The organism is Nocardia sp. NPDC004711 (assembly GCF_053601595.1).
This window is the reverse complement of record NZ_JBSGCB010000011.1, coordinates 171,637-215,540: the sequence shown is the minus strand read 5'-3', so window position 1 is coordinate 215,540 and position 43,904 is coordinate 171,637. Positions and strand designations below refer to the sequence as shown.

Here is a 43,904-nt window from a genome sequence, read left to right as displayed (position 1 = left end):
CCGACGATCGGCCAGTAGGCGAAGTCGAGGTCCCGATTGATCAGATAGTCGACCGCGATTCCCCAAGGGCTCGAGTCTCGCGTGAATGCCGTCCTTTTCTTCGCCAGTCCTTGGCAGGGAAGCGGAGTCGGTGTGCCCACTTCCTCGACACGGCAGTGGAATTCGCCGTAGACCCGCTTTGAGGGGCACCCGTCGGCACGGCTGCGATGGGGCTGTTCGCTTCTCGCGCGGGCGGAATCCCGTTGCGCGGGAATCAGCTACACCGGTCCGGCACACTGCGGTGAGGGTTGCGACATGAGCGCAGAGATTCCCGAAGTTGTGTCGGTGTCGGAGGTCGAGGAGTGGTCGGCGAACGTCGACGTGGTCGTCGTGGGGCTGGGTGTCGCCGGCGGGTGTGCGGCGGCCGAGGCGGCGACCGCCGGGGTCGAGGTACTGGTGCTGGAGCGGGCCGCCGTCGGGGGCGGTACCTCGGCGATGGCGGGCGGGCACTTCTATCTCGGCGGGGGCACCGCGGTGCAGCTCGCCACCGGCCACGCCGACAGCGAGCAGGAGATGGAGAAGTACTTGATCGCCGTCTCCCGGCAGCCCGATCTCGCCAAGATCCACGACTACTGCGTCGACAGCGTCGAGCATTTCGACTGGCTGGAGGGCCTTGGGTTCCGGTTCGAGCGCAGCTACTACCCGGACAAGGCCGTGATCCAGCCCGGGACACAAGGCCTGATGTACACCGGCAACGAAAAGGTTTGGCCCTACCGGGATTTGGCGACTCCGGCGCCGCGTGGTCACAAGGTGCCGGTCTCCGGCGATACCGGGGGAGCGGCGTTGGTGACAAACCTGCTCATCGAGCGTCTCGCCCGGCTCGGCGTCACCGTTCAGTACGAGACTGCGGCGCGGCAGCTGATCTGCGACGAGACCGGGACCGTGGTCGGCGTTCGGTGGAAGCGCTTCGGTGAGACCGGGGCCGTTCGGGCGAGCGCGGTCGTCCTCGCGGCCGGGGGATTCGTCATGAATTCGGAGATGGTGCGGCAGTTCGTTCCCCACCTGGCCGCGAAACCCTATCCGCTCGGGTCGTCATTCGACGACGGGCTGGGCATCCGGCTCGGCATGTCGGTGGGAGCGGCGACCGAGCAGATGGACCAGTGCTTCGTCACCGCGCCGATCTACCCGCCCGGGCGCCACCTCACCGGCATCATCGTCAATGCCCACGGGCAGCGTTTCGTCGCCGAAGACTCCTATCACGCGCGCACGGCAGGGTTCGTGTTGGAACAGCCGGACGCGAAGGCTTATCTGATCCTGGACCAAGCGCATCTGGAGAAACGGGACTTCCAACTCGTGCCCTTCATCGACGGATGGGATTCGATCGCCGAGATGGAAGCGGCGCTGAAGATCCCGGAGGGAAACCTGCGGCGGACACTCGACGACTACAACACGCACGCCGCGGCCGGGGCCGATCCTCGATTCCACAAGCAGCCCGAGAATCTCGAGGCGCAAAATCAGGGTCCATGGGCCGCCTTCGACCTGTCGCTCGGGGCAGCCTCCTATGCGGGGTTCACCTTGGGCGGCCTGCGGACGAACGTCGACGGCCAGGTGCGGCGTGCGGACGGTTCGATCGTCGCGAGACTGTACGCCGCGGGTGCGTGTGCGTCGACACTCGCGCAGGACGGCAAGGGATACGCGAGCGGCACGCAATTGGGCGCGGGCTCGTATTTCGGCCGGAGAGCCGGGCGGCATGCGGCTTTTCAGGTTGGAAAGCCCACGGACGCACGGTGATCGGCGGGTGTTGTGCCGTTGAACGGGAAACCTGATCCGATGCCCGCCACAGTGGTGCCAGGCTCGCGGTATGACTACAGCCGTCGACACCCCAGCGATCCCCGAACTTCGCGAACTCCCGAGCGAGCGAGGTGTGCTGCGCTACCGCGAAAGTGGCGACGGGCCGCCATTGCTGCTCCTGCACGGCTCCGGCCCCGGCGTGACCGGCTGGCGTAACTTCGGCGGTAATCTGCCGACTTTTGCGCGGCACTTCCGGACCCTCGTGCTCGAGTTGCCGGGGTTCGGTGTCAGCGACGATTTCGACGCACCACATCCGATGGTCTCCGCGCAGGCTGCGGTGACGGCGTTTCTCGATGGGCTGGGTCTGGACCGGGTCCGGATCATCGGCAACTCGATGGGCGGCTTTGTGGCGACGGACTTCGCCCTCGCCGCCCCCGAGCGGGTGGAACGATTGGTCACCATCGGCGGCATCGGAACGTCGCTGTTCAGCCCGCAGCCCGGCGAGGGCATCATCCGGCTCAGCGAGTTCGTGGACAATCCCAGCAAGGAGGCACTCGCCGCCTGGCTGCGATCGATGGTGTTCAACCCCGCGCTGGTGACCGAGGAGCTGGTGCGGGAGCGGTGGGAACAGGCCACCGATCCCGCGACCCTGGAGAATTCACGCCGCATGTACGGCGCCGCCGCCCTGGCGCGGATGGCCGAATCCATGCGGTCGGCCGATACCACGCCCGGGTGGGCGAATCTGCGTCGGCTCACGGTGCCCACTTTGGTCACCTGGGGGCGTGATGATCGCGTGAGTCCGGTCGACATGGCGTTGATCCCGATGCGCATGCTGCCGAACGGGGAAGTCCACATCTTCCCCAACTGCGGTCACTGGGTGATGATCGAGCAGAAACAGGCGTGGGAGGACGCTGTCCTAGCGTTCCTGCGCCGCTGAGAGCGCCGTCGGCGCCGCGTCCGTGAGGACCGGCGCCGACATCGCGCAAAAGCTGTGGCACACCCGGTCTTTCACGATCTGCTCGGGGCACTCGGGATCGAACCAGCGGTCGACATGACCCCAGTGGATCGGGTGATTCATGTAGGGTCCGAGCAACGCGTCCACATCGGTGAACTCCTGTTCCCACACGTGGGTCCATCCCGTCGCGCCGGTGGCGTGGGCGACCCGGCTCAGCTGCCAGGCCCGGATGCCGGAGACGTGCTCGGGAATCTGGAGCATCGCGTGCTCGAACCGATCCACCTCCGACTGCGCCGCCGAATCCTCTACGCGCAGTAGCAATGTGCGGTAGAGCGCGGGCGGATTCGCCGATGGGCGGCGGCCCGCGCGCCCCTGAGCTGCGGATCCGCCGACATACTCGACGGAGTCGACTCGATCGATGGCCGGTCCGCGGGTCACGGCGTCGATGGTCGCCTGCTGGCTCGACCATTCCGATTCCGATTCGAACTGGAAGTGGGCGACGATATCGCCGCCGTTACGCGCGCCGGGCAGCGTGCGCGCGACGAGGCTGTGACGGGCTCCGGCCGATTCGGCCGCCGCGGTGACCTCGCGAAGCACCGCCGCGACGGCCACTTCGTCGTCGGCGTGGATAAGGTGCAGCAATCGGGTGACCTTATACATTGCACAGCCCTTCGACGGCGTCGGCGTCGGTGGCCATGGACCGGGTGCGCTCGACGATCATGGGGGAAACGGACTCCCACCATCGTGCGTGCGCTGGATCATGGCGGCCCTTCACCGCCGCCTCCCACCACCGCCGCGGACCCGCGACGGTCCAGGTCGCAGTGACGACATTGCTCTCCCCGTCGATCCAGACCGGCGGACTGACCAGGACCCGATCCAGCGTCAGCCCTCGCGCACGCGCACCGGGCGCGTACTCGCTCAGATAGGCGTCGATGAACGCGCGGGCATCGCCTGGTTTGAGCACTATCCGGTCGATGATGTAGATGGTGCTGTCGCTCATGTTGATCAACGTAATTGGGGCGGAGCCGGGTCGATGACCACGTTCCCGTCAGCCGGGATCAACCCTGGAGGGAAGGCCCGAAAGGCCTTGTAAGCTCGGCGATCATGGGTACCGACGGCGATTCGTTTCCGAACCTTCCGGCCACCAGCTGGGCCGTGCTGGGCATGCTGTCCTTCGGTGAGGAATTGACCGGCAACGAGCTGCGGAAGTGGGCCGACTGGAGCATCGGCTTCTTCTACTGGAGCCCCTCGGTCAGCCAGATCTACAGCGAACTCAAGAAGCTCGAAGACCTGTCGCTGGTGAGCTCCCGGGTTGTCGCGGACGCGGGGGTGCGCAATCGCCGGCGCTACCGCATCACCCCGGAGGGCGTGGCGGCACTGCGGAAGTGGTCGGCCGACGCCGAGGTGGAGACGCCGATGCTCAAACACGGTGTGATGCTTCGGCTCTGGATGGGACACCTGCACGAGCCGGATCAGCTGAAACGTATCGTGCGCGCCCACATCGAGAACCTGCGCGAGCGTGCGCGGCAGGCCGGCGGACACGCCGATCGGTCGGATCCGGAGCCGGGGTGGGCTTTCACCCAGATGAGCCTGCGGTGGTCGCAGCGCTACTTCGAAGCCGAGATCGAGCTCGCCGAACAGCTGCTGGCCGATATCGACGCCGCGGCGGAGCACTATCGCGCGGCGGTGGTCACCGACTCGGAGGGGATGCCGGTGCCGCGTCATCCGGGCAGCTGGCGTGACGTCGGTGATCAGGGTCCCGAACCGGGGAGTCGGCCCGACTAGACCGGCCGGGGTGGCTCAGCCCTCTGCGAGCACGGAGGGTGCGGTCGGCAACGCCCGCAGGATGTTTCGGCGCTGCAGGGTCGGGGTGACGAATCGGCCGATGTTGAGGCTGCGCACGATGGCGGCGGCGGTGAGCTGGACCGGCGTCGTCAGACGGCTGTCGAAACTCATGTGAGTGCGGGGACCGCAGATCGATACCGCGGTGTTGGCCTCGCCTACCTCTCCGATCGGAGCCGCGATGCATCCGAAGCCGCTCGGCGTTCCACTGCGCTCGACCGCGTATCCGAGTTCCCGGATCAGCTCGCCGCCGGGTTCGTCGTGATCCCGGTATGCCAGCAGCGCCTTGCCCAGGGCCGTGCGCGCGGCGGGCAGTCGGCCGCCGATCCGCGTCGGCACCTGCGGCGCCAGCCGCCCGCCGATCTTGTCCAGGTACACCACGTCGTCGCCGTCGAGGACCGCGAGGTGCACCACCATTCCGGTGGCGCGATAGAGATGGTGCAGGTGTTCGCGGGCGGCCGCGTGCACCCGATCCTGATGGACGGCCAGCGAGCCGAGTTCGACCAGTCGGATGCCGAGGCTGTAGCTGCGGCCTTCGCGGTGCAGCCAGCGCAGGCGGACCAGGCGGTCGAGCATCCGATGCGCGGATGAGCTGGGAAGCCCGGTTCGGTTCACGATCTCCGTCAAGCCGAGGCTCTCATGCCCGTCGAAGGCGTCGAGGACGAGAGTCATTCGGTCGAGGATGTTGCTGGGAGTGTTCACCTCGGCCGGAGGGATCTCCTGTGTCATGGTCATGCTGTGCTCCTCGCTGACGACGGCAACGCACTGACGTCGCTATTTCAATTTGAAAATAGTGGCACATCGACCTCGATTCGTGAAGTGGATCACGTAGGTTGCCTCGACCCGGGGCGCGGGCGGAAATTCTCGCCGCCCTTCCCGGTGGACGGGAATCGCCATCGGCGACCCCGTCTTCGATCCGCACATAATCGCCGCTGTCATCGACTGTGATGCACGTCATGCGAGGAGTCCGGTATGCCGGGGAACACTAGGCGCGGCCTCTCCTCGTCAGTAAGGAGAGTTCGGATCATGAAACTTGGCGGACATGCTCGCCACCGGCGCGCACTAGCCGGAATCAGCGCTTTGGCCCTGCTGGGGGCACTGGGGGTCACCGCGTGCAGCAGTGACAACGGATCGAACAACAGCGCGGTGGCAGGCGCGTCCACCACCGCGCTACCGGACAACCCCGCCGCCGGGGCACCGGTGAAGATCGGATTCATCTCCACCGAGGGCGGCGCCGTCGTCTCGATTCCGGAGATGCGCGAGGGTGCTCAGGCGGCGGCCGAGTACGTGAACAAGAACGGTGGCGGCCTCGCCGGTCATCCGATCGACCTCGTGGTCTGCAAACAGCAGGAGGAGCCGACCTCGGCGACCAAGTGTGCCAACGAATTGGTGGAGCAGAAGGTCGCGGCCGTGCTGTCACCGGGAACCTCGCAGGGGCCGGCGATCGTCCCGATCGTCGCCGGGGCGGCAATCCCGTACATCACCCTGAACGGCGTGTCGGCGGATGAGCTGACCTCACCGCAGTCCTCGTCGCTGTCGGCCGGTCTGCCCGGAACGCTGACCGCCATGGCTGCGGCGGCCAAGAAACAGAACATGAAGTCGTTCACGCTCTTCGCCAGTGACGGCGGAGGGATCGGCGCCATGATCAAGGCGATGGGGGCTCCGATCTTCCAGGGCTTCGGTGTTGCGTTCCAGGTCGTGCCGATCGCGCTGGGCGTACCGGACCCGACCCCGCTCGTCACCTCGGGCTTGTCGTCGAAGCCGGACGGGATCAGCGTCATGGCCGATGCCGGTACGTGCGCCTCGGTGTACAAGGCCGTATTGACCGCAGATCCGAATGTGCAGAAGGTCTACATCCCGACCTGTCTGGATCCCTCCGTCACGAACATCATCGGTATGGACGCGGTCAAGGGCAGCATCGGTATCACCGCGACCGACTACTTGTCGGACCGGCCGGATTCGGTGCTCTACCGCTCGGTGCTGCAGAAGTACGCCCCGGACGTGAATGTGACCGGTGCGGCGTCGTCGGGTTACCAGCTCGTCATGGCTCTGGCGGGAGCGACCAAGAGCCTGCAGGGCCAAGCCGATGCGGCTGGGATCGCTCAGGCGCTGAAGGCCTCCAAGAAAGTGGAGATGCCCGCCGGGGGTGGGGTCACCTTCACCTGCGACGGGACGGCCGTGCCGCAGATGCCCTCGATCTGCTCGCGCCAGATGCTGATCGGCACGCTCAACGACAAGGGCGTCCCCGTCAACCTCGAAGTGACCGGATAACCCGGGGCGACACGGAGATTCGACCAGAGAGACGCCATGACAGACCATCTTTCCTACCTCGTGCTCGGCCTCGGAAACGGGGCGGTGTACGCGGCGATCGGGCTCGCGCTCGTGATGACCTTCAAGAGCTCGGGTGTGGTGAACTTCGCGACCGGCACGGTCGCGCTGTACACCGCCTACACCTATGCCCTGCTCCGCAAGGGAGAGCTGCTGGTTCCGATACCGGGACTGCCCAAATCGATCCATCTCGGTGGGCCGCTGGGCCTCCTCCCGGCCATGGCGATCTCTCTGGCCTTCGCCGCCGTCCTCGGAGTGCTCTGCTACGCGCTGGTGTTCCGGCCGATGCGCACAGCCTCAGTGGTGGCGAAGGCGGTCGCGTCGATCGGGTTGATGATCGTGATCCAGGCGATGATCGCCCAGCGGGTCGGCACAGGGCTGGTCGCGGTCCGGCCCATCTTCGCGCTCAACACCTTCCACATCGGGAGCCGGACCGTGCCCACCGACCGGATCTGGCTCGCGGTGTCGATCCTCGGCATCGCCATCGTCGCCACGGTCGTCTTCCGCTTCACCCGTTTCGGTGTCGCGACCGAAGCCGCAGCGGAGTCGGAGAAAGGCGCATACCTGACCGGGCTGTCACCGGACCGGATCGCCTTCAGCAACTGGGCGCTGTCCTCGGTGGTCGCGGGCCTGGGCGGCATCCTGATCGCACCGCTGGTGGCGCTCAATCCCGTCGCCTACTCGATGTTCATCGTGCCCGCGCTGGCGGCCACCCTGGTCGGCAACTTCCGATCGATCTGGCTGACCGTCGCGGCGGGCATCGTGATCGGGGCGCTGCAGGCCGAGGCCACGAACCTGCGCGGACTCTACAGCTGGATGCCGGATTCCGGTACGGCCGAGGGGATTTCGCTGCTCCTCATTCTGGGCTTCCTGGTCGTGAAGGGACAGCCGTTGCCCGACCGCGGCAGCGTGGTGCGCAAATCGCTCGGCCGCGCACCGAGACCCGACCACATCGCGATTCCCGCGGGGCTCGCCCTGGTCGGGGCCGTGGTGGCGTTGACGGCGACCTCGGGCAGCTATCGTGCGGCCGTCGTCAGCAGCATCATCTTCGGGGTGCTGGCCCTGTCGCAGGTGGTGGTCACCGGGTACGCGGGCCAGATCTCGCTCGCCCAGCTCACCTTGGCAGGCGTCTCGGCGTACGCGTTGAGCGTAGTGAATCAGCATCTGGGAATAGGGTTTCCGTTCGCACCGATCCTGTCCGCGTTGTTCGCGACCATGGTGGGCGTGGTGGTCGGGGTGCCCGCGCTGCGGGTACGCGGCCTGCCGCTCACAGTGGTGACCCTGGCCCTGGCGATGTTCGTGGAGGCGTTCTGGTTCCGAAATCCCGGGCTCAACGGAGGCGTCGCCGGCGCGACGATCGATACGCCACGGCTGTTCGGAGTCGACCTCGGAATCGGTGTGGGACATGCGTATCCGCGGATCGCGTTCGGGCTGCTCTGTCTTCTCGTTCTCACCCTGGCCGGGCTGGCCGTGGCGTGGCTGCGGCGCAGCGGCCTCGGCACCGACATGCTCGCCGTCCGCGCCAACGAGCGGTCGGCGGCGGCCGCGGGCATCGATGTCGCGCGCACCAAGCTGATCACCTTCGCGATCGGCGCGTTCATCGCGGGACTGGCGGGCGCGCTGCTCGGATACCAGCAGCGGCTGGCCACGCCGGAGCCGTTCACGGTCTTCGCGGGGATCGGGTTGTTCGCGGTCATGTACATCGCGGGCGTCACCTCGATCACCGGCGCGATCCTGGCCGGTGTCATGGCTCCGGGCGGCGTGGTGTACCTGCTGGTCGATCGCTTCCTGCACATCGGTGACTACTACGCGGTGCTCAGCGGCGTGCTGCTCATAGTCACGGTGATGACCAACCCGGACGGCATCGCCGACAAATTGCCGCGGATCCGGTGGCCCGAACTCCGGCGCGCGGAACGCATCCCGCCCGGCGAGGCGGCGGTGGAAGCTCCACCGCACCGCAACCCGGACACCCCGCTGCTGTCGGTCGAGGGAGTGAGCGTCTCCTACGGGGCGGTGGTCGCGGTGTCGGATGTCAGCTTCGAGGTGTTCCCCGGTGAGATCGTCGGCCTGATCGGGCCGAACGGCGCGGGCAAGACCACCCTGATCGACGCGGTCACCGGCTTCGCCTCGGCGGGCGGTGCGATCACCCTGAACGGCGCCGCGATCTCGGGAACCCCGCCGCATCGGCGCAGCCGATCGGGTCTGGGCCGCAGCTTTCAGGACGTGGAACTCTACGACGACCTCACCGTCGCGGAGAACGTCCAGGTCGGCGCCTCCAGGTCGCGGTCGAAACTGCCTGTTTCCCAGCGTGTCTCACGAGTCCTGTCGGTGCTGGGACTGAGCGGCATGGCCGACGCCACGGCCGCCTCGCTGTCACAGGGGCAGCGACAGCTGGTCTCGATGGCGCGCGTGCTGGCCGCCGTGCCGACCGTGGCGCTGCTCGACGAACCGGCCGCCGGTCTCGACAGCAGCGAAAGCCGTTGGCTCGGAGAGAGATTGCGCTCCGTTCGCGACGAGGGCGCGGCCATCCTGCTGGTGGATCACGATATGGAGCTGGTGCTCACCATCTGCGACCGGGTGATCGTGCTCGATCTGGGCAAGGTCATCGCCAGCGGCCCGCCGGAATCGATCCGGACGAACCCGGAGGTATTGCGGGCCTACCTCGGCGGCCCCGCCGACCCCGACACCGCGCCCGAGCCGCGGACAGGCGCACTCACCAGTCAGGAGGCATGAGCCATGACCGCCTTGGAATGCCGTGGCCTCACCGCCGGCTATCTGGAGCAGCGACCGTGCTTGCGCGGCGTGGATCTGAGCCTGCGCGCGGGAGAGATCACCTGTCTGCTGGGGCCCAACGGCGCGGGCAAGACCACCCTGCTGACAACGCTCGCAGGTCTGCTGCCGCGGGCGGGCGGCGAAGTCCGCGTCGGCGAGCGCGATCTCGCCGGCGGCAGTCCCCGGACCGCGGTGCGCGCGGGCATGGTGTTGGTCCCCGACGACCGGGCGCTGTTCCGCCAGTTGAGCACTCGGCAGAATCTGCTGCTCGCGGTCACCGAGCGAAGTCGGCGACGCTCCGCGATCGACGAGGTCCTCGAATACTTTCCGGCGCTGGAGAAGCGGCTGTCGGTCGATGCCGGTCGATTATCCGGCGGCGAACAGCAGATGTTGGCCATCGGACGCGCGATCCTGCAGCGGCCCAAGGTATTGCTCATCGACGAGCTGAGCATGGGTCTCGCCCCGGTTATCGTGGCCGAGATCCTCGCGGTGCTGCGCACTCTCGCCGACGCGGGCATGAGCGTGCTGTTGGTCGAACAGCACGTGCAGCTGGCATTGGGTGTCGCCGACCATGGCACGATTCTTGTGCACGGGACGGTCGCCGATTCCGATACGGCGGCCGTGCTGCGGGAAGATCCGCAACGGATCGAGCGGGCGTACCTCGGAGCGGTCGCCGAGGAAGCGGCCGAATCCGTGTCCTGAACGCTAACGACATTGCCGCCCAACATATATCGGGCGACGTTGTGAATCCGTCGTAGACAGCCCTCGATCCTGTGGCCGGGATCGAGGGCCTTGGCATGGTCACGGCAGCTTGGCGCCGCGCCGATTCGACGTCCCGGGAGCGATTACGACGTGGTCGGCGGAACGCCCTCATGGAGCTCTCCCGCTCAATGGGAGAGCGTCGGCTGACGCGGATCGCGGAAACCTATCGTCCTGACATGCCATGCACCTGTGACGCAGTTCACCGCCGTGAACTCGGTGCACCGGACCTGGCAAGCCATCGCCGTCGCATCCGCCGGTAGCCGTGGCAGGTGTGTGCCGCGGCATCGAAATCGCCACGGTCACACCGACTTTCCGTCCCTATCACCGTTGCTGGAGGGCCCATCATGACCAATCCCGTCGACATCGTCGCCACGGCCGTGGCCGCGGCCAAAGCCCCGACCCACGAGGCTCGCAGGATCTCGACCGGATATTCCTGGCCGGAGTGCCCGCGATGGCACGAGGGCACCTTCTGGTTCTCGGACATGTACACCGGAACGCTGAAGACTCTGGACGCGGACGGCAACGCCACCGTCGTCATCGACGCCAACGCCCGGGCCGCCGACACCGACGTCCCGATCGTGCTGGGCGGATTCGGCTGGCTGCCCGATGGTCGGCTGATCGTGGTATCGATGCACGAGAAGCTGGTGCTGATCCACGGCGGAGCGGGACCCGAGGACCTGTCGGTGTACGCCGACATCTCTGCGCACTGCCCCGCAGCCGCCAATGACATGGTGGTCGATGCCGACGGCCGTGCCTACATCACACAGCTCGGTTTCGACCTGTTCAAGGGCGAGGAACCCACGCCGTCACCGTTGATCGTGGTGGAGCCGGACGGCACCGTCGGGACCCCGGAGAAGGTCGGTCCGCTGCTGTGCGCCAACGGAATCGCCATCAGCGCCGACGGCACCCGGGTCTACACCGCCGAGGTGATGGCATACAAGATCACCGTGATGGATCGCGCCGCCGACGGCGCGCTGTCCAATCCTCGGCAATTCGCCGCCTGCCCCTTCATGCCGGACGGGATCGGCCTCGACGCCGAAGGTGGCGTGTGGGCGGCCCTGCCGGGCGGCGGCTTTGTCGTGCGCTTCACCGAGGAGGGCATCACCGACGCGGTTCCGCTGCCCCTGGAGAACGGCATCGCCTCCGCCTGCCTGCTCGGCGGCGACGACCGCAGCACCCTCTACCTGACCGCCGGCTTCGAGGTCTTCGACTTCGAGAAGTCCGCCCGGGAAGCGCTTGGCGGCATCTGGGTGGCGGATGTGCCGCAGCACGGCGGCTACACCCGCCCCTGACCCGCCCACCGAATTCACAGAGCTCGAGGAAAAGACAATGGCAACACTGGATTTCAGCGACCGCATCGTTATCGTGACCGGCGCGGGCCGGGGCATCGGCCGGGCGCACGCGCTGCTGCTCGCCGCTCGTGGCGCCTCGGTCGTGGTCGGCGATCTCGGCGCACGCATCGACGGTTCCGGCGTGGACGGTGACGATCCCGCCGCGCAGGTGGTCGCCGAGATCACCGCCGCCGGTGGCAAAGCGGTCGCCTGCGCCGCCGACGTCGCCACCGAGGACGGCGCTCGCGCCCTCGTCGAGACGGCGGTCTCCCACTACGGAGGGCTGACCAGCGTGGTGAACAACGCCGGCATCGTGCGCACCGCGCCGTTCGACGAGGTGCCCGACGAGGAGTACCAACGCCATCTCGATGTGCACTACTTCGGCACGTTGCGTGTGTGTCGGGCGGCGTGGCCGCACCTGACGAAGGCCGAAGCGCCGAGCATCGTCAACACCATTTCCCAAGCGATGCTGGGCAATCCGGGAATGTCGCACTACGGCGGTTCCAAGGGCGCGGTATTCGGCCTGACCCGCAACCTCGCACTCGAAGGTCTGGCGAAGGGGATCAAGGTGAACGCGGTTGCTCCCGGCGCGGGCACCCGGATGGCCGAAGCCGCCGCCGACACGCTGTCCCCGGAGATCATGGAGTACATGCGCACCTCGCTGCTGCCCGAGCACATCGCTCCGGTGGTGGCCTATCTGCTGCACCCCAGCAGCAACATCAACGGTGAGGTGTTCAATGTCGCCGGCGGCATCGTGAACCGGCTGGCGCTGGTCAACACCGTGGGCATCCACGATCCCGGCCTGACCGTCGAAACCGTCGCTGAACGGATCGACGAGATCGTGGCGATCACCCCCGACGCCACGCCGCAGGTCGTCGCTCCGGCGCAGATGCCGGTCTCTTGATCCGCCCCCGCACTCCTGACTGGATTCCGCTGATGAGTACAACCGATACGGTCACGCCGACCGACTACCCCTTCGAACCGGTGCCGCCGCAGGACGCGGTCGCCCGGTATCGGGCCATCGCCGCCGAGCGGCCGATGACGAAGATGACCATGCCCTACGGTGGCGACGTCTGGGTCATCCACCGCAATGCCGCCGCTCGCCAGATGCTGAGCGACGCGCGTTTCGTCCGGGAACCGTTCCGTACCGGCGAGCGCGTGGTGCCCTACTTCGTCGAATTCCCCGACTTCCTCAGGACCACACTGCAATTCGAGGATCCTCCGCACCACACCAAGCTGCGCAAACTCGTCCAGCGCTCCATTTCGCCCAAACGGGTGAAGGCGATGCGGGATTCGGCGATCGAGTTCGCCAACCAGCTCATCGACGAGATGGTCGCCAAGGGCGCACCGACGAACCTGGTGCACGACTACGCGGTCGCGCTGCCGATCCAGATGCTGGCCAACCTGCTCGGTGTGCCGCCGGAGGACCGGGCGAAGTTCCAGAAATGGAGTTCCGCGACGCTCGCGGTGGCGAACATGCCCCAAGAGGAAGCCGTCGCCAACATGACCGAACTGGTCGTGTACATGATGGCGCTGATCGAGGAACGCCGGAAGAACCCGCGCGAGGATCTGCTCAGCGATCTGGCCAATGCCCGCGACAAGGACGACAGCCTCACCGACGGTGAGATCCTTCCGATCGCGCTGGTACTGATCATCGGCGGCTTCGACAACACGGCCAACTTCATATGCGCCGGCGTCCTCTCGCTGTTGCGAAATCCCGACCAGCTCGAGCTGTTCCTGCGGGATCCGGACACCATCGCGCCCACCGCGGTCGAGGAGGTCCTTCGCCACGGTCGAATGGCGTTGGGCAACAAGGTCGCCGGTGGCGGCGGGATGGTGCCGTTCGTAGCGACCGAGGACGTGGAGATCGACGGTCAGGTGATCGCGCGCGGCGAGGCCGTGCTGTTCGACCCCGCGGCGGTGGCACACGACGGGGTGGCCCTCGACCGTGACGACGCGTTCGACATCACGCGCAGCAACAATCCGCATCTGACTCTGAGCTACGGATTGCACCACTGCCTCGGCGCGCCGCTGGCGAGGATGGAGATGCAGGTCGGTCTCGCCGAGCTGTTCAAGCGGCTACCCGGGTTGGCCCTCGACGGCGAGGCGGTCGTCGACAAGGACAACCTCACTCAGCCGATCGTCGATCTACCGGTGACCTGGTAGGAGCGTATCGATGCCCAAAGTGTTCTACACCCAGCCCGACGGCGCGGTGCGGGTCGTCGACGGCGCCGCAGGCGATTCGGTCATGTCCACGGCAGTCAAGAACGGCGTGAACGGCATCGTCGGCCAGTGCGGCGGGACCTTGTCGTGCGCGACGTGCCACGTGTATCTCGAGCCCGCGGAACTGCGGTACTTCCCGGAGCCCTCCGAGGACGAGGACGAGATGCTCGACTGCACGGCCTCCGATCGCGAGGACAATTCCCGGCTGTCGTGCCAGCTGACACTGTCGGACGGACTCGACCTGCACGTCATCATCCCCGACGAGCAGGTCTGAACGATGGGCGCATCCAAAGACGAGCCGGGAGTGTCGGTGCGGCCGCGCAGCATCGTGGTGGTCGGCGCCTCCCACGCCGGAGTACAGCTCGCCGATCGCCTGCGTGGCGGCGGCTACACCGGCGAGCTCACGCTGATCTCGCACGAACCGCACCTGCCGTATCAGCGCCCGCCGCTGTCGAAGGCGTGGCTCGAGGGCAAGGCCACCAGTGAATCGGTGCTGCTGCGGGAACCGGATCATTACCGGGACAACAAGATAGAGCTGATCACCGGGGCTCGGGTCGAGTACGTCGAGCGGATACCGCACGGTGTCGCCATGCGATTCCGCCGCGAGGGCAACGCGGTGATCCGGGGATTCGATCGATTGGTGCTGGCCACCGGGGCACAGCCGAGGCGGCTGCGGCTGCCCGGCGCCGATCATCGCGATGTGCTCGTGTTGCGTGATCTGGACGATGCCCGGTCACTCGCCGCACGGGTGCCCGCCGGGCCCGTTGTCGTCATCGGTGGCGGGTTCGTCGGTCTGGAGGTCGCCGCCACCGCGCGCGCCCTCGGTGCCGAGGTGACCGTGATTGAGGCGGGGGAGCGGCTGCTGGCCCGGGCGGTGGGTGCGGACACGGCCGCGACCCTGCTCGCCGCCCATCGGGCGATGGCGACCGACGTCGTGCTCGGGGACCTTCCGGTCTCGATCACGCACCGCGACAACCGTGTTCACGCGGTGCGACTCGAGAGCGGCCGGGAGATCCCGGCCGCGACGGTGGTGGTGGGCATCGGCGCGGAGGCGCGCACCGAGCTCGCCGAACAACTCGGTTTGGAACGCGACGGCGGGATCGTGGTCGACGAACAGTGTCTGGCCTCCGACGGCTGGACGCTCGCCATCGGTGACTGTGCGACGCACGTGTCCGGGTCCGGTGTCCGCTACCGGCTCGAATCGGTGGACAACGCGATCGAGCAGGCGAACAGGGCCGCGATGGTGCTGCTGGGCGAGCCTTCCCCGCAGCCGACCGCCCCGTGGTTCTGGTCGGATCAAGGCGATCAGAAGTTGCAGATCGTCGGCCTGATCGGCGGACACACTTCCATGCTGGTCCGGGTGGATCCGCATCGACCGCAGCGGCGGGTGGCCCTGTACTTCGCCGACGATGCCCTCGTCGCCGCCGAATGCCTGAATTCGCCCGCGGATTTCGTGGTTCTGCGGGCGGCGTTGAGCCGTGGTCACCGACCCGGCCCGGCGGCGCTGGCAGACGTCACGATTCCGCTGAAGAAGCTGCTGGCTCCGGTGCGGAGCTGAGCAGCCGTTCGAAAGCAGTGAAGGCGGACCATCGGCCCGCCTTCACTGCTTTCCGCCGGCATCGGCCGCCGATCAGCGCCCCATTCGGAAGCGTGCGGAAACCACCGCACCCACCTCCGCGATCGCCGCCCGACCACGGGCAACCGAGGGAGCCTGCATGGCGAAGCCGTGGCCCACACCCGGATAGCGCATCTGCACCGTCGGCACGCCGGCCTCGCGTAGGCGATCGCCGTATGCCTCGACACTGTCGCGGATCGGGTCGGCGTAGCCGACGGCGATGACAGCCGGGGGCAGGTCGGCCAGGGAATCCGCAAGTGCCGGAACACCATACGCGTTGTCGGCTGCCGGATCCGGGCCCAGATAGAGGCTCTTCATCCAGTCGATGTCCTCAGCGGTGAGGAACGGCGAGTCGCCGAATTCGCGCATGGAGGGCCGGTCGGTGCGGCGTTCGACGCCGGGATAGAACAGCACCTGCTGGGCGATGGCCGGGCCGCTCTCGTCACGGCTGCGCAAGGCGGTCGCCGCTGCCAGCCCGCCTCCCGCGCTGTCGCCGCCGACCCCGATCCGGGCCGGGTCGACGCCCCAGTCCGCGGTGGTGTCGACTACCCAGCGCAACGCGGCGTAGGCCTCGTCGTTGGCCACCGGGAAGCGGTGTTCGGGCGCGAGACGGTAGTCGACATTGAACAACACCGCCCCGGTCGCATCGGCGACATCGCGAGCGAGCCGGTCGAAGGACTGCAGTGTGCCCATGATCATCCCGCCGCCGTGATACCAAACCAGCGCGGGCGCTTCGGTTTCCGGGGCGGTGAGGGGATGGTAGACGCGGACCGGGACGGCGCCGTGCGGTCCGTCGAAGGAGGTGTCGCGCACGGTACGCATCTGCGGACCCGGCGGGCGCACAATGGATTCCAGGGCGCTGCGTGCAGCCTCGACGCCGAGGGCGTGCATGGGGCCGGACTTGCCCACCCGCACCCTGTCCACGATGACGGCGACGTCGGGATCCCACGCGAAGCGGTAAGACTGATATCCGGTCGATACGGTCACGATTCACTCCTCGGAACGGCGGGATCGGCTGCGGAACGCGTGGCGCGCAACATCATCCCGGTACTGGTCTCCCCACCGCGCCGGTGCTCGTTCATCAATTCGACGAGCCGCGCGTTGTCGTGGCGGGTCAACGCTTCGATCATCTGGTCGTGTTCGGCCACGACGCGAGCGCGCGCGGCCGGGTCGTACAGGTAGGCGGCGTGATAGGGCATCGCCAACGTCCACAGGCGGCGGATCTCGGCGACTACCAGATTCAGCGGGGATCGTTCGAAGATCGCGAAATGGAAGGCGTGGTTCTGTAGTCGCATCGCGAGTACATCGCCCTGCTGGGCGGCTTCGACCACCAGTTCGGCGGCGCGGGTGACCTCGGCGAGGACCTCGGCGGGAAACGCCGGAAGCGACAGCAGCACCTCGCGTTCCAGGACGGCTCGCATCAGGTAGATCTGGTCGAAGTCCGACTGCTGCAGCCGCGCCACCGTGTAGCCCACATTATGTTCGTGCTCCACCAGGCCTTCCGCGGCCAGATGGCGCAGGGCCTCACGGATCGGCAGCCGACTGACCCCGAGGCGATCGGCCATCAGCACCTGACGGATCGGCTGACCGGGCAACAATTCGCCGGTCACGATCATCCGTTCCAGTTCCGCGACCACCCGCACGGCGGCCTGGCCGACTCCGCGGCCTGGATCCGTCTGCGTGACACTTTCGATTGGGCTGCTCACGGGTCTCCGAAGATACCAGCCGAACGCAAGTCGGCGATCCGCTCGGCGGGGTATCCCATCGACGCCAGCACCACGGTGGTGTCGGCGCCGCGTGGCACCGCGGGGCGCGGCCGCCGGGAGGGCGAGCGGCTCAGTGAGATCGGCACCCCGACGCCGCGATAGTCCGGTTCCTCGATGAACAGGTCGCGATGGCGTGCCTGCGGGGACCGCAGGGCTTCGTCGACGGTATGCACCGCGCTGGCCGCGACACCGGCCGCTTCCAGGCGGGTGGCCAGGTCGGCCCGGGTCCAGGTGGCGATCCGCTCGCCGAGCAGCGCGACAAGGTCCTCCCGGTGGGCGTATCGCTGCGCGTTGGACGCGAAGCGCGGGTCGTCGGCGAGCTCGGGGACCCCGAGAGTCTGTGTCAGCGAACGGAATTGACGATCATTGGCCGCACTGACGAAGAAGTCGCCGTCGGCGGCGCGGAAGACCTGGTAGGGGACCACGGTCGGATGGAAATCGCCCGTTCGCCGGGGGACTGTGCCGTTGGCGATCCAGTTGGCCGCGTGCGGATGCAGGACGGAGATGACCGCGTCCAGCAGCGTCATGTCGACCAGCTGCCCTTCTCCGCTGCGGTCGCGCTCCAGCAGTGCGAGCAGGATGCCGTTGACGGCCAGGTTGGCGGTGACGATATCGACGATCGGCACGCCCACACGCAGTGGGTTGCCGTCGGGGTAGCCGTTGATGCTCATCAGGCCGCCGAAGGATTGCAGCACCGCGTCGTAGCCGGGCAGACCGCCCATCGGGCCGTCGACTCCGAATCCGGTGATGCGGCAATAGATCAGCTTCGGGTGCCGCTGGGTGAGCACCGTCTCGAAATCGAATCCCCAGCGGGCCATCGTGCCCGCCTTGAAGTTCTCGATGACCACATCGGCGCCGTCGAGGAGGTGGCCGAGGATCTCGCGGCCCTCGGGAGCGCGCAGATCCAGGCAGATGTTGTCCTTGCTGTGGTTGAGGCTGCCGTAATAGGCGCTACTGGTGCCGGAATCCACGAAAGGCGGTCCCCACCCTCGGGTTTCGTCGCCCGCGGGTGCCTCCACCTTGATCACCTCGGCGCCCTGGTCAGCCAGCATCTGAGCGGTGTACGGGCCGGCCAGCACGCGGCTCAGGTCCAGCACGCGCAGGCCGGTCAGCACTCCGTTGCCGGTGGCGGTGTCCGCGGCGCGCCAGGCCGCGCGCCCGTCGACGCGTACCTCGTCGCCGGTCTCGGCGAGGACGGGCGAGATGGTGCTCATAGTGAATTTCCTTCTGCGACAGTGTGTTCGACGGGACTTTCGGCGCCGACGACGACATCCCACAGGTCGGCTCCCTCGTCGAGGATCTGACCGGCAAGCACACCGGACCAGTACTCCTCGGATCCGTGGCGCTCTCGCCAACCCCACAGGGCGGTGGTGAATCGTCCCAGGCTGTGCTCGGCGGTGAATCCGATCGCCCCGTGGATCTGATGCGCGGCGGCGGCGACCTCGCGAGCCGATACCGAGGTCACCACCTTCGCGGCGGCGATCGCCGCTCGGCGTTGTAGAGAGGCGCCGTCAACAGTCTCGGCAGCGGCAGCGGCTGCGGCGCCCATCAGCGCGGCGCGAGCGGAGAGACCAGCGAGACGTTGCTGGATGGCCTGGAATTTGGCCAGCGGACGGCCGAACTGGATGCGTTCGGCGGCGTAGCGCAGGGTGCGGTCGCGCACGGCGCCGGCGGTCGCCGCCATTGCCACCGCATAGGCCAGAGCGCCGCGTTCTTCGAGTTCTGCTGCACCGAACGGTGATTCGACGTACAGCTCCACGGGCGTCGAGTCGAACCGGTAGTCGTCGAGTGCCGCGCCGAGCAGATCGGTTCCAGGTTGCACGTGGACCCCTGCGGCGTCGGTGGCGACGATCGCGATCGATGCGCGCTCGCCCGCGGCCGTGGGCTCGAACAGTACGACGAGGCGGGCGGCGTCGCGCCCGTGCACGACGCCGGTGACGACGCCGTCGAGCACGAGGACGCCGTCGACTTCGCGTACGCCGCAACGCTTATCGGCGATCGCCACGGTGCTGGGTCCCGTCGGTGCGGTGCCGGCGCAGTCGGCCAGCAGCGGTCCGGCCAATACAGTGTGCTCGATCAGCATGGTGTTCGATCCCCGTTCGGCGGCGGCGTGCACCACCGACAGGGCATCGGCTGTCGTGCCGCCGCTGCCGCCCCGTGCTTCGGGGATGCCTATCTCGGTGAATCCGGCCTCGGCCAGCGCGTCCCACACTGCCTGATCGAGGCCGACAGCCGGAGTGGCCGTGTCGATTCCGACGCGATCGATCATCTCGGTCACGGCCGTGACCAGTTCGGCATTCGGATGAGTCATCGCAGTCCCATTCCACGCGCGACGATTCCGCGCAAGATCTCGTTCGTTCCGCCGCGCAGGGTGAACGCGGGGATGTGCAGGACGGCGGCGGCCAGCAATCGGGCGAACGGGTCGCCGCCGTCGCGGCGGGGCTGCACGTCGGCGCAGGCGCGAATCGCCTCCACCACATCGCCTTCGAAGGTCGAGCCGAGATCCTTGACGATCGCCGCGAGCACATCGGGTCTACGGCCCGCGGTCAGTTCGGCGGTGACGGCCAGCGACATCCTCCGCAATGCCCATGCCTGCGCGGTGAGTTCACCGAGAACAGTGCGCTGACGCGGAGTGGCTCCGGCATGGCGCAAGTTCTCCGCCCAGGCCCGCAGCAGCGGCATCGTCGACAGATAGCGCTCGGGCCCAGAGCGTTCGTAGGCGAGTTCGCTCATCACCTGTGCCCAGCCCGCACCACGGCGTCCGAGCAGGGCGTCCGCGCTGACGCGGGCGTCGTGGAAGACGACCTCGTTGAAATGACGGCCGCCGTCGATGCTGCGTAGCGGGCGCACCTCGATATCGGGGTGGTCGAGATCGACCAGGAATTGCGACAGACCGGTGTGACGGTCGCCGGGGCTGCCGTCGGTGCGGGCCAGCAGCACCATCGCGTGCGCGACGTGCGCGCCGGTGGTCCACACCTTGGTCCCGCTGATCGTCCACGATCCGTCGGCGTCGGCGACCGCTCTCGTTCGCACCGCGGCCAGATCCGATCCTGCATCGGGTTCGCTCATGCCGATCGCGAAGAACAGTTCACCCGCGGCGATGCCGGGCAGATAGCGTCGCTTCTGCTCCTCGGTGCCATTGGCGAGGATGCCCGGCGCCATCTGCCGGTCCGCGATCCAGTGCGCGGCGACCGGTGCGCCGTGGGCCAGCAGCTCCTCGGTGACGACGAAACGTTCGAGCAGCGAGCGTCCCTGCCCGCCATAGCGTTCGGGCATCGTCATACCGAGCCATCCGCGCCGCCCCAGCTCGGCGCTGAAAGTGGGGTCGAATCCGCTCATCCAGTTGTCGGGCGCCGGGGTGAAGGAGCCTTTGTCGATTTCGGAGCGGAGAAACGCCCGGATTTCCCCGCGCAGCAGGTCGATTCCCGATGTCGCTTCGGAAGTGCCTGGCACGGTTGCGATTTCGCTCATCGGCCCGGACCCCGCGACGACCACGACGCCTGTCCCTTGCGCGACATCGACCACATCTGCACTCCGCGTTCGATCTCGAGCGCCGAGGCCCAGCTCACCGCCGGCGGGCCGAGCTCGAGGCGGGCGCTGCTCATGATGCGGCGGGTGAGTTCGGGGTCGGCGGCGGCGGGCTTGGTGAGCTCAGCGATACGGGCATCGAGTTCGGGCTCCTCGGCCGCCAGTTGGGCCAGCCCTCGCGCGACGGCTTCGGAGCCGGTGAGCGACTGCCCGCAGGCTGCGAGCGCAATGGTTCCCGACCAGCCGACCGCACGGCCGAGCAACGCGAGATGCCCACCGCCGGGATGGATTCCGCGAGCGAGGAAGCCGCTGTCCAGGTGCGCTTCCGGCGTGACGGCCATGAGATCGGTGGCCAGGGCGAGGTTGAGCCCGGCGCCGACCGCCCCGCCGACGACCCGGGAGATGGTGGGAACCGGCAGCGAACCCACCCGGACAAACGCGCCGTACACCGCGGAGGTGCGGCGCACGGCTTCCGGTGAGGCCGGATCGGCCGAGGATGCCGCCAGATCCCTGGTGTCAGCGCCACTGCAGAAGTACTCGCCGACCGAGCGCACCACCACGGCCCCGATACCGGAATCGGTTTCAACGCGAGTGCAGAACTCGTCGATGAGCGCGGCCATCTCCAGATTGATCGCATTCTTGCGCCGCGGATTGTTGAGGGTCAGCTGGGCGACCCCGTCGGCGAACTCGGTAAGGACCGGCGGTTCGGACGGGGCGTCGACGGGTGTGTCGGTCGTCATGAGCGCCACCGTAGCAGATTGGATCCAAAATAAAATCCAATAATGATTGACAATGTGGACCGCGCTCGGCGAGTCTGCCAAGGACGGGACGCCATCCCCGGTAGTGATGGCGGAATCGACGAAAGGTGAACTCTCGTGTTCGAGTTGGATGGGCGAATCGCCCTGGTCAGCGGTGCGGGGCAGAGCGTGGGGGAGGGAATCGCCACCGTGCTCGCTCGGCAGGGGGCGACCGTCATCGTCAACGATCTGCACGCCGATCGTGCGGAGCGGGTGGCGGCGGCCATTGCAGACGAGGGCAACAGGGCGATCGTCCGGGCATTCGACGTCACCGACTACGCGGCGACCGTGGAGGCCGTGCGCTCGGCCGAAGCCGAGCTGGGCGGGCACGTCGACATCCTGGTCAACAATGCGGGGGTCGCCGAGGACCGGGTTGCGAAGCCGTTTCGGGAACTGGCTCCGGAGCAGTGGCCGCCGTCCATCGATCTCAACATCTACGGCGCGATGAACTGCATCAAAGCGGTGATCGACGGGATGTGTGACGCCGGTTGGGGTCGCGTCGTGCAGATCTCGTCGGGTAGCGCCCGCACCGGGCAGAACATCAACGTGTCGATGTACGCGACCGGCAAGAGCGGCATCGAGGGCTTCATCCGGCACCTGGCCGCCGAGACGGGTCAGTACGGCGTCACCGCCAATATTGTCGCGCTCGGCCTGCAGGCCAATCTCGTCGAGAAGATGCCACCGGAGCAGATCGAGCGACTCATCGCCGGAATTCCGATCGGCCGCCTCGGTGACCCCATCGAAGTCGGGGCATTCTGCGCCTACCTCGCCTCGAACGAGGCCGGGGGAATGACCGGGCAGACGCTGGACTTCAACGGCGGATCGCAGACACGATGAGCACGTCGCCGATCACGTTGTCGCTCACCGCTTTACGGGTCTCCAATCTGGCCGCGGCCACCGCGTTCTACACCGAGGGCTGTGGATTCGCCGAGGAACGGGCCTTCTCCACCGACGCATTCGACGTGGTGATCCTGCGGGCCGGGACCGCGGGCATCGAGCTGCTCGCGCCACGAGCGGGCCAGAGCGCACCGGACCACGGCAACATGCTGGTGAAATTGGTGCTCAACACTTCCGACGTCGCGGGCTTGCTGGCCCGCGCGTGCGCGCACGGCGGCGTCGAGGAGATGCCCGCGACGGTGCTCATCCAGCATGCGGGCCGCACCATCGGCGCAGTCCGCGATCCCGACGGGTACCTGATCGAGGTCGTCGGCCCACCCGCCGAACCTGTGTAGCAACGCTGCCATTGAGCGGGAGGGCCGGGTTCGGAGGGGACATCCGGCCCTTACTGTGACGCCGTTCACGCCCGGACCAGAGAATGGAGTGAGTCGGCGATGACCTGGGATAGTGCGTACGACGTTGTAGTGGTGGGCTCGGGTGGGGCCGCCCTCGCGGGAGCCCTTGCGGCCACCCACCGCGGCCTGTCGACCTGTGTGATCGAGAAGACCGACCGCTTCGGCGGGACATCCGCGTATTCCGGTGGCAGCGTGTGGCTTCCGGGCAACCACGTGCTCGCCCGGCAGGGCGTCGACGATTCCGTGGAGCAGGGACTGACCTACTTCTCGGCCCTCGTCGGCGACCGCACCAGCTCCGAGCTGCAGCGCGCCTACTTGGAGACCGGCCCGAGCGTGGCTGAATTCTTGGAGAACACGGCAGGCATCCCGCTCGAGCACCGGCCCTTCCCGGACTACTACGACGCCCCGGGCCGAAGTGCGAACGGGCGCAGCATCTTCGCGCAGTCGATCGAGGCCGCGGAGGTCGGCGACCGGCTCGACGATATCCGGCCGATGGTGCCGGCCGACCAGTTCGCGGTGGAGATGGACCGGTCGGTGCTCGACGGCGGCCAAGCCTGGATCGCTCGCATGGTCCTCGCACTCGACGCGTCGGGTGTGGCCGACTTGAAGCTGTCGACCCGTGTCACCGAACTGGCACAGGACGACCAGGGGCGGGTGACCGGTGTCGTCGTCACCGGGCTCGACGGCACCCGATCCCGCATCCAGGCGCGCGGGGGAGTCCTGCTCGCCGCGGGCGGATTCGAGCGTTCGCCGGAGCTGCGCGCCAAGTGGCAGGACATGCCGACCGATTGGAGCTCCTCACACCCGGACACCGGCTCCGGCGATGCTCTCGCGCTGGCCGAATCTGTCGGCGCCGCAGTCGATCTGATGGATCAGTCGTGGTGGTGCCCGGCCACGCTGTTTCCCAACGGGCATGCCGCGTTCACGCTCGGCGTGCGGGCCGGAATCATTGTCGACGCCACCGGCCAGCGCTTCGCCAACGAGATGCTGCCCTACGACCGGATGGGCCGGGCCATGCGTGAGCAGATGCTCCTCGGCCACGGCGACTCCTTCTGGTTCGTCTTCGACGATCAGCCCGGCGACATGCTGCCCGCCATCTGCGTGCCGGCGCCCAGCCGCGAGGAGCTCTTCACCGCCGGGCTGTGGCACACGGCCGACGACATTGCCACGCTCGCCGACGCGATCGGTGTGGACGCGGAGCGGTTGACCGCATCGGTGCTGCGTTTCAACGAATCTGCCGAGAAGGGGAAGGACGAGGATTTCGGTCGCGGCGAAGACCCGTTCGGCCGGTTCTTCGTCGGTGCGACATCGCCCGAGCCATGCCTGCGCCCATTGCACGGTTCCGGCTTCCACGCCGTACGACTCGTCCTCGGCGACCTCGGCACCAAGGGCGGCGCAGTCATCGATCGCGACGGCGCCGTCGAACGACCCGACGGATCGGTGATCGCGGGGCTCTACGCCGCGGGCAACTCCTCGGCCTCGGTTGCCGGACCGGTCTACCCGGGCCCGGGCGTTCCGCTCGGATCCGGAATGGTCATGGCCTACCGCGCCGCCGCGGCCATGGCAGAGCGGATCGCCGCCGCCTCCACGGCTTCCTGAATCTGGACCCGGGCCGCGATGTGCGGCCCGGGTTCTGTGGGATCTAGTGAGACGCCAAGTCGGCTGCTACGCATCGATCCCAGATTTCTCGGGCGGCTACCCGCACCGGTCCCACCAGCTTGCGGTAGTCCAGCGCAGTGACCGGCGCGCAGACCGAGATGCCGGCGCAGTTGCCGTAGATGTGCGTTGGCGGGCCGATAGATACTCCGACACAACCGATTCCGGCGAAGCACTCACCGTGATCGAACGCGGCGCCGCGGTCGCGAACGTTCGCGAGATCCTCCTCGAGCCTGGCGTCGGAGGCGATGCTCTGTGTGGTGCGCTGGACCAGCTCGCCGCCGCTGGTGTGCTGGAGTCCACGCACCACGTCAGGATTCGTGGTCGTCTGCATCCATGCCAGCTGTGCCTTTCCGACGGCCGTCAGGTGCGCGGGCACCCGCTGTCCGACGGCGGTCGGCGTCGGCCCGGACGCGCGGCCGTTGAACTTGGCCAGGTATACGGTGTCGCTGTGGTCCACGACCACACCCAACTGGATGGTGAGGCCGGTTTGCTGCGCGAAGGCCTGCATCACCGGGCGCGCGCCCTGAAGCAGCCGATTCTGGTTCAGCGCGGCCTGGCCCATTTCGTAGGCCTTCACCCCGAGCTCATAGGTCTGCTCGGGTGAGCGTGCGAGCCAACCGGCGGCGGTCAGCTGTTCGAGCAGTCGATGCGCCGACGACCGAGGAAGGCCGGTCCGGGCGGTCACCTGCGCCAGGGTCAGAGGGCCCACGCCGTTGAATGTTTCGAGCACGAGGGATATCCGCTCGACGACCGAGACCGGCACCCCGGCAGTATTTGTTGTTCTCACCAGACCTCCCGCCAGGCACCACGTCACTGTGATCCAAGCCACGGTACTACCACGTGCTTGCGTATTTCAAACAGCCTTGTCGCAGGCGGAGGGCATTTCATCGCGACGGTGAACCCTCCATCGCCGAACCCTCCCGATGAACGGAATGCCACCCCGCCGAGCGTGCCGCCGCACCGTACCCTCCCGGGGTCTCGCCGCTGATCAGGGCGAAGTCGAATCACAACCAGGAGTGCGGATGTCGACGCAAACGAGTGCAGAACCGGACGGCCGCACGGCGGCGACCTCGCCGAATTCCCGTATCGTCCGGGTCCGGATAGCGGAGGTGATCGAGGAGACCGCCGATGCGCGGTCGTTCGTCGTCGAAGCTGTCGACAAGACGGTAACCCCCGACTACCGGCCGGGGCAATTTCTCACCGTCCGGGTGCCGGATATCGGATCGGGATCGGCGCGCTGCTATTCGCTGTCGAGTTCGCCGCATATCGATGCGGCCATGAAGTTCACCGTCAAACGGGTAAAGGGCGGCCACGGATCCAACTGGCTGTGCGAAACCGTCCACGTCGGTGACGAATTGGACGTCTTGCCGCCCGCCGGGGCCTTCGTGCCCGCTTCCCTCGACGAGTCTGTCGTGCTGGTGGCCGGTGGCAGCGGAATCACGCCGATGATGTCGATCGCGAAATCGATTCTGTTCGCTGGCACGGGCGACGTCGTGCTGATCTACGCGAATCGCGACCAGGATTCGGTCATCTTCGCCGCTGGGCTGCGTGAGCTGGAAAGCCGCTTCGCCGAACGGTTTTCGGTGATCCACGTGCTGGAGTCGGTACAGGGGTATCCCACCCGGCGGTCGCTGTCGATGCTGCTGCGCCCACTGTGCGGGCGCAGCGCCTACCTGTGCGGGCCGACTCCGCTGATGGACCTCGCCGCCGAAGTGTGCGCGGAGGTCGGATTCTCGCCCGCGCGAGTGCATGCGGAGCGGTTCCTGTCTTTGCAGAGCGATCCGTTCGCCGCGCAGCCGGATCAGGAGACGGAGGCGGGCGAGGTCGTCTGCCGGGTACGGGTGTCCCTCGACGGCGCCGAGCGAGAGGTGCCGTGGACCGCGGGGCGCACTCTGCTCGACGCACTGCTCGCGGCCGGAGTCGATGCGCCCTACTCGTGCCGGGAGGGCGCGTGCAGCGCCTGCGTCTGTTCGCTCACGCAAGGGCGAGTCGACTTGGTGCGCAACGAAATTCTGACCGAGGACGATCTTGCCGAGGGTTACATTCTGGCCTGTCAGGCCCAGCCCGTCAGCGATGAGATCTCGATCGAATACTGATCCAGCGGCAAGGTCGGCGCGATATCGGGAACGAAACCATCCCATTCAGCAGGAGACTCACGTCACACCGCCTGATCCGGCTGCGACGCTGATCCCATCGCGAAAGGCTGCTCATCAGCAGCCGTCTGACCAGGAGGTATCGTGAATTCCGCGACCGAGGCCAACGAGAAGATCCGCGTCATCGACAGCGGTGTTCCGCCTGCGCGATTCGCCCGCGGCTGGCACTGCCTGGGCCTTGTTCGCAAGTTCGGCGACGGTCGGCCGCATCAGGTCTCGGCGTTCGGCACCGAACTCGTCGTCTTTCGCGGGGAGGACGGTAAACTCAACGTGCTCAACGCTTTCTGCCCGCACATGGGTGGAAACCTGGCCGACGGAACGATCAAGGGCAACGACATCGCCTGCCCCTTCCACGACTGGCGCTGGCGCGGCGACGGCAAGTGCGCGGGAATCCCCTACGCGCGGCGGGTGCCGCCTCTGGCGCGAACCAAAGCCTGGCCGACGATGGAGATCAGCGGACAGCTGTTCGTCTGGAACGACCCGCAGGGGCGTAAACCGCCCGCCGAGCTCACCATCCCGGAGATCCCGACCTACGGTGACGAGTCCTGGACCGACTGGGTCTGGAATCACGTGGACGTGGAGAACTCGCACTGCCGCGAGATCGTCGACAACGTCGTCGACATGGCCCATTTCTTCTACGTCCACTACTCCATGCCGACCTATTTCCGCAATGTCTTCGAAGGGCACACCGCGAACCAGCTCATGCGGTCGCGACCCCGGGCGGACGCTGTCGGCGTCAGTCAGAACACCAACTACAGTGCCGAAGGCCAGTCGGACGCAACGTATTACGGTCCGTCCTACATGGTGGACAAGCTGTGGAGCGCGGGTCGTGATCGCGAGGGCGAACCCAATATCTATCTGATCAATTGCCACTATCCGATCACGCCGACCTCGTTCCGGTTGCAGTACGGCGTGATGGTGGAGAAGCCGGCCGGAGTGGACGACGAGGCGGCGAACCAGATCGCGGCCGCCATCGCCAAGGGCGTGTCGATCGGCTTCGAGCAGGACGTGCAGATCTGGAAGAAGAAGGCACGCATCGACAATCCGCTGTTGTCGGAGGAGGACGGGCCCGTCTACCAGCTGCGCCGGTGGTACGAGCAGTTCTACGTCGACGTCGAGGACATCAAGCCCGAAATGGTCAACCGGTTCGAATTCGAGATCGATACCGAACGCGCCCTGCAGAACTGGCAGGCCGAGGTGGACGCCAACCTCGCCGAAGGGCGTAGCGCCATCGCCCCCAATCTGTCGGTCAACCGCGAGGAAGCCGTCGCCGGTTCCTGATCTCCGACCCCAAATTTCCCACTTCCCCAGGAGTTCTCAGATGTCTTACGCAGTGCTCGACAAAATCGTCGCCCTCGCCGACCAGATCAGCGCCGGCGCCGAGGAAGGCGAGTCGCTCGGTCGGCTGCCCGACGATATGGCCAAGGCCCTCGAGGATGCCGGGCTGATCCGGCTGCTGCAACGCAAGAAGTACAGCGGATTCGAGGCCCACCCACGGGAATTCGCGGAAACCGTGATGAAGACCGCGAGCATCTACGGTTCGGCTGGATGGGTCGGCGGCATCGTGGGCGTCCATCCATGGCAGCTCGCCTTCGCCGACCCGAAGGTCCAGGACGAGGTGCTCGGCGCCGACAACGACACCTGGCAGGCCTCGCCCTACATGCCCGGCGGCGTCGCCGTACCCCGCGACGGCGGCTATGTACTCAACGGGCGTTGGCAGTTCTCCTCCGGCACCGATCACTGCGACTGGATCTTCCTCGGCGCGCTGGTCGGCGGCGAGGACGGCAAACCGGTCATGCCGCCGCGAGGACTGCACGTGATCCTGCCCCGGTCCGACTACGAGATCGTGCCGGACTCCTGGGATGTGGTTGGACTGCGCGGCACCGGCAGCAAGGACATCCGGGTGAAGGACGCCTTCATCCCGGCATACCGGGTGATGGACTCGGCGAAGGTGATCGACGGCACCGCGGCCAAGGAGTACGGGGTTACCGAGACGCTCTACAAGATGCCGTGGTCGACCATGTTCCCGCTCGGGATCACCGCGGCGACCATCGGCATCTGCGAAGGAGTCCTGGCCGCCGGAATCGCCTACCAGCGCGACCGCGTCGGCGCCGCCGGAACTCTCATCAAGGACGACCCCTACGTCCTGCATGCCCTGGGCGAATCGGCGTCGGAGATCGACTCCGCTCGCCAGCAGTTGCTCGCCAATGTCGATCGGATCTTCGACCTGGTGGACCGTGGCGAGGAGATCGACTTCGAGACCCGGTCGCGGGTACGCCGCGATCAGGTTCGCGTCGCCTGGCGAGCGGTCCGCGCCGCCGACGAGATCTTCGACCGTGCCGGCGGCAACGCGCTGCGCATGGACAACCCGCTGCAACGGTTCTGGCGTGACGCGCACGCCGGATTGCACCACGCCATCCATGTAAGCAGCACCGTCTATCACGCGGCGGCGATGTCCGGGTTGGGCGTGGAGGTGCCGCCGGGTCCACTGCGCGTGATGATCTGACGCTTCTCGGAAAGGAACACGAGCACGATGACCGAAATCAAGGGGCTCGGCTACGTCCGCATCTTGGCGACCGACCTCGAGCGCTGGCGCGAACTCGGATTCGAGGTACTCGGTTTCGCCCCGGGCTTCGGCGTCGAGGACGACGCCCTGCACTTCCGGATGGACGAGCGACCGGCCCGCATCACCGTCGAACGCGCCGACGTGAACCGGGTCAGCGCGGTCGGCTGGGAGGTGCGTGACGGTGCCGCACTCCGGCGGCTGGCCGCGACGCTCGACGCCGCCGGATACGAGTACACGCCGATGCCGCCGGAGCTGGCCGATCAGCGCAAGGTCGAGGCTGGAATCAGCATGCGGGACCCCGGCGGCACGCCGTTGGAGTTCTTTCACGGGCCGGTGCTCGAACACAGCCCGGTGCTGACCCGATACGGCCAGCGGTTCGTGACCGCAGCCCAGGGCCTAGGGCATGTCGTCATGCCGACAACCAATTTCGACGAGTCGTACGGCTTCTACACCGAGATCCTCGGCTTCTTGCCGCGTGGTGCGTTCCGCATGCCGTCGCCGCCCGATGCCCCGCCGCAGCGGATCCGCTTCCTCGGGGTGAATCAGCGCCATCACAGCCTGGCGATCATGCCCAGCCTCGAGGGCCGCGATCCGGGACTGATCCACGTGATGGTCGAGGTCGACGAGCTGGACGCCGTTGGTCGCGCCTACGACCAGGTGATGGCACGCGATTTCCCGGTGTCCTCGACGCTGGGCCGGCACACCAACGACAAGATGATCTCCTTCTACGTTCGGGTCCCCGGCGGATGGGACATCGAGTACGGAACCGGCGGCAGGCTCGTCGACGAGGCGTACTACACCGCCGAGGAGATCACTGCCGACAGCTACTGGGGCCACGAGTGGATGTGGGCGCGGCAGGCGAAACAAGCGCAATCGATGAAACAGATCGAGCCGGACGCGCAGACCGTCGGGGCGTGACGGCCTCAGACCATCCCTATCAACCGGGTGGTTTCAGCCGCTCGCCTCATCGAGGGAAGAAGTGAATGTTGTGACAAATCAGGACACCGATTTCGACGCCGTCGTTGTCGGGGCGGGGATCTCCGGGCTCTACGCGGTGCACAAGCTGCGTGGCCGTGGGATGCGGGTGCACGGTTTCGAATCCGCCGAAGGGGTGGGCGGCACCTGGTACCACAACCGGTATCCGGGAGCACGCTGCGACGTGGAGAGTATCGACTACTCCTACTCCTTCGACGACGAACTGCAGCAGGAGTGGACCTGGTCGGAGCGTTTCGCTACGCAAGCGGAGATCCTGCGCTATCTCGAACACGTCGCCGACCGGCACGACTTGCGCTCGGACTATGACTTCCTGACCCGGGTGACCGCGACGGTCTACGACGAGCGGGCTCGGCGTTGGACCATTACCACCGACACCGGTCGCACGGTCACGGCGCGGTACTGCATTCTCGCGACGGGCGTGCTGTCGGCCACGAACAAGCCGGACATTCCGGGCCGCGACACCTTCGCCGGTGCGAGCTACCACACTGGCGAGTGGCCGCACGAACCCGTCGATTTCACGGGTAAGCGCATCGGCGTGATTGGCACCGGCTCCTCGGGCATCCAGGCGGTGCCGGTGATCGCCGAACACGCCGAGCACCTCTACGTCTTCCAGCGGACACCGAACTATTCGATTCCGGCCGGCAACCGACCGCTGGATCCCGAATTCATTGCCGAGGTGAAGGCGGATTACGCCGAGCGGCGTCGGCTGTCGCGCGTCAGCGGCGGCGGCACCCCGAACAGTCCCCACCCCAAGGGCGCACTCGAAGTCGATGCCGCCGAACGCACCAGGATCTACGACGAGTGGTGGCAGCGCGGCGGATATCTGTTCGCCAAGGCATTCCCGGACCAGACGACCAGCCTGGATGCCAACGACACCGCACGCGAATACGTCGAGGCGAAGATCCGCGAGATGGTGCGCGATCCCGAAGTCGCCGAACAGCTCATCCCTAACGATCACCCCATCGGAACCAAGCGGATTGTCACCGACGACGGCTACTTCCAGACCTACAACCGCGACAACGTGACGCTGGTGAACCTGCGTCGCACCCCGATCACCGAGATCACCGAGACCGGAGTCCGCACGACGGAGGCGTCCTACGACCTCGACGTCCTGATCTTCGCCACCGGTTTCGACGCGATGACCGGCTCGCTGTCCCAGATCGAGATCCGTGGCCGCGGCGGCCGCCAACTGAGTCAGGAGTGGGCGGCCGGCCCGCGTACTTACCTGGGCCTGGCCGTGGCGGGGTTCCCGAACATGTTCATCCTGGCCGGTCCCGGCAGCCCCAGCGTGCTGGCCAACATGGTGTTGATGGCCGAGCAGCACGTCGACTGGATCGGCGACTGCCTCGATTACCTCGACGAGCACGGATTCACCACGGTCGAGGCCACCGAGGAATCGGTCGACGAGTGGGTGGCCACCTGCAACACGGTCGCATCCCACACGTTGTTCCCGACCGCGAATTCCTGGTACATGGGCGCGAACATCCCCGGTAAGCCACGCGTCTTCATGCCCTACATCGGTGGATTCGGCAAATACAACGGGATCTGCGCCGAGGTCGCCGCCTCCGGTTACAAGGGCTTCGACCTGACCGGCACGGCGACGTCGGCTCGCACCAATCAGAGGAAGTGATCGACATGGCCGGACGACGTTCCGACCTGCACCCCGATGTCGAGTCGATGCTGTCGGCACTGGAGGTGTTCCCCGATGTCACCCAGCATGAGCCCGCCGAATTGCGGCAGATCATCGTTTCCCGGCGAACTCCGCTGACACGACTGCCCGCCATGCGGAGCGCCGAGGACCGGAAGATCCCGGGGCCGGGCGGGGATCTCGCGGTGCGACTGTACGTGCCCGACAGCGACACGTCCGCACCACTACCGGTGGTGGTGTTCGCCCATGGAGGCGGTTTCGTCTTCTGCGACTTGGACAGTCACGACGAATTCTGCCGGTCGATGGCCGACGCGGTCGGTGTCGCCGTAGTCGCCGTGGACTATCGGCTCGCACCCGAACATCCCGGCCCCGCGGCCATGGAGGACATGTACGCGGCGGTCTGTTGGGCCGCCGAACACGCCGCCGAATTCGGCGGTGACGCGAACCGGCTCGTGGTGGCAGGCGACAGCGCGGGCGGCAATCTCGCGGCCACCGTTTCGCTGGCGGCGCGCGACCGCTGCGGCCCGCGCATCACCGCGCAAGTCCTGCTCTACCCGGTCATCGACGATGACCTCAGCACCGAGTCCTACCGGCTCTACGGTGAGGGCTACTACAACAACACCACGGCCATGCAGTGGTATTGGAAACAGTACGCGCCCAATGGAACCGACGATCCATACCTGGTCCCGAGCCGGGCCGAATCCCTTGCGGGTCTCCCCGCCGCGGTAGTGGCGACCGCAGAGCTCGATCCACCCTGCGTGGCAGGGGAGGACTACGCCCGACGCCTCGCCGAAGCCGGTGTCGCGGTCACCGCGCACCGCTTCGACGGTCTGTTCCACGGCTTTCTGACCTTCCCGAAGCTGTCGCTGACCGAACCGGCGCGCCAGAAGCTGTGGCAGATGATGCGCGACGTGCTGGCCTCGGCCGCGGCCTCCGATTCGACCTCCCATTGAGCGGAAGTCCGCTCCGGACAAGGCCATTCGGCGACAGACGATCGAATCCGGGTGCGAACCCGGCACAGCGAAGGCAGAAAGTGATCAAGACACAGCGACTCGAAGGTAAGAGAGCCCTGGTCACCGGCAGTAGCCGGGGCATCGGGCGGGCCATCGCGCAGCGCCTGGCCGCGGAGGGCGCGACCGTCGCCGTGACGGCTCGGTCGCTCGAGCCGAGACCCTCGACGCGAGACGGCGAGACCCACCTGATCGCCGGCTCGCTCGCCGAGACCGTGCAGTTGATCGAGGCCGCGGGCGGCCGCGCAGTGGCGATTCCGGCGGATCTGGAAGACGGCGAACAGCGCACCGGGCTCGTCGACCGCGTCGTGGAAGAGCTCGGCGGGCTCGACATCCTGGTCAACAACGCCGGTTTCGCCGACTACAGCTCGATCGCGGAGATGAGCGACACGACGTTCCACCGGACCGTGCAGCACTACCTCGAGGTGCCATTCGTGCTCAGCCGCGCCGCGATCCCGGTGATGCGCAAACAAGGTGCGGGCTGGATCGTCAATATCGGATCCTCCACCGGGCTGAACCCGATTCGGCCGTTCCGGGAGTACAACAAGACCTCCGGCGATGTCGTGTACGCCTCGGCAAAGGCCGCACTCCACCGGTTCACGCAGGGACTGGCGGCCGAACTCGTCGACGACGGCATCGCGGTCAACGCCGTCGGCCCGTCCACGGCCATCATGACCCCCGGCGCCGCGGCGCTGCTGCCCGCAGGCTACGAAACCGAGCCGGTGGAGTATCTGGCGCAGACCGTGCTCGAGATGTGTGCGCTGCCCGCCGCCGAGCGGACCGGTCTCGTGGCGTTCAGCCTGCATTTCCCTTATGCGACAAAGACCCCCGTGATGTCGCTGGACGGTGGCGCTGAACTGCCTCGGCGAGAGCCGCCCGCGTGGGCGAATCCGAACATCCTGCCGGAGGGGGTCTGATGGGCGCCACAGCGCGGGAGCGGTTCTCCCACGGCACCGCGGTCGTCACCGGCGCCGCCGCCGGAATCGGCGCCGGCCTGGCCCGGCATCTGGGTGAGCTCGGTATGCGGGTGATCGTCGCCGACATCGACGCCGAGCGCGCGTCGGGGGTGGCGAGCGAGATCGTCGCGGCAGGCGGCAGCGCCGAGGGCTACGGGATCGACGTCGCCGACGAGACGGCCATCGAGGAGATGGCGGCGATCATCTTCGCCCGGTACGGCAGCGTCGAGTTGCTCATCAACAACGCGGGTGTCGAGTCGGCCGGTCTGCTGTGGGAGATCGACCCGGCCCGGTGGCGACGGTTGATGCAGATCAATGTCGACGGTGTCTTCTACAGCTTGAAGTCGTTCGTGCCCAGGATGATTCGGACGGGTTCCCCCGCTTGTATCGCCAATCTGTCCTCGGTGGGTGGACTCAATACCGTCGCGGTCCAATCCCCTTACATCGTCAGCAAATTCGCGGTGCAGGCGATGACGGAATGCCTGCATCAGGATCTGTCGATCATCGCAGCCCCGATCCAAGTCAGTGCGGTGGTGCCCAGTTCGATTCGCAGCGAGATCTTCCTCGCCGCCCAGCGGGAGGCGCCCACCGCCGATCCGACCGCCAATGCCGTCTTCGCCGCGATGCAGCGCGACAACGTCGAGAAGGGCCTCGACCCGCTGGTGGCCGCCGAGCACATGATCGAACAGATCGCTCGCGGCGAGTTCTGGGTGTGGTCCGACGACGAGGCATGCATCGCCTCGGCGGTGCAGCGCGGGGAACAGCTGCTGAACCTCACTCCACCCTCCAATCCACGAGACATGCTCGCCCGCATGGGCGTGCCGCTCCCGGAAGGCAAATCATGACCGACACCGTCATCGCCGACGTCTCCGATCGGCAGGCCGCACTGCACCAGGCGATCGAGGAGTGCGAGGCGGCTCCGCTGCTGATGTCGCTGGTGCACGTGACCGGTGATCTCGGGCTGCTCGACGAGTTCGGCCCGCGGCTGACCATCGAGGAACCCGGCAGCCATTACCGCACCGGCATTCGGCCCACCGTCCCGCCGGGCACCTACCCCGATGACGTCGCCGCGGATGTCCGCGCCCGCGCGCGAGAGATCCTGACTGCGGATTCGACTGCCGCCCTGGGGGTTCCGGACGACGAGCTGTTCCAGCGGATGGCGATGATCTGCACCGCGCAGCGGGTGGACGCCGAATTCGTCCCCCTGCTGCTGGAACAAGCCGGGTTCATCAAGGATCAGCGTCACGTCCCGGTGACGGTGGCGCCCCCGGCCGACTTCGAGGTCGTCGTCATCGGCGCCGGCATCGTCGGCATCAACGCCGGAATCAAGCTGGGGGAGGCCGGTTTCCGGTTCACCATCTTCGAGGAACGCGACGACATCGGCGGCACCTGGCAGGCCAACACCTATCCCGGCGCGGCGGTGGACACCCCGAGCCACTACTACTCGTATTCCTTCGAGCTCAATCCGAACTGGTCGCGGTATTATCCGACCGGACCCGAGTATCAGGACTATCTGCTCGGCGTCGTGGACAAATACCGACTGCGTGAGCACATCCGGTTCGGCGCTCGTGTGCGTTCGGCCACCTGGCTGGCGGAGGAGAACCTGTGGGAGGTCGTGACCGAGGGGTGTGACGGCACGCTCACCCGGCAGCGGGCCCGTGCCGTGATCACCGCGTTGGGAATGCTCAACGCCCCCAACAAACCCGACGTGCCGGGAATGGACACCTTCGGCGGGACACTCGTGCACACCGCCGAGTGGGACACCGGCATCGACCTGCCCGGCAAGCGCGTCGTGGTCTTGGGCACCGGTTGCACGTCGGTGCAGGTCGTGGCCAGCATCGTCGAGGAGGTGGAAGCGCTCGACGTGGTCGTCCGCAGCCCGCACTGGCTGGTGCCGGAGAAGGCGGTCGGCGGTGACGTCCCGGCCGGCGAGAAGTGGGCGATGGCCAATCTGCCCTTCTACGACAAATGGTTCCGGCTGCGCACCTACTGGTTCGCCTCCGACAACCTGTACCCGATGCCGCGCATCGACAAAGAGTGGGCGGCCACCCACCTCTCGGCGTCGCCGGCCAACGACATGGCGTTGCGCACCGCACAGGAATACCTGCGCGCCAGCTTCCCGGATCGGCCCGATCTGGTCGAGAAGCTGACCCCGGACTTCCGGCCCTACGCCAAGCGAATTGTCAAGGACCCGGGCTTCTTCAAGGCGCTCAACCGCGAGCACGTGACCCTGCACCGGGCGTCGTTCGAGCGGATCACCCCCGACGGCGTGGTCACCACAGAGGGAACGTTCATCCCCGCCGACGTGATCATCCTGGCCACCGGATTCAAACTCCAGTTCACCACCGCCATCGACATCACCGGCCGTGACGGCGACACGCTGGCGCAGGTGTGGAAGGGCGGTGAGGATCCGCGCGCCTATCTCGGGGTGCAGGTGTCCGGCTTCCCGAATCTGTTCATCACCGCCGGACCGAATTCCGCACCGAATCACGGTGCGGGACACAACATCACCGGTGAGGAACAGGTCCACTACATCATCGAGTGCCTGCAGTACCTGCTCGAGCACGACCATGCCGCGATGGACGTCGAACAGCGGGCACTGGTCGAGTACAACGAGCGCGTCGACGAGGCGCTCGACGAGACCGTGTGGGTGCATCCCGGTGCGCAGGTCAACGGGTACTACCGCAATTCCGAGGGCCGTGCGGTCGTACCGTGCCCGTGGCGGCTGGTCGACTACTGGACGATGCTGCGCGCACCCCATCCCGAGGATCTGACCTTCCTGCCGCTTCGAAAGGCTTTGTCATGACCGCGAATCCGATACCCGACGCACCCCCGCGTTCGGTCGACGCGAGCCCGCCGGAAGTCGATCCGGTCATGATGCGAGCCGTCCTGGGACACTTCGCTACCGGCGTCGTGGCGATCACCGGAATCGACCCGGAGTCGGCGGCGCCGACCGGCTTGGCCGCCAACTCGTTCACCTCGGTGTCATTGGATCCGCCGCTGATCGCGTTCTGTGTGGCGGCGACCAGTTCCTCGTGGCCGCGGGTTCGTGCGGCGGGGCGCTACACGGTCAACATCCTGTCCGAGAACCAGGAGTCCGTGTGCCGACAGTTCGCGGCTCGCGGGACGGACAAGTTCGAGGGCATCGATTGGCAGCCGTCGCCCGCGGGCGCTCCGATCCTGGCCGAGGGTCTGGCCTGGATCGAGGCGGAGCTGGAGGCCGAACACCCCGCGGGCGACCACACCATAGTGGTCTCGCGGGTCCGCCATCTGTACGCGACCGATCTCGCGCCGCTGATCTTCTTCCGCGGCCGATACGGTGACGTGGGCTCGAACCCGGGGACGTCCACGCGATGACGATGCGACCGCTCGACTGCGACCAGTGCGGCCAACGGGTGCTGATCGAGAAGTTCAGCGCGGCCCACACCTCGGTGCAGTGGGTCGGCGACGCCGGTAGGTGTCCGGTGATCGCGAGCGCGAATCGTGGTGTGGGACATCAGGAGCGCGGCTGTGACGTGCTGCGCCGCCGGATCGACCGGGCGGTGCTCGAACGGGCGGTGCTCGAATCGCGGATCGAGCTCCCGGTCGGCGACGACATCCCGCGCCTGCATTGAGTGACCCGGGCGCGGCGATCGGTCGACGGGTGGGGCCGACGAGACCGTGCGTCGAGAACGCACGGTCTCGTCGGTTGTCGGCTCGGAGCTCAGGAGGCCGTTTCTTCGGATGGAATTGCTTGAGCGCACCATTCGAGTTCGGCCGGGCTCAGCATCCCCAGTTCCTTGGCGCGCCGACACCATCGCTGGATGAGCCCGACGAATTCGGCCGGATCGTAGATGTCCTCTTCTTTGGAGAATTTTCCCTCACCGGCGTAAGTGAGGATGCTGATGTTGTCGGCACCCATCTGAGAGCCGTCGCCCGGATCGCGCAGCAGGTTGTTCAGCTTCACCACGATGACGCCGTTGACGTCGTCGATCAAGTGCCAGTAGTCGGGGAATGACGTCATCGCGGAGCCGGGAAAGCGGGCAAGGGTCGGCTCGGCCCAGGCCCAGATCGCGTCACGCCCTTTCAATACTCCGACCATCTGCTCGTGGTATTCGGCATCGGGGGTGAAGAGGTCGACGAATTCCCGCCAACTGCCCGCACCCGACGCGGCTCGGGCCACCGTCGAACGCCAGTTCTGGAAGGCCGACTCCAATTCGGCTCTGCTCCATGTGCTACTCATACCCGGACGTTAATCAGATCCGCGTGGACACGGTGAAAGCTTTTTCCGCACAGCGGGATTCGCGGAACCGTCCCGCTCAATGGAAGGCCGGACTCCGTGGCTGCCGCCTCGAATCTAGGTTTGTGCGATCGATCGCATCTTGGAGAGTGGAGTTACCGATCATGGCGAAGAAGCCGATGCCCCCGCTCACGCACGCCCACGAATCGACCGTCGATCTCCTCGTGATCGGCTCAGGTAGCGGCATGGCCGCGGCGTTGGCGGCGCACGAGCTGGGATTGTCGACGGTCATCGTGGAGAAGACCGCCTACGTCGGCGGATCGACCGCACGCTCCGGTGGCGCGTTCTGGATTCCGGGAAACTCCACCCTGCCCGATACCGGATCGGCGGCGCTCGCCGAGGCGGGTACCTACATCAAGTCGGTGGTGGGAGATTCGGCTCCGGCCGAGCGCGGCGAGGCGTTCCTCGAGGCCGGCGCCGAGGCGGTGGCGATGCTGGAGCGGACCACGCCGATGCGATTCTTCTGGGCGCGTGGCTATTCCGACTACCACCCGGAGGAACCGGGCGGTCGCGCCGAAGGCCGGACCTGTGAGTGCCGCCCGTTCGATGCCTCGGTGCTGGGTGTGCAACGTCCGCGGCTGCGGCCGGGCGTGCTCGAAGCGCCGGTGCCGATGCCGGTCACCGGTGCCGACTACAAGTGGATGAACCTGGTCGCGCGCAAGCCGCTGAAGGCGTTGTCGCGCATACTGCGCCGCGCCGCGCTGGGCATCGGCGGCATGGTGATCGGCCGCGAATACGTGGCCGGCGGCCAGGCGCTCGCGGCAGGCATGTTCGCGGGCGTGCTGCGGTCCGGAATCCCGGTGTGGACCGAGACCAGGCTGGTCCGCCTCGTCCACGAAGGCGACCGCGTCACGGGTGCGGTGCTGCGCCAGGCCGAACGTGAGATCACCGTCACCGTGCGCCACGGCGTTGTGCTCGCGGCTGGTGGTTTCGACCACGATATGGCGGCCCGCCACAAGTTCCAGTCCCCGCGCCTGGACGACGACGCCAGCCTCGGCGCCGAGGGCAACACCGGTGAGGCCATCACCGCCGCACAGGAACTGGGCGCCGGTACCGCGCTGATGGATCAGGCATGGTGGTTCCCCGCCTTCGCTCCGCTGCCCGGCGCGGCCCCGGCGGTGATGCTCGCGGAACGCTCGTTGCCGGGCTCGTTCGTGGTCGATCAGACCGGTCGGCGATTCATCAACGAGGCCATGGACTACATGTCGTTCGGTCAGGCGCTGCTGGAGCGGGAGCGCGGCGGCGACCCGGTCGAGCAGATGTGGCTCGTGTTCGACCAGCGCTACCGCAACAACTACATCCTCGCCGGGCAGTACTTCCCTCGCCAGCCATTGCCGTCGGCATGGTTCGAGGCGGGCATCGCCCATCGCGCCGACAGCCCCGCCGCCCTGGCGCGGGCGATGGGCGTACCCGAGGACGCCTTCACCGAGACCTTCGACAACCTCAACCACTACGCGGAAACCGGGAACGATCCGGAGTTCTCGCGCGGCGACAGTGCCTACGACCGTTACTACGGCGACCCGACGGTGACCCCGAACCCGAACCTGGCGCCGCTGCGCAAAGCGCCGTTCTACGCGGTCAAGATGATCCTCAGCGACCTGGGCACCTGCGGCGGTCTCGTCGCCGACCGGGACGCGCGCGTGTTGCGTGAGGACGGCAGCGTCATCGAGGGTCTCTACGCGATCGGCAACACCGCGGCGAATGCTTTCGGTGCGACCTACCCGGGCGCGGGCGCCACCATCGGCCAGGCACTGGTCTTCGGTTACATCGCCGCACGGCACGCGGCGGCCCGGACAGAGCCCGAGTCGGTGTAGTCGCTTCGACTGCGTAAGCTTGTGCGGAACAACGCAGCCCGGCGATCATTCGAGTGGGCGAAAACCCCTTCGATGGCACCGAATGCGTTGGTTACGAAAGGGTTTCGCGTACGGGTAGCTCGTGGCTAGTGCCGCGTCCGAGAGATGCTGGAACCGCTGCCCGGGTGGCGGGTTGATTCTCGGCGGGTGAACGGTGATCCTGCCGGTGGAGGTGATGCCGGTGGCTCGCAAGCTGGATGTGTTCGTCAGAGCATGACCCCGGAAGAGGGCCGCGAACTGGCCCAGATCGCGCGACGCAGCAGGCAACCGATCCGGATGCGGCGGGGTGCGGTGGTGATGGCTTCAGCGCAGCATCAGCCGGTCGGGCTCATCGCGAAGCTGATGCAGGTGTCGGAATCGCCCAGGCCCAACGCATACTTCCAGTCGATCCGAGCCCGAACCGCCTGTGCGGCTTGATGATCGGTGAGCGCCTCGGCGAACTGCAGCACCGATACCAGCGCCAGCAACGCTGGCGACATCGCGGGCTGGCCGCGACACGAGAACGCCGCAGCGAACTCCGAATCGGTAAAGATCGGTCCCAGTACGTCCCGCAGCCGCATCGCCAGACACCCTCGGGGAACACCATCCTGGCAACCCGCACCGTCTCCACCGGAACCACATCCCACCTGCGCGGGCGCAAAGACACCCAACCTCCATCAACACCATGCACGATCACCCAACGTCGATCATGCCGAACCAACTCCGGCTCAACCGAATTCGCCAACAGTGTCCAAAATGGAGCGGGGGCAGGCCGGCGAAGACCGATCAGGCGACGCGTGATCGGATCTGTCAGATCGCCCGGTGCTGCCCCCGTGACCTGGGGTGGCCGTTCTCGACGTGGAGCCTGTCGAAATTAGTGGACGTGTTGCGTATCAACGGTATTGCCGACATCAGCTACGAAACCGTCCGACAGATCCTCAAAACCGGTGGAGTGTAGTGGCAGGCCACGAAAGCCTGGAAAGCGAGCAATGACCCGGACTCTCAGGCCAAGATGGCCCGGATCCTCGATCTTTACGACAACCCGCCCGCCGACGGCCGGGTGATCTGCGTGGACGAGTTCGGCCCACTGAACCTCCAACCCCGCAGCGGCCGAGGCTGGTTCACCGCCCGTCGGCCGCGCCGGCTGCGGGCGACCTACCACCGAACCCAGGGTGTCCGGCACATGTTCGGTGCCCTGGACCTGCGCTCGGGCCACTTGAGGTCACGTCGTCGACGATCGGCAATTCGCCGGAACATGCGGCCGCACAGATGGATTCGATAAACTGAGAGCAGTGCGGCAGCGCGGAGCGAGCCGATGTCGGCCCCATAGAGCGTTCGATGCACGCCGCGGTGGACGCGGCATCCACAGAGGCCGAGAGCTGACGTGGTTCCGAACCTCGACGTGATCCCATTGGCCGGGAATGCGCGCACATCAAGTACCCGCGCAATGGTTTCGTACGGACGTTCCTATCGAATCCAGGAGAGAAACCGATGGCTACTGCCGATCAGATCCGTTCCACCGTTCACCGGTACGTCGAGTTGATCGGATCCGGAACGTCGGCCGAGATCGCGGCGTTATTCAGCGACGAGGCGACCCTCGAAGACCCAGTCGGCGCACAGCCGCGGATCGGGCGCGCGGCGATCGAGCAGTTCTATGCCGCGCTGGATTCGGTACGCACCTCGACCGAACTTCACACGGTGCGGGTAGCGGGAGAGTCCGCGGCATTCTCGTTCCGCGTTGTGACCGAAACCGTGGATCGGGCCATCACGATCGAACCGATCAATGTCATGACATTGGACGACGAAGCGCGAATCACAAGCATGCATGCGTTCTGGTCCGCCGAGGACGTACGCGCCGATTGAGATCCCAGCTGGCAACGGCCCGGTCTCAGACAGCGCGCCGCCACTTCGTCGAAGAGCGATCCCCGACAATGGATTCGGTGGGCGAGGAGTATCCGGGCCAGATCCGCGAAGCGGCCGTTTGTGTCTGCGTGGTCGCAGCTTCGGACCGCCCGTCGTGCGCCTCGTGATAGTGACGAACACCCGCGTCAGTTGACGACTCGTACCTGGTGTTCTCGTAACTCAGCTCTGATATGGCGGTATGTGCGCCCGCATGCCCCAATTTCCGGCTCGGTCGCTATCCCGATCCAGTCGACCGGTTCTGATCGATGTGCGGCGGCCCGATCAAGTGAAACCTATTGCCCTCCAACAGCAGTAGATGGTGTTGCACAATCGAGGGCTCGGGGTGTCGGTATGCCCGCGGGGGCGGCCTGGCAGGTGTGGAGCGAGCCTGCCCCTGGGCTGCTGTGCGCATGCACTCTGCGTCACCGGTGACGACCCCCGACTCCCGGCACCGGGCGATGGCCACGTTGGCGGCCCGACCGCGCGCACGTGCAGGCAAACGGCCGAGCCAGCTGTGCAGTACGGGATGATCGAGCCGAGCACGGATCAGGTGAGCCTCCCGCTCAGTGGAAGCCCCTTTCCCGCCCACCATTCGTAGCTGTGATTGTCATCGTATGCGTCATGGTGTAGTTCTCTTTACAAGCGACCGCGGAATTCGACCGGCAGCACTCGCAAAGGCCGCCGAGGAGCGCGGGTTCGATTCCTTCTACGTCCCGGAGCACACGCACATTCCGGTCAAACGCGATGCGCCCCATCCCGGAACCGGCGACGCCAGCCTCCCCGACGATCGGTACATGCGAACACTGGATCCATGGATTGCGCTGGCGACGGTAGCCGAGGTGACCGAGCGGATCGAGTTGTCCACGGCGGTAGCACTGCCGGTTCAGCACGATCCGATCGCCCTGGCGAAAACGCTTGCCACGCTCGACCACCTCTCAGGAGGTCGGGTGAGCCTGTGCGCCGGGTTCGGTTGGAACGCTGACGAATTGGCCAATCACCGTGTCCCGTTCACACGTCGGCGGGCGGTGCTACGCGAGTATGTCGAGGCGATGCGAGTCCTCTGGACCGAGGAAGAGGCAAGCTACGCAGGCGAGTTCATCTCGTTCGAACCGGCATGGGCGTGGCCGAAGCCGGAGCGGCACATTCCACTAATCATCGGAGCAGAAGCCGGACCCAAGACTCTGGCCTGGATCGCTGATCACGCTGATGGTTGGTTGAGCACCCCGCGGACCGACGATGTCTTCGCCCGTGCAAAGGAATTCGCTCAAGTCTGGAGTGAGCACGGACGAGACGGTGCGCCGATCATCAAGGCTCTCGGCCCGGATCCTGATCTTCACGACAAGTACGTGGATGCGGGCGTCACCGATCTCGTGTGGAGCGCAGGGGACGGAACCGAGACACAGGCGTTGCGTCGTCTCGATGAGATCGCTGGCAGGTTCGATCTGTGAACGGGGCGCCGTCTGCCGCCTGGCGTGACATCGGCGAGCTGCTCGACCGGCAGGCAATTCGCGAGGTCATCACCCGATACTGCCGTGGCATCGACCGCCTCGATATGGACGCGGTCCGTAGTTGCTATCACTCGGACGCGATCGATCACCACACCGCGGCGTTCAACGGCACTGTGGAAGAGTTCATCGCCTGGTCGGAACCCGGTTTGAAACGGTTCGCCGGCACCCGGCATATCGTGACCAACCATGTCTGCGAGCTCTCGGGTGACCGGGCCGTCACCGAGACATACGCGATCACCTACCACTGGGGACACTCGAGCGGTGATACTACGAAGAACTTTGTCGGACACGGTAGATACGTCGATCGCTTCGAACGTCGCGGTGGAGGGCAGTGGCGGATAGCAGAGCGGTGGGTCGAGATCGATTGCACTACTCCATTCGCGGGTACGGCCCTGGAAGCACCGTCGTCGGATC

41 protein-coding genes and 1 pseudogene (1 of these 42 running past the window's edge) are annotated in these 43,904 nt (G+C 66.8%); 30 read left to right on the top strand and 12 right to left on the bottom strand.

Going from position 1 to position 43,904, the window contains the following annotated elements; all coding sequences use genetic code 11:
• Positions 1-294 precede the first annotated feature (294 nt).
• Positions 295-1,770 carry an FAD-binding protein gene (locus ACWEKS_RS13645; RefSeq protein WP_452340360.1) on the top strand — a complete coding sequence of 492 codons (1,476 nt, stop codon included), beginning with the start codon at positions 295-297 and terminating at the stop codon, positions 1,768-1,770.
• Positions 1,771-1,840: 70 nt separating this feature from the next.
• The gene (locus tag ACWEKS_RS13640) at positions 1,841-2,707 is read left to right on the top strand and encodes an alpha/beta fold hydrolase (protein WP_452340359.1); all 867 of its coding nucleotides are present in this window, start codon (positions 1,841-1,843) and stop codon (positions 2,705-2,707) included.
• Here the strand turns inward: ACWEKS_RS13640 and ACWEKS_RS13635 are convergent.
• Positions 2,687-3,367, bottom strand: coding sequence for a Dabb family protein (locus tag ACWEKS_RS13635; protein WP_452340358.1), 681 nt, complete (start codon positions 3,365-3,367; stop codon positions 2,687-2,689). The genes ACWEKS_RS13640 and ACWEKS_RS13635 overlap by 21 nt on opposite strands.
• Positions 3,368-3,377: 10 nt before the next feature.
• Positions 3,378-3,725, bottom strand: coding sequence for a hypothetical protein (locus tag ACWEKS_RS13630; RefSeq protein ID WP_452340357.1), 348 nt, complete (start codon positions 3,723-3,725; stop codon positions 3,378-3,380).
• Between the two features lie 104 nt (positions 3,726-3,829).
• Between ACWEKS_RS13630 and ACWEKS_RS13625 the strand changes: the two genes are divergently transcribed.
• Positions 3,830-4,510: a helix-turn-helix transcriptional regulator gene (locus tag ACWEKS_RS13625; RefSeq protein WP_452340356.1), complete on the top strand. Its 681-nt coding sequence runs from the start codon at positions 3,830-3,832 to the stop codon at positions 4,508-4,510.
• A gap of 15 nt (positions 4,511-4,525) precedes the next feature.
• Here the strand turns inward: ACWEKS_RS13625 and ACWEKS_RS13620 are convergent, their stop codons facing one another.
• Positions 4,526-5,302: an IclR family transcriptional regulator gene (locus ACWEKS_RS13620; RefSeq protein ID WP_452340355.1), complete on the bottom strand. Its 777-nt coding sequence runs from the start codon at positions 5,300-5,302 to the stop codon at positions 4,526-4,528.
• A 291-nt stretch (positions 5,303-5,593) separates the two neighbouring features.
• Here ACWEKS_RS13620 and ACWEKS_RS13615 point away from each other — a divergent pair, with 291 nt between their 5' ends.
• From ACWEKS_RS13615 to ACWEKS_RS13580, 8 genes are all read left to right on the top strand, one after another.
• Positions 5,594-6,838 (top strand): ABC transporter substrate-binding protein, encoded by a 1,245-nt coding sequence (locus ACWEKS_RS13615; RefSeq protein WP_452340354.1) that lies wholly within the window; start codon positions 5,594-5,596, stop codon positions 6,836-6,838.
• A gap of 36 nt (positions 6,839-6,874) precedes the next feature.
• Positions 6,875-9,628, top strand: coding sequence for an ABC transporter permease subunit (locus tag ACWEKS_RS13610; RefSeq protein ID WP_452340353.1), 2,754 nt, complete (start codon positions 6,875-6,877; stop codon positions 9,626-9,628).
• Between the two features lie 3 nt (positions 9,629-9,631).
• Positions 9,632-10,369, top strand: a complete 738-nt coding sequence (locus ACWEKS_RS13605) for an ABC transporter ATP-binding protein (RefSeq protein ID WP_452340352.1) — start codon at positions 9,632-9,634, stop codon at positions 10,367-10,369.
• A gap of 404 nt (positions 10,370-10,773) precedes the next feature.
• Positions 10,774-11,721 (top strand): SMP-30/gluconolactonase/LRE family protein, encoded by a 948-nt coding sequence (locus ACWEKS_RS13600; RefSeq protein WP_452340351.1) that lies wholly within the window; start codon positions 10,774-10,776, stop codon positions 11,719-11,721.
• Between the two features lie 37 nt (positions 11,722-11,758).
• Positions 11,759-12,664: an SDR family NAD(P)-dependent oxidoreductase gene (locus ACWEKS_RS13595; protein ID WP_452340350.1), complete on the top strand. Its 906-nt coding sequence runs from the start codon at positions 11,759-11,761 to the stop codon at positions 12,662-12,664.
• 32 nt (positions 12,665-12,696) lie between these two features.
• On the top strand, positions 12,697-13,926 hold the full coding sequence (locus ACWEKS_RS13590) for a cytochrome P450 (RefSeq protein ID WP_452340349.1): 1,230 nt from the start codon (positions 12,697-12,699) through the stop codon (positions 13,924-13,926).
• 10 nt (positions 13,927-13,936) lie between these two features.
• Positions 13,937-14,257 (top strand): 2Fe-2S iron-sulfur cluster-binding protein, encoded by a 321-nt coding sequence (locus ACWEKS_RS13585; protein ID WP_452340348.1) that lies wholly within the window; start codon positions 13,937-13,939, stop codon positions 14,255-14,257.
• 3 nt (positions 14,258-14,260) lie between these two features.
• Entirely contained in the window at positions 14,261-15,541 is a 1,281-nt protein-coding gene (locus ACWEKS_RS13580) for an NAD(P)/FAD-dependent oxidoreductase (protein WP_452340347.1), read from the top strand.
• A 72-nt stretch (positions 15,542-15,613) separates the two neighbouring features.
• Here the strand turns inward: ACWEKS_RS13580 and ACWEKS_RS13575 are convergent, their stop codons facing one another.
• From ACWEKS_RS13575 to ACWEKS_RS13550, 6 genes are read right to left on the bottom strand one after another with little or no spacing between them, the layout of a single operon-like run.
• Positions 15,614-16,585 (bottom strand): alpha/beta hydrolase, encoded by a 972-nt coding sequence (locus ACWEKS_RS13575; RefSeq protein ID WP_452340346.1) that lies wholly within the window; start codon positions 16,583-16,585, stop codon positions 15,614-15,616.
• A complete protein-coding gene (locus ACWEKS_RS13570; RefSeq protein WP_452340345.1) occupies positions 16,582-17,304 on the bottom strand; it encodes a GntR family transcriptional regulator in 723 nt (240 codons plus the stop codon). The genes ACWEKS_RS13575 and ACWEKS_RS13570 overlap by 4 nt, the downstream gene beginning before the upstream one ends.
• Positions 17,301-18,578, bottom strand: coding sequence for a CaiB/BaiF CoA transferase family protein (locus tag ACWEKS_RS13565; RefSeq protein ID WP_452340344.1), 1,278 nt, complete (start codon positions 18,576-18,578; stop codon positions 17,301-17,303). The genes ACWEKS_RS13570 and ACWEKS_RS13565 overlap by 4 nt, the downstream gene beginning before the upstream one ends.
• Positions 18,575-19,675: an acyl-CoA dehydrogenase family protein gene (locus ACWEKS_RS13560; RefSeq protein WP_452340343.1), complete on the bottom strand. Its 1,101-nt coding sequence runs from the start codon at positions 19,673-19,675 to the stop codon at positions 18,575-18,577. Before ACWEKS_RS13560 ends, ACWEKS_RS13565 begins: the two co-directional genes overlap by 4 nt.
• The gene (locus tag ACWEKS_RS13555; RefSeq protein WP_452340342.1) at positions 19,672-20,835 is read right to left on the bottom strand and encodes an acyl-CoA dehydrogenase family protein; all 1,164 of its coding nucleotides are present in this window, start codon (positions 20,833-20,835) and stop codon (positions 19,672-19,674) included. The genes ACWEKS_RS13560 and ACWEKS_RS13555 overlap by 4 nt, the downstream gene beginning before the upstream one ends.
• Positions 20,832-21,632, bottom strand: a complete 801-nt coding sequence (locus tag ACWEKS_RS13550; protein WP_452340341.1) for an enoyl-CoA hydratase-related protein — start codon at positions 21,630-21,632, stop codon at positions 20,832-20,834. The genes ACWEKS_RS13555 and ACWEKS_RS13550 overlap by 4 nt, the downstream gene beginning before the upstream one ends.
• Positions 21,633-21,767: 135 nt before the next feature.
• Here ACWEKS_RS13550 and ACWEKS_RS13545 point away from each other — a divergent pair, with 135 nt between their 5' ends.
• From ACWEKS_RS13545 to ACWEKS_RS13535, 3 genes are all read left to right on the top strand, one after another.
• Complete coding sequence (locus tag ACWEKS_RS13545) at positions 21,768-22,526, top strand: SDR family NAD(P)-dependent oxidoreductase (RefSeq protein ID WP_452340340.1); 759 nt, start codon at positions 21,768-21,770, stop codon at positions 22,524-22,526.
• Positions 22,523-22,921, top strand: a complete 399-nt coding sequence (locus tag ACWEKS_RS13540) for a VOC family protein (RefSeq protein WP_452340339.1) — start codon at positions 22,523-22,525, stop codon at positions 22,919-22,921. The genes ACWEKS_RS13545 and ACWEKS_RS13540 overlap by 4 nt, the downstream gene beginning before the upstream one ends.
• A gap of 99 nt (positions 22,922-23,020) precedes the next feature.
• Positions 23,021-24,580: an FAD-dependent oxidoreductase gene (locus ACWEKS_RS13535; protein WP_452340338.1), complete on the top strand. Its 1,560-nt coding sequence runs from the start codon at positions 23,021-23,023 to the stop codon at positions 24,578-24,580.
• A gap of 43 nt (positions 24,581-24,623) precedes the next feature.
• On the opposite strand, the gene ACWEKS_RS13530 is transcribed toward ACWEKS_RS13535, so the two are convergent.
• Complete coding sequence (locus ACWEKS_RS13530) at positions 24,624-25,427, bottom strand: IclR family transcriptional regulator (protein WP_452340337.1); 804 nt, start codon at positions 25,425-25,427, stop codon at positions 24,624-24,626.
• A gap of 235 nt (positions 25,428-25,662) precedes the next feature.
• Between ACWEKS_RS13530 and ACWEKS_RS13525 the strand changes: the two genes are divergently transcribed.
• From ACWEKS_RS13525 to ACWEKS_RS13475, 11 genes are all read left to right on the top strand, one after another.
• A complete protein-coding gene (locus tag ACWEKS_RS13525) occupies positions 25,663-26,736 on the top strand; it encodes a 2Fe-2S iron-sulfur cluster-binding protein (protein ID WP_452340336.1) in 1,074 nt (357 codons plus the stop codon).
• A 141-nt stretch (positions 26,737-26,877) separates the two neighbouring features.
• Positions 26,878-28,074, top strand: coding sequence for a Rieske 2Fe-2S domain-containing protein (locus tag ACWEKS_RS13520; protein WP_452340335.1), 1,197 nt, complete (start codon positions 26,878-26,880; stop codon positions 28,072-28,074).
• A gap of 40 nt (positions 28,075-28,114) precedes the next feature.
• Positions 28,115-29,299 (top strand): acyl-CoA dehydrogenase family protein, encoded by a 1,185-nt coding sequence (locus ACWEKS_RS13515; protein ID WP_452340334.1) that lies wholly within the window; start codon positions 28,115-28,117, stop codon positions 29,297-29,299.
• A gap of 27 nt (positions 29,300-29,326) precedes the next feature.
• Complete coding sequence (locus tag ACWEKS_RS13510) at positions 29,327-30,277, top strand: VOC family protein (protein ID WP_452340333.1); 951 nt, start codon at positions 29,327-29,329, stop codon at positions 30,275-30,277.
• A 70-nt stretch (positions 30,278-30,347) separates the two neighbouring features.
• On the top strand, positions 30,348-31,985 hold the full coding sequence (locus ACWEKS_RS13505) for a flavin-containing monooxygenase (RefSeq protein WP_452340332.1): 1,638 nt from the start codon (positions 30,348-30,350) through the stop codon (positions 31,983-31,985).
• A 5-nt stretch (positions 31,986-31,990) separates the two neighbouring features.
• Positions 31,991-32,956, top strand: a complete 966-nt coding sequence (locus ACWEKS_RS13500) for an alpha/beta hydrolase (RefSeq protein WP_452340331.1) — start codon at positions 31,991-31,993, stop codon at positions 32,954-32,956.
• Between the two features lie 80 nt (positions 32,957-33,036).
• Entirely contained in the window at positions 33,037-33,930 is an 894-nt protein-coding gene (locus ACWEKS_RS13495; RefSeq protein ID WP_452340330.1) for an SDR family NAD(P)-dependent oxidoreductase, read from the top strand.
• Positions 33,930-34,814, top strand: coding sequence for an SDR family NAD(P)-dependent oxidoreductase (locus ACWEKS_RS13490; protein ID WP_452340329.1), 885 nt, complete (start codon positions 33,930-33,932; stop codon positions 34,812-34,814). The genes ACWEKS_RS13495 and ACWEKS_RS13490 overlap by 1 nt, the downstream gene beginning before the upstream one ends.
• Entirely contained in the window at positions 34,811-36,775 is a 1,965-nt protein-coding gene (locus ACWEKS_RS13485) for a flavin-containing monooxygenase (RefSeq protein WP_452340328.1), read from the top strand. The genes ACWEKS_RS13490 and ACWEKS_RS13485 overlap by 4 nt, the downstream gene beginning before the upstream one ends.
• A complete protein-coding gene (locus ACWEKS_RS13480) occupies positions 36,772-37,326 on the top strand; it encodes a flavin reductase family protein (protein ID WP_452340327.1) in 555 nt (184 codons plus the stop codon). Before ACWEKS_RS13485 ends, ACWEKS_RS13480 begins: the two co-directional genes overlap by 4 nt.
• Positions 37,323-37,583 (top strand): hypothetical protein, encoded by a 261-nt coding sequence (locus ACWEKS_RS13475; RefSeq protein WP_452340326.1) that lies wholly within the window; start codon positions 37,323-37,325, stop codon positions 37,581-37,583. The genes ACWEKS_RS13480 and ACWEKS_RS13475 overlap by 4 nt, the downstream gene beginning before the upstream one ends.
• Before the next feature lie 89 nt (positions 37,584-37,672).
• Here the strand turns inward: ACWEKS_RS13475 and ACWEKS_RS13470 are convergent, their stop codons facing one another.
• Positions 37,673-38,164 (bottom strand): nuclear transport factor 2 family protein, encoded by a 492-nt coding sequence (locus ACWEKS_RS13470; RefSeq protein ID WP_452340325.1) that lies wholly within the window; start codon positions 38,162-38,164, stop codon positions 37,673-37,675.
• A gap of 188 nt (positions 38,165-38,352) precedes the next feature.
• On the opposite strand from ACWEKS_RS13470, the gene ACWEKS_RS13465 reads away from it, so the two are divergent.
• Positions 38,353-40,062 (top strand): 3-ketosteroid-delta-1-dehydrogenase, encoded by a 1,710-nt coding sequence (locus ACWEKS_RS13465; protein WP_452340324.1) that lies wholly within the window; start codon positions 38,353-38,355, stop codon positions 40,060-40,062.
• Positions 40,063-40,430: 368 nt separating this feature from the next.
• Here ACWEKS_RS13465 and ACWEKS_RS13460 read toward each other — a convergent pair.
• Positions 40,431-40,747, bottom strand: a pseudogene (locus ACWEKS_RS13460) (transposase); the annotation flags it as partial.
• An 18-nt stretch (positions 40,748-40,765) separates the two neighbouring features.
• On the opposite strand from ACWEKS_RS13460, the gene ACWEKS_RS13455 reads away from it, so the two are divergent.
• The 4 genes from ACWEKS_RS13455 to ACWEKS_RS13440 all read left to right on the top strand — a co-directional run.
• Positions 40,766-41,038, top strand: a complete 273-nt coding sequence (locus ACWEKS_RS13455; protein ID WP_452340323.1) for a helix-turn-helix domain-containing protein — start codon at positions 40,766-40,768, stop codon at positions 41,036-41,038.
• Positions 41,039-41,571: 533 nt separating this feature from the next.
• On the top strand, positions 41,572-41,943 hold the full coding sequence (locus ACWEKS_RS13450) for a nuclear transport factor 2 family protein (protein ID WP_452340322.1): 372 nt from the start codon (positions 41,572-41,574) through the stop codon (positions 41,941-41,943).
• A gap of 653 nt (positions 41,944-42,596) precedes the next feature.
• Positions 42,597-43,430: an LLM class F420-dependent oxidoreductase gene (locus ACWEKS_RS13445; protein WP_452340321.1), complete on the top strand. Its 834-nt coding sequence runs from the start codon at positions 42,597-42,599 to the stop codon at positions 43,428-43,430.
• Positions 43,427-43,904 carry the 5' portion of a nuclear transport factor 2 family protein gene (locus tag ACWEKS_RS13440; protein ID WP_452340320.1) on the top strand. It continues 56 nt past the right edge of the window, so 478 of the gene's 534 nt are visible here — the first part of the coding sequence; the start codon lies at positions 43,427-43,429; its stop codon lies off the right edge, out of view. Before ACWEKS_RS13445 ends, ACWEKS_RS13440 begins: the two co-directional genes overlap by 4 nt.

Excerpts from the sequence above, each read along its gene's own strand:
- ACWEKS_RS13515 (WP_452340334.1), top strand. The coding sequence starts at position 28,115 with ATGTCTTACGCAGTGCTCGACAAAATCGTCGCCCTCGCCGACCAGATC.
- ACWEKS_RS13610 (WP_452340353.1), top strand. The coding sequence starts at position 6,875 with ATGACAGACCATCTTTCCTACCTCGTGCTCGGCCTCGGAAACGGGGCG.
- ACWEKS_RS13600 (WP_452340351.1), top strand. The coding sequence starts at position 10,774 with ATGACCAATCCCGTCGACATCGTCGCCACGGCCGTGGCCGCGGCCAAA.
- ACWEKS_RS13535 (WP_452340338.1), top strand. The coding sequence starts at position 23,021 with ATGACCTGGGATAGTGCGTACGACGTTGTAGTGGTGGGCTCGGGTGGG.
- ACWEKS_RS13525 (WP_452340336.1), top strand. The coding sequence starts at position 25,663 with ATGTCGACGCAAACGAGTGCAGAACCGGACGGCCGCACGGCGGCGACC.
- ACWEKS_RS13510 (WP_452340333.1), top strand. The coding sequence starts at position 29,327 with ATGACCGAAATCAAGGGGCTCGGCTACGTCCGCATCTTGGCGACCGAC.
- ACWEKS_RS13620 (WP_452340355.1), bottom strand. The coding sequence starts at position 5,302 with ATGACCATGACACAGGAGATCCCTCCGGCCGAGGTGAACACTCCCAGC.
- ACWEKS_RS13595 (WP_452340350.1), top strand. The coding sequence starts at position 11,759 with ATGGCAACACTGGATTTCAGCGACCGCATCGTTATCGTGACCGGCGCG.
- ACWEKS_RS13615 (WP_452340354.1), top strand. The coding sequence starts at position 5,594 with ATGAAACTTGGCGGACATGCTCGCCACCGGCGCGCACTAGCCGGAATC.
- ACWEKS_RS13550 (WP_452340341.1), bottom strand. The coding sequence starts at position 21,632 with ATGACGACCGACACACCCGTCGACGCCCCGTCCGAACCGCCGGTCCTT.
- ACWEKS_RS13555 (WP_452340342.1), bottom strand. The coding sequence starts at position 20,835 with ATGAGCGAAATCGCAACCGTGCCAGGCACTTCCGAAGCGACATCGGGA.
- ACWEKS_RS13560 (WP_452340343.1), bottom strand. The coding sequence starts at position 19,675 with ATGACTCATCCGAATGCCGAACTGGTCACGGCCGTGACCGAGATGATC.
- ACWEKS_RS13475 (WP_452340326.1), top strand. The coding sequence starts at position 37,323 with ATGACGATGCGACCGCTCGACTGCGACCAGTGCGGCCAACGGGTGCTG.
- ACWEKS_RS13645 (WP_452340360.1), top strand. The coding sequence starts at position 295 with ATGAGCGCAGAGATTCCCGAAGTTGTGTCGGTGTCGGAGGTCGAGGAG.
- ACWEKS_RS13585 (WP_452340348.1), top strand. The coding sequence starts at position 13,937 with ATGCCCAAAGTGTTCTACACCCAGCCCGACGGCGCGGTGCGGGTCGTC.
- ACWEKS_RS13490 (WP_452340329.1), top strand. The coding sequence starts at position 33,930 with ATGGGCGCCACAGCGCGGGAGCGGTTCTCCCACGGCACCGCGGTCGTC.
- ACWEKS_RS13625 (WP_452340356.1), top strand. The coding sequence starts at position 3,830 with ATGGGTACCGACGGCGATTCGTTTCCGAACCTTCCGGCCACCAGCTGG.
- ACWEKS_RS13605 (WP_452340352.1), top strand. The coding sequence starts at position 9,632 with ATGACCGCCTTGGAATGCCGTGGCCTCACCGCCGGCTATCTGGAGCAG.
- ACWEKS_RS13480 (WP_452340327.1), top strand. The coding sequence starts at position 36,772 with ATGACCGCGAATCCGATACCCGACGCACCCCCGCGTTCGGTCGACGCG.
- ACWEKS_RS13565 (WP_452340344.1), bottom strand. The coding sequence starts at position 18,578 with ATGAGCACCATCTCGCCCGTCCTCGCCGAGACCGGCGACGAGGTACGC.
- ACWEKS_RS13580 (WP_452340347.1), top strand. The coding sequence starts at position 14,261 with ATGGGCGCATCCAAAGACGAGCCGGGAGTGTCGGTGCGGCCGCGCAGC.
- ACWEKS_RS13450 (WP_452340322.1), top strand. The coding sequence starts at position 41,572 with ATGGCTACTGCCGATCAGATCCGTTCCACCGTTCACCGGTACGTCGAG.
- ACWEKS_RS13540 (WP_452340339.1), top strand. The coding sequence starts at position 22,523 with ATGAGCACGTCGCCGATCACGTTGTCGCTCACCGCTTTACGGGTCTCC.
- ACWEKS_RS13485 (WP_452340328.1), top strand. The coding sequence starts at position 34,811 with ATGACCGACACCGTCATCGCCGACGTCTCCGATCGGCAGGCCGCACTG.
- ACWEKS_RS13455 (WP_452340323.1), top strand. The coding sequence starts at position 40,766 with ATGCACGATCACCCAACGTCGATCATGCCGAACCAACTCCGGCTCAAC.
- ACWEKS_RS13465 (WP_452340324.1), top strand. The coding sequence starts at position 38,353 with ATGGCGAAGAAGCCGATGCCCCCGCTCACGCACGCCCACGAATCGACC.
- ACWEKS_RS13445 (WP_452340321.1), top strand. The coding sequence starts at position 42,597 with ATGCGTCATGGTGTAGTTCTCTTTACAAGCGACCGCGGAATTCGACCG.
- ACWEKS_RS13500 (WP_452340331.1), top strand. The coding sequence starts at position 31,991 with ATGGCCGGACGACGTTCCGACCTGCACCCCGATGTCGAGTCGATGCTG.
- ACWEKS_RS13640 (WP_452340359.1), top strand. The coding sequence starts at position 1,841 with ATGACTACAGCCGTCGACACCCCAGCGATCCCCGAACTTCGCGAACTC.
- ACWEKS_RS13590 (WP_452340349.1), top strand. The coding sequence starts at position 12,697 with ATGAGTACAACCGATACGGTCACGCCGACCGACTACCCCTTCGAACCG.
- ACWEKS_RS13630 (WP_452340357.1), bottom strand. The coding sequence starts at position 3,725 with ATGAGCGACAGCACCATCTACATCATCGACCGGATAGTGCTCAAACCA.